The sequence below is a fragment of the Extibacter sp. GGCC_0201 genome (assembly GCF_017566055.1).
Classification (GTDB): domain Bacteria; phylum Bacillota; class Clostridia; order Lachnospirales; family Lachnospiraceae; genus Extibacter.
The window spans coordinates 1-57,671 of the sequence record NZ_JABFCH010000006.1; the positions used below are offsets into that span (position 1 = coordinate 1).

Here is a 57,671-nt window from a genome sequence, read left to right on the forward strand (position 1 = left end):
GGGGACGGGGGAAATCTAGATTTCCCCCGTCCCCATCCGCGCTTTCCCCTGTCCCTTTTAGAAAATTCCCTGTCCCCAAAAAATGTGTTATAATATAGCAAGAATCGAATATAATAAAAGGGAGGGAACAAATATGGATATGAATCGTGTAAAAAGAAATAAGCTGCTGGGGGCGAGAATCATCAAGGGATTAGAATCCCGCAGCATGGAAGGCTATTATGCACAGACGAAGGAAGAAGCCCTCGAAAAAGCGCTGGAGCTGATACCGGAAGGGAGCTCTGTCGGATGGGGCGGCTCCATGTCTATCAAGGAGATTGGGCTGAAGGATGCAGTCTGTACAGGTGATTATAAGGTGTTCAACCGTGACGTCTGTAAGACTCCCGAGGAAAAACGCCAGGTTGAGCTTGCTACATACGATTGTGATTACTTCATCACAAGTGCCAACGCCATTACAGAAGACGGTGTGATGGTAAACATAGACGGTAATGCCAACAGAGTATCCGCTATTGCATACGGACCAAAGAACGTAGTAATGATTGTCGGTATGAATAAGGCGGTAAAGAGCGTGGACGATGCAATGTCACGTGCCAGAAATGAGGCGGCCCCAATCAATGCAGAGAGGTTTAACCTCGATACGCCATGCTGCAAGAACGGTATGTGCTTTGACTGCAAGTCGCCGGATACGATTTGCTGCCAGATTTTGATTACCAGATTTTCAAAGACACCAAATCGGATTAAGGTCATACTTGTAAATGAAGAATTAGGGTTTTAAATTATTGACTATAAAAGGAGCATTTGTTATAATATACAAGTGCTCAATATGGCGCCATAGCCAAGCGGTAAGGCAAAGGTCTGCAACACCTCTATCACCAGTTCGATTCTGGTTGGCGCCTTTTAGAAAAAGTCTGGAAACTTAAGGTTTCTGAGGCTTTTTTTTGTTTTCCATTTTTAATAATAAGACTATCGTTCAAGACATTAAAAATCACACAAATGTACAGAAAATAAAAGTTTGTGTGATAAAGCTTTATGTTGTTATTCTTTAAAATAAAAGATAAAAAATGTAAATAAAAATAAGATGACAGATAATTAATTGTTAAATAATTATTTATATTGACAATAAAAATAAACGATGATATTATTCGAATAAGAACAAATGTGTAATAAATGAACAAATGACAAATAATGAATGAAGGAGGGAAGGTATGAAAATTTTAGTCACCGCGACAATGGCACAGAAATGTCTGCAGCAGTTAGAGGAAGCGTTTGGAAGTGTCGCTTACAAACCGTGGACAGACAATGTAGGAGGAGGTGGGTTTTCCGAGAAAGAGATTTTAGAGCTGCTTAAGAAGTATCAGCCGGATATTTTAATTACGGAACTTGATAATGTTACGGAACACGTAATTCGCACCTATGGGAACTTAAAGGTGATAGGAGACTGCAGAGCTAATCCAGTCAATATTGATATTGAAGCCTGTAATGCAATGAAGATTCCGGTATTCTGCACACCGGCGAGAAATGCACAGGCAGTGGCTGAATTACTGGTTGGGATGCTGATCAACTTTCACAGGAATATTCAGTCTTCCATTCAGTGGGTGGAGGATGGCAACTGGAAACCGGGCGGAGATGAGCCCTATGGTAAGTTCATGGGGAATGAGTTGTATGGCAGAAAAGTTGGTTTTGTCGGGTTTGGCGCAGTGGGGCAGAAAACAGCCGGTATTCTGGAGGCCTTTGGCTGCCAGATATTCTTTTACGATCCATTTGTAGAATCAGTAAAAGAAAGTTACAGGAAAACAGATATGGAATACATATTCAGTCATAGCGACATTATTACGGTACACCTTCCTGTTTTGAAAAGCACAATACATATGATTGGCGAGGATTTGCTGGAACGTATGAAACCAACGGCCGTATTTGTCAATACTGCAAGAGCGGCAGTCGTAGATACGAAAGCTTTGGAGTCAATATTGAGAAGTGGGAAGATTAGAGGAGCAATCCTGGACGTGCTAGATCATGAGCCGCCCACCGAGGAAGATTTGAAAATCGCAGAATTACCAAATGTACTGCTGACACCGCATATCTGTGGGGCTACATATGAGGTGATTGACCATCACTCCATAATTATGCTGGAGCGGCTGATGAAGTGGAAAGAAGGTACGGATTGGGAAGGTGTAGTTTTCAATAAGCAGATGTTAAGTTAAAGGGTTGGATGTTGCTTTGACAATTGAAAATAAGGAGGAAAAGAAATGAAGAGACGGATGAAGAAGATAGCAGTGTTGTTCATGAGTGTTGTGATGGTTCTTGTAATGATTGGATGTAGCTCTACATCCGAAGAGACACCGAAGTCGGGCGCTGAGGATAACAAAGAATCAGATAATACAGAGACGAAAGGAAAAAAGGATGCATCCGGCGTGAAGGGGGTTCTGGATGGTATGGACGTGCCTTCACTGGAGGGTTATACGATAGGCGTTGCAGTTCTGGGAACAGACCATGAATTTGACTTACATGCATATCAGGGACAGATTGACCGAATCAAGGAATTAGGTGGTGAAGCAGTAGCGGTGGACGGGGAGAGAAACGATCAGAAACACATTGCCGACATTGAGAATATGATTACACAGAAACCAGATGCAATTATTAAACAGTTGGGAGACGCAGATGTGTACGAGCCGGTTATGAAAAAGGTCAGCGATGCCGGCATCCCGTTATTTACGGTAGATTTGGTAAGTCAATATTCGATTTGCAACAGCACATCCGATAACTATCTGATTGGAGAAGAACTGGCGCGCAATATGTTTGAAGATTTAGGCGGTGAAGGAAAGATCGCAGTATTCAATGGATTCTATGGAGTCCGGGTATGCGGCATTAGATATGACATGATGAAATATGTGGCGAAGGATTATCCGGGAATCGAATTTATAGAGCCAGAGCTTCAGGACGTCATTACCGGGGCAGCGGAAGATGCCAGAAAGAAGACACTTGATCTGCTGACAAAGGAGCCGGATGTGGATGCAATTTGGCTGGCATGGGATACGCCGTGTATCGGAGTTGCACAGGCATGTGCAGAGGCAGGAAGAGAGGAAGTGAAGATCTATGCGGTAGATGGCTCTTCAACTGTGCTGGAACTGGTGGCAGACCAGAATTCTACAATGTACGGTGACATGGCTCAGAATCCATACCAGATAGGACAGGCAGCAGTGGATCAATGCGCCAGATATCTTGCAGGGGAGCAGGTGCCAAGTACGGTTTATTCTGCGCCGGTATATGTGAACAAGCTGAATTGGGAGACTGCGATCAAAGAATTGGGAATTGAATTGAACGTCAAATAAGCAGAGGCAACTGTAGGAAGGTGAAGATATGGCTGGAGCAGAATATATACTGGAAATGCTAGATGTTACAAAGGAATTTCCGGGAGTAAAAGCGTTGTCTAATGTAACAATTCAGATCAAAGCAGGGGAAGTACATGGTCTTGTCGGTGAAAATGGGGCAGGAAAGTCAACTATCATGAAGATACTTGCCGGACTTTATAGCAATGATGAGGGCCGGATTATCTTTGATGGTGAAGATATTACGAAGAAATTAAATGCCCGTACCGCAGAACATCTTGGAATCAGTTTTATCCATCAGGAGCGATATGTTGTTCGGCATCTTACAGTTGCTGAAATGCTGTTTTTAGGAATTGAAAAAACAAAATCTCTTTTTCGGTTCATGGACAGAAAGGGGATGGTAAAGTCAGCAGAAAAGATGCTGAAAGAAAAAGTGGGGGTAGAATTGCCGGGAGACAGACTGGTTAGTCAACTGACAGTTGGTGAACAGCAATTGATACAGATATGCAGGGCATTGATGAATGATCCCAAAGTAATCGTATTTGATGAACCAACGGCGGTACTGGCCAAGAAGGAATCGGAGCGTCTGTTTAACATCATCCATCAATTGAAAAAGGAAAAAGGTGTTATCTATATCTCCCATTATTTCGGTGAGATATTGGAATTATGTGACAGGGTGACGGTTCTTAGAAATGGAAAAAAGATAGATACTGTGGATGCGGCTGATGTAACAATTGATTCTCTGGTGACAATGATGGTGGGGCGAAATATTCTGGAACAGTATCCTCAAAAACAGCGGGAACCGGGGGAGACCATATTATCTGTAAAAGGGCTGACCCATAAAAAAGAATTCCGCGATTTGAATTTTCAGGTGCGAAGAGGTGAGATTCTTGGAATAACAGGACTTATGGGTTCCGGGCACGATAAGGTTGGAATCAGTATCTATGACAATGCAGATATTGTCGGCGGAGAGATAGAATTCAAAGGAAAGAAGATGAGCTACATCAGCCCTCAGAAGGCAGTTCAGGAAAAGATGGGATATGTCCCGGATGACAGAAGAGGGCTGGGGGCCATTCAGAAGATGTCGGTCCAGGAGAACATTACACTTGCCTGTCTGAAAAAGCTGGCGAGGTATGGAGTTATTTCCAATAAAGCAGAAGCAGAAGCGGCAGATGAGCAGATAGAACATCTTGGAATCAGGACGCCGGGAAGAGATGCTCAGACCGGAAATCTAAGCGGCGGCAACCAACAGAAAGTGGTATTGTCAAGGTGGCTTAGCGATGAGTCGGAATTATATATATTAAATCAGCCAACATCAGGAATTGATATAGGTGCAAGGGCTGATATATATAAGATAATTGATAAAATGGCAAGGAGTGGTGCGGCGGTCATTATAATCACGCAGGACATCCAGGAATTGTATGGGATGTCGGACCGGGTGATTGTTATGTACCGGGGAGTGACTAAACTGGAAATGGAAATAAGGGATCAGGATGTTACGAACCAAATCATTGTTGCTTCCATGGGAGGGGGTGCCGAAGATGAAACATAAAAGGGAGAATGCCGGTGACATGATTATGAGATACAGTGGTTACATCGCATTTGCCGTTATTATTATTTTCTTTGTAATCAAGGCCCCTATATTTTTGCGGTATAGCAATCTTGTCAATATATTGGCACAGTCGGCGGTCCTTGGTATATGCGGATTTGGCTTGACGGGTATTTTTATAGGAGGCGGGGACGACGTTATCCGGGGCGGGACGGATTTATCAATAACGCTTAATATGGCAGTTGCCGGAGCTATTATTGCAGTTATGGCAGGCGGCGGAAAGCCGCTTTGGCTGGCATTTGTAACGGCTGTACTGGTAAGTATCACTATAGAGGCTGTGAACGCATATACCATTGTAAAGCTTAAAATGGTACCGCTTCTCTCCACGATATGTATGATGTATCTGCTTCAGGGGGTAGAGCGGATTATTACGAATAATGTTGTAGTCCCGGCGAATCATAAAGCTCTGGCCTTTATCTCAAATACGGCAATACTTGGAATTCCCGTTATAGCATGGATATTTGTTGTAGTGGCAATCGTTATGTATGTTCTGTTTAACGTGTGTTCTTACGGAAATAAAGTCAGTGCGTCAGGAGGAAGCGAGCTGGCGGCAAAGGCCGATGGAATTAATGTATCCCTGATGGTAGCAAGTACATACTTAATTGGCGGTGTCATGGCATCCGTTTCTGCTTTTTTAATGGTAGCAAGGTTGTCTAGTTATACTCCGGGTGCGGGAGACCTGCAGTTGTTTGATGTGATGTTAGTCAGCTATCTTGGGGCGGTGTTCTCGCGAAGATACAGGCCAAATATACCGGGAACTTTTATAGCAGCATTATTTATCGGGGTGCTGACAAATGGGTTTACATTGATTAATGTTCCATCTTACTGGGTGTATGCAATCAAAGGTGCATTGATTCTGGTTACCGTTTCAATCACGACAATACAGAAGAGGAGGGTGGAATAATATGAAAAGAAAATCATTTTCACTTGGCAGATTTCTTTATGATAACACAACGGCATTTATGATGCTTGGTATATTTGCTTTCTTTTCTGTTTTTGCAGAAGGGTTTCTGTCGATTGGAAACATTACTACTGTATTAAGTTCCTCCTCTGTCTTATTGCTGGTATCAATTGGAATGTGCTTTGTCGTGATTAGCGGAGGGACGGATCTGTCGGTTGCGGCGGCATATGGAATGGGGGGACTGGTCTGTGTGTATGCAATCCGGGCCGGAATTCCGGCAGAGGCAGGTATCCTGCTGGCACTGGCAGCAGGGCTTGTGTTCGGGCTGATCAACAGCTTCCTTATATTGAAAGTGGGGATTTCTGTCTGGCTCGCCACACTTGGAACGCTGTTTATTGGTGAAAGTATAGAGCGGATTGTGACAAAAGGGGGCACGCCAGTATATCTTTCAGGTGTGGACGGGGTTTTTAAAAGTATTGGGCAGGGAACGGTTGTTAATATTGTGCAGAAAGGAGCAAATATTACAATAAAGTCCTCCATTGTCCTGGCACTGATTATAGCCGTCGCAGCCGCCTTTATTTTAAAAAAGACAGTATTAGGAAGACACCTATACGCGGCAGGTCTGCAGCGCAGGGCCGCGGAGCTTTCGGGCGTGTCTGTCGGGAAATGCGTGACGATTGCGTTTGTCGTAAGCGGGGCTTGCTGCTGCCTGGCAGGGGTGATTGGAGGAGCGCAGTTATCTTCGTATATCCCGGTAAACGGACGCTATTATTTACTGGATGCCATTGGCACGGTATTTATAGGAAGCACGATGCATAGACGGGGATTTGCCAATGTGGGCGGAACAATTGTAGGTGTCATATTTTTTGGATTCTTAACAAACGGTCTAAACCTCATTGGAGTACAGTTCTATTGGCAGTACGTAATCAGGGGCGGACTAATCTTATTTGTCCTTGCGGTCAATGCATATCAGAGAAATGTCTGGGCGCTGCGTACGAGGAGACATCAATAATCAAATTAAGCATAAAAAAGGAGCGAAAAGACATGGGAAAATATTTATCAGATAAAAAAGCAAAGGAACTCATATGTGAGATTGGAAGAAGAGTGTTTGACAGGGGGCTGGTGGCAGCAAATGACGGAAATATTACCCTCCGGGTAGGAGAGCGGGAGGTATGGGCAACGCCCACCGGTGTCAGCAAGGGATATATGACACCGGAGATGCTGGTGAAAATGGATTTTGACGGAAATGTTCTGGAAGGGACCTGGACCCCTTCCTCAGAAGTAAAAATGCATCTCAGAGTATATAACGAGAATAAAGCGGTGGGAGGAACTGTTCATGCACATCCGCCGACTGCGACTGCGTATGCGATAACCGGGGAGTGGATTGACCAGCCGGTCTTTGCGGAGGCAATCGTTATGCTGGGTGTGGTTCCGGTTGCAAGCTACGCAACTCCGGGAACTCAGGCAGTGCCCGATTCCGTGGCGCCATATTGCAAAGATTATAATTGCTGCCTTCTGGCAGCACATGGTGCGCTGACATGGGGTGCAGATTTGATGCAGGCGTATTACAGGATGGAGGCGCTGGAGCATTTTGCCAAAATCCACATGGCGGCAGTCGGACTGCAGAAACCGGCACAGATGCTTACGGAGAGCCAGGTGGATGAATTGCTGGCAATCAGAGAGCGGGTAAATAATGGGAGCAAGGCAGGTCAAATTCCGTCAAACAGAGAGGTATAGATATGAATGATTTCGAATATTATAATCCGACAAAAGTTGTGTTTGGACAGGGCAGATTTGCAGATTTAGGAGCGGAGGTGAAGTCCCTGGGCGATAAAGCGCTTCTGGTAAAGCAGGAGGGTCCGTTAGAACAGATGGGTGTATATGAAAGGGCGGTCAAAAGTTTAGAGGAAGCCCAGGTTACAGTACAGGTATTGGAATATGTTTCAAGCAATCCTAAACTGTCAAAGATTCAGGAAGGAATCGCTCTGGCAAAAGAAGAGGGAGCTGAGGTTGTTGTAGCCGTAGGAGGGGGAAGTGCTATAGATGCAGGAAAAGCGATAGCAATTGGTGCTGCCTGTGATGGAGATGTATGGGAATTCTTCCGAAGAGAAAGAGAAGTATCCGCTTCACTGCCAATGGTAGCAGTCAGCACGATATCTGCAACAGGTGCTGAGACAAGCTGTCATGTGGTGGTAACCAATGATGAGCCGGAAGATACCGCAAAGTGGCAGAAATGGGCGATACACGATCCACATGCATTTCCCGAAACAGCCATTATTGATCCCAAGCTTCTGGTATCTGTGCCGAATAAGATTACAGCGGCAGGGATGGCGGACACAATCTCCCATATTATAGAAGGATATTTTGACGGGGTTCCCAATAATCCGATTTCTGACAGAATAGGCGAGGGGATTGTGATGACTGTAATCGAGAATGAAAAAGTGTTGGACAATCCGGAAGACCTGAATGCAAGGGCAGCGCTTAGCTGGGCGGCTACGTTGGCTATGAGCGGGCTTCAGGATTGTGGCAGATCCAATGCAGGATTTCCTGCACATTGGATCCAACATGCAGTGGGTGCGCTGACTGATTCCTCACATGGAGAGGGGCTGGCAGTGATTAATCCTGCATGGCTGGAGTTAGAAAATGAGAAATCACCGGTTAAATTCATGCAGTTTGCCGAGAGAGTCTTTGGCATTGAGAGAACCGAACAAATGACAGACAGAGAGTATGGGCTGGCAGGAATCCAGGCATTAAAAGCGGTATTTAGACGGTGGGGACTTCCGGAAACGCTGCGAGAACTGGGCGTTACAAGTGAGATGATTCCAACTATTGTGCAGGGGGTTATGGAGAGTCCGGAAACCTATGTTTTTGAAGAAGGAACTGTGGAACAGGTGCTGCGAATGTGTTTGTAAAATAGAGGCTGACAGGGTTGTTCAAGGACGTTGGATAACCCTGTGTGAATTTGACTAAGTTACCAGATTATGGTATTATCATAGCACTGAATTGGGCCACTAAATGTGCTATGCATAGGAGAAAAGAATGTGTAAAGAGGCATATTTAGTCATGGACATCGGCACAGGTAATTCAAGAGTCGTGCTTATGTCAGTGGAAGGTGAACTGATTGGGATAAGGTCGTTTGCAAATCCGTATCACAGGGATTATGCATATGAAGATGCATTGTACTTTTTACCCGAAGACTGGTCAGAGGTAATCTTATCATATGTGAAGGAAATGCTCATATCTTATCCAGGATATGGCATCAAGGCATTTACATCTACGAGCGCCCGGGAATCTGTTGTACTTTTGGATAAGGAAGGGAAAGCGTTCTATGGACTTCCTAATATAGACAACCGCGGAGATGAGTGGATTGGAGAAATCCCAAACGAACATGAGATATATTATAAGACAGGACGTTGGCTGTCTGGAGTCTTTTCGGCAGGTAAGCTATTAGGACTTCGGAAAAAAAGGCCGGAAATATACAAGAAGATTTCTAAAATAACGAGCCTGAGTGATTGGATTGGCTATCTTTTTACAGGCAATCTTTTAATGGAGCACTCCCAGGCGTGTGAGACGCAGGTTTTCGATATCGGACGGCTTGAGTGGTCGCAGGAATTGTGCAGCATATTTGGAATTGATACCGATATTCTCCCTTCACTTGATACGGCAGGCAAAAATCTTGGGCATATAAAAGCATCAGTCTGCCACGAACTAGGGCTCTCTACGGATGTGGTGTTTGTCGTTGGCGGTGCGGATACGCAGATGGCGGTCAAAGGGATGGATGCAAAACAAAATGAGGTTGTCATCGTTTCGGGAACGACTTCTCCGATTGTTACAATTGTTCCATATAAGTTTTATGATGAGAGGCAGAGATGCTGGACAGATTCTTATATTGATGGAAAGAGCTACCAGATAGAGACAAATGCGGGCGTCACAGGCTTAAACTATCAGCGTATGAAATCGTTCCTTTTTCCAGATGTAACATATGAGAAGATAGAGGAAGAACTACAGAAAATAGACAGAGTCAGGTGTATTGCAAGTTTTGGTACATTGATTTTTTCGGAGAACAGATCATTGCAAAACGGGGGGTTTTATATGTCGGCTCCGATTGATGAAAATCTGGACCGCTATGATCTGGCATATGCCTTGATAGCGGATATTGCCTGTGGAATCAGCAACCAATGCCATAGCTTATGTGAAATGACATCGATTGATAAGAATTATGTTTTTGGGTGCGGAGGCGGATTTCGGTCTGCCATGCTGGGCCAATTGACAGCGGATCTCCTGCAGAGGAAATTAATACTGCGGGAAGGATATGTGCAGGCATCGGCCAGGGGATGTGTTAGGGTCTGTAATGATTATTTTGGATGCAGTCGGTGTAATACGGCAGTTGATAAAGTATATGAACCGGAAAATAATCAAATGATACAAGAGTATTATAATCGCTGGGAAGCAGTTAGAAATAAGATAGGAACATAAAAATTAAGCAATGAAAGGGGAATATGGATCTTTATAGTCAGATCCACATATAGCATATGAGACCAGTAAAACTACGTAGTCACGCTTTGATAGAACAGGTAGGCAGAATGTACTACATCTTACAGATGAATCAACAGGAGATTGCGGAGAAGCTTGGAATCAGCAGGACTACGGTAGTGCGTCTGCTGACAGAGGGAAGAGAACTGGGAATTATACAGATTTACATCCATGGCCAGGATGACGGGATGCGACAGGAAGAGCTGGAAGCGGAGCTGATGAAGCGTTATGGCATGCGGGATATTATAGTGGCAAGGAACGTGGAGCCAAATTCAACTTATAATGTGGCAGCACGTTACATACAAGGCATTATGCCACGGAAGGGTACCATCGCGATATCCGGTGGGAAGACCATGAATGCCGTTGCCAATTATTTTCATCCGATAGAAGGAGAAAATGAGTTGAACATCACTCAGCTGACCGGAATGTTTGGGGAGAATATTCCAAGTGTTACGGTTGCACAGAATTGGGCGGAAAAGTTAAATGCAAATGCAGTCTACCTGGCAGCTCCGGGTATCGTAAGCTCTCCGGAAAAAAGAGACCTGTTTTTAAACGATGCAAATATCATAAACACATATAAAGAGATATGTAATGCTGAATATGCGATAACAGGAATAGGAATTACGAATTCTGTAAAAGAGAATCTTAAAAACCTGGAGTTTCCTCCGTATCTCTTTGAAGAATTGGATCAGAGATGTGTTGGGGATATTATGTTTCATTTTTATGATAAAAACGGCAGATTTAATGCTGAGAAGGTATCCAGCTGCGTAGTAGGAGCAACAACTGCCGATTACTTAAGGATACCGGTAAGGATTGCAGTAGCCTTTGGAGAAGAGAAGGTGAAAGCGATACATGCAGCTATGAAAGGTAAGATTATAAATATCATGATTACAGATGAAGACACAGCAAGATGCATTTTGCAGCTGTGAATAATTGGTCATGGGGACGGGGGATTTTTAAAAATCCCCCGTCCCCAACTTATCCCAATTTAGCGAATAAAGTCGAAAAATCAGAAAAAAATATTCGGATGCTGGAAATGTATCCATTATTTATACACAATTTGTGGATTAATAGGATAATAAATGTGGAAAACTCTGGAATTATATGGAAAATGCCGCCGGCGAGTAAAAAAATTGACGAATAAGGTAAGATATTATATTACGTATGTCGAATTTGGATACACCGTCAATATTGCGTTGTATTCCGTGTTTTGAATTCACCGTCCATTTCGTCCAGCTTCTTCAGACATTTTTGTGTGAATACTTTTGCGTGCTCTATATCCAGGCTGTCCGGATGGGTCAGCGCCTCATCAAAGTTACGGATATACATATCCATCTGTGCCTCATTCTCAGGTGCCCTCATGGATTCATATTTTTCCCGTACCTTCCGGGGCATCTTACCCTGACAGATGAATGCGCCGAGGTAGTCATTATCATTTTCTATCCATGCATTGACACTCTTTTCTATCGCCTTATAATAATCAGGAGAGTCGCCCATGCCGCAGGTGCCGAACAAAGCAATCCTCTTTCCGCCGAGCCCGTTTATAAAGTCGCTCACTTCCATGCTGCACGTGCCACAGTTCACGCAAAATCCGATAAAGTAGACTTTCGCTTCCGGAATGGACTTGTCTGTCGTGATATCGATGAGATCCTTGGAGTTGCCGGGCAGGTTAGAAAATATGGCGGCAGCGATTTTCTTCGTATTGCCGGACCGGCTCTCATATAGTACGAGATATTCTAACATATCAGTTACCCCTCCTTTAACATATCTTAGCTGTTCTTGATAAATGTCGTACTGCATTTGGGGCAGCGGACTTCTATCTTGCCCTTTCCCTTTGGTATCCGTATCTTCTGCCTGCAAGAAGGGCATTTGTAGATATGGTACACTTTGCGCTGTGACGCCGAGCTTTTCTGCCGGGAGAACCAGGCGCGTATCTTGTACGTCTTATTGAGCCATTTCTGGTTTTCCGCAGCTCTCTTATAGACATTCCGGGAGAACATACGGAAGTAAGAGTAGACGACGCAGGCCCACGCAAAGACAGTGAGGGCAGAAAACATAAGACCGTCAAACCAGCCAGACAGTATGATTGCCGCTACTGCGGCTATTAAAGTAAATTTGCCAAATGAATCGATGCCGTATCTTCCGGACATAAAACGAATAAACTTTTCTTTCAAATTAAATCACCCTCCTAATTAAGCATCATACGCTGTCTGGACATAAAGTCAATAAACTCCTCATTAAAAATATATAAAATAATAAAGAAAGTCATATTAATACGTATGACAAATATTGTCAATCAAATTGAGATTGCAATTAATTTCGTATTGGTATATGATGGAAATATAATACGAGCTATAATACAAGTTGTTAGGAGAATGTATAAATGGGCGTTATTGAAAAAACGAACGCAACACCGTTATATCTGCAGTTGAAGAACAAGATCAAAAAGGAAATCAGAACAGGCATGCTGAAGCCGGGGGACAAGATTCCGTCGGAGGCGCAGCTGCAGAAAGAGTACCATATGAGCCGGGTCACTGTCCGTAATGCCATGGAGGAACTGACAGTCGAAGGGTACATCATAAAGGTGCAGGGAAAAGGCAGCTTCGTTGCGGACTCCGATATGCTCCGTCTGCCCATCGGTGTGACCAGCTTTACGGAGGATGCCAGGATGCAGGGAATCAATCTTACGTCCGAGGTCATCAAATTTGGGATTGAAGATATTAAGACAGAGCTGGACCGGGAATTTTTTGGCGGCAATACGAACGGAGAAGTCCTTGTGCTCAAAAGGGTCAGAAGTGCGGACGGCGTGCCGATTACAATTGAGGAGAACCATATGTCGCCGGACCTGATAGACATGCGTGAAGAGGACCTGACAAAGTCGTTCTATGACATACTAATTAATAAATACCATATGGTGCCTTCGAACAAGGGGCGAAGAAGTGTGAGGATTATATTTGCGGATGAAGAGATAGCTAAGTATCTGGATCTGTCACTGGGGACACCTGTAATCGAATGCGAGGTGTGCGTGTTTGATATGAACGGGGACCCGATACATACGGTAAAAGATATCGTAAGGGGAGATAACGACCGTTTTTTGAAATGGTATGTATAATATGACTTGATACAAGTTAATAAAAAAGTAAACAGGCTTTTCGGATGAAGAGCCTGTTTTTTTTACTAAAAATGGAATAATAATTTATAAAATTTGCACAAAAAGGTATTATGAAAGAGAATTTTATTGACAAAAAAGATAGTTGTCATTATAGTAATATATAAGACGTATTAATACATGTTAAACGGAGAGCAAGTATGAATAGAAAACCGAGAATTTTAGGAATTGGCATTGCTACCATGGATATCTACCGACATCAGAAGCGGATGTACCCTGGCGGGAATGAGTACAATGTGGCTTACAATGCAGCGCTGCAGGGAATTGATGCCGGGTTCATGGGGATTTTCGCGGATGATGCGGCAGGACGTATTCTGGAAAAGACTCTGGCTGACGCAGGGATAGATACGAGCCATTCTCATCACGAAAAAGGGTCGAGCGGTTATGCGCTTGTGGACCTTCGGGATGGAGACCGCATCTTCCTTGACTGGAACAGACAAGGTGTGACAGACCTATATCCCTTTACTTTTACGGAAGAGGAAATCGCGTATATTAAGACGTTTGATGTTGCCTGTATCAGCTGGGGGGCCAGAGTGGGTGCAGATAAGATCAGGAAGCTTTCCGGAGCAGGCATAGAGGTGTGCTACGATTTTTATGATAACTTTACGCAGGAAGACATAGAGAACATATCACCGTATATAAAATATGCATTTTTTTCCTGCAGCCATATAGATGAAGAAGAGACGAGAGGCATCCTGGAAGAATGTGTCCGCCTCGGGGCCCGGATAGCAGTCGGGACAAGAGGCGGCGAACCGGCTGTGGCGTATGACGGCGCCAGGTACTATTCGCAGGACATATGTAAGGTGACAGCCATTGATACAATGGGTGCAGGAGATTCCTATATCAGTGCATTTCTATCGAATTATTTATCAGCGGAGGCTGACGAGCCTTTATCAGCTGAAGATAAGATAACTATTTCACTTAAAAAGGCGGCGGAATTTGCCGCAGAAGTAGTAGTAAAGGACGGTTCATTAGGTGTGGGGTATGACGTCGACCCGGAGAACCTGTCTAAGATCATTAATATCTAGTTGCCACTTGGAGAAAGGAAGGAAAGGGATTATGAAAAAAAAGGTTCTAACAGTTGTTTTGATGATGGCTATGACCGTATCGCTCATCGCCGGGTGCGGCGGCAAGGAAAAAGAGGCTGATGGTGATAAGATTAAGCTGACGTTCCTGGATAAGCATCCGGAAGAAGAATATAAAGGGTATTTTGAACAGGCGATAGCTGATTTTGAAGACGCCCATCCTGATGTCGATATTGAATATGAGAACATCAGCGACCAGGCCATCAAGGAGAAGCTAAGCGTGCTGGCGGCAGGCGGCGATCTGCCGGACATTTTCTTTGCATGGGGAGGCGAATGCCTGAACCGCTTCTCCCGCGCCGGGCGGACGCTGGACCTTACCCCTTATATGGAAGACGACCCGGAATGGAGAGACAGCTTTCTTCCGTCGTTTTTAAGCAGCAGCGTGTATGACGGCAAGAATTATGCAGTGCCTTACAGGAGTTCCGTGCTGTATATGCTTTACAGCAAGCAGGTATTTGCAGACAATAATCTTGACGTACCCGAGACGTGGGATGAATTCATAGATGTATGCCAGAAATTGCAGGAAAATGATGTCACCCCGATTGCATTCGGCAATTCGGACAAGTGGTATACGATGTGGTACGTAGGCCAGTTTAATGCAAACTATGTAGATGCCGGTGCACGTACGAGTGATTACAATCCGGAGTCAGGAGAATTTACGGATTCCGGCTATACGAAAGCCGTACAGACATTCCTCGACCTGAACGATAAAGGGTACCTTGGGACAAATGTCAATTCGCAGGATTACTATCAGGTACGCGAAGAGTTCGCGGCAGGCAGATATGGCATGATTCTGGACGCGACGAGCCAGTTCTCCTTCTATACGGACGCAATGGGTGAGGACGGTTACGGGTACTTCAAGATTCCAATCCCTAATGACGCGTCAGGTGATGAGGCAACCAGCATCGTGACAGGCGGCTCTGAAAACTATGCTGTCTCGGCAGAGTGCAAGCATCCGGATGAAGCGGTTGCATTTCTCAAGTTCATGACATCCAAAGAGCAGGCACTGAAACAGACGAAAGAGACCGGACTTCCGAATGCACTGATCGGCGGCATCACAGAAGATAATTCCGACCCCGTCATTGCAGCGGCATATGAGACTGCAGAAGACTACACCGCAATTGCCGAATGGCTGGACCAGTGCGTGGACGGCAATGTGGCCAATACATATATGGCAAGCCTGCAGGAAGGCCTGGACGGTAAGACGGCGGAAGATATCATAGCAGATGTGCAGAAGGCGGCAAAAGAAGTCGCAGAAGCAAACAAGTAAGAAGTGGCAGGGGAGCGGGCTGGTCCCCTCCCTTGCCCGAAGAGGAGGATAGTGTCGTGAGAAAAAAGAATCAGAAGACGGTAGGGCTATATCTCTTCCCGGCGCTTTTCATCGTAATCATCGTATTGTATCTTCCGATTTTCATCAACCTGTATGAGAGCTTCTTCAGCTGGGGCGCCATGAGCACGAAGCATGAGTTCGTAGGCTTCGCGAATTATATCAAGATGTTTAAGGACGAGGTGTTTTACGTTGCGCTGAAGAACAACATGATCTTCATGGTGACGTCCGTCATATTCCAGATAGGAATTTCCCTTATCATAGCAAATGTGCTGGAATGCAAGTTCATGAGGAGGTCGCAGAACTTCTTCCGGTCCATATACTTTATCCCGTCCCTTCTCATGGTGACGGTAGTCGGCATCGCGTTCAAGATGATAGTAAGCCCGTCAATCGGAGTCTTGAACCCTCTGCTCGAACTGGCCGGGGCTGACGCATCTAAGATGGATCTTCTCGGCAATGCAGGCAGCGCGACTTATGCGATTGCGGCAATGTCCCAATGGCAGTACATTGGATATACGGTGATTCTGTTCATCGTAGCGATACAGAATATTCCGGGGGAACTGTATGAAGCGGCGGATATCGACGGAGCGAATGCGGTGAAGAAGTTTTTCTATATTACGGTGCCGGAGATCAAAGATACGATACTGATCAATACGATCATAACGGTGACAGGTTCTATCCGGGAGTATGACGAAGTATTCGTGACCACCAACGGAGGGCCCGGATATGCGACAGAGACGCTGGCGACGTACCTGTATAAAGCAGGGTTTCGAAACGACCAGATGGGGTATGCGTCTGCACTGGCGTTCTTCATCTTCATTGTAACATTTATCATCGGGTTGGCGCAGATGAAGGGTTACCGCCTGGACGACCAGCAGTAGGAGGGAGATATATGAAGAAGACGGTTTCACATGTGGCTGCTTATGCGTTCTTTATAGCATTTGCAATCATCATCATCCTGCCGCTCATCTGGATGATAATCACGGGATTCAAAACGAACCAGGAACTGTTCCTGTCGCCCTTTTCCCTGCCTGAACAGTGGAAGTGGGAGAATTATGTGGATGCCTGGAACCAGGGGATAGGCATCTACCTTTCTAATAGCGTAATCATAACAGTGGGCGCGACCGTATTGTCTACGTTCGTCAGCTGCCTTGCGGCATATCCGCTGGCAAGGCTCAATTTCAGGTCCAAGAAGCTGTGGATATATGTCATCCTGGGCGGCCTGATGCTGGCGCCCCAGTCTTCGGTCATCTCGCTGTTCAAGATGGTTAAGATAGCGGGGCTCTATGACACAAGAACGAGCCTTATATTGATAGACGCGGCATTCCGTATACCATTTGCCGCATTTTTGATAATGACGTTCTACAAAAGCATCAGCTACAGCCTGGATGAGTCGGCCTATATCGATGGGGCTACCACGTGGCAGATATTCCGCAAGATTATCGTGCCTCTGAGCAAGCCGATTATTGCGTCCTGCGCTATCGTCAGCTTCCGGGCAGTCTGGAATGAACTGATGTTTGCAAACATTATGCTGCAGAGTACGGATAAAAAGACCGTGCCGGTCGGCCTTATGAATTTCCAGGGCATGACGACGACGAACTGGACGCTCGTAGTCGCAAGCATGGTGATAGCGTCCCTCCCGCTGGTGATAGCGTTCCTGCTCCTGCAGAAGCAGTTCGTACGCGGCCTTACGGCGGGAAGTGTGAAAGGATAAATGGAGTATGAAGCATTTGAAAGAATCACAGATATTAACATCGAATTATCCATATTATAAATATTCTCTGGATTACGCATTAGAATCGTTGAGAAGGATGGGCGCGGGACCGGTTGAATTCTATGCGTGCTATCCCCACTTTCATCTCGATGATGTGGATTACTGGGATGTGAAGAGAATAACCAAAAAGCTGATTGACAACAAGCTGAATGTAGTCTGCTTTACCCCGGAGCAATGCCTGTATCCGGTCAACATTGCAGCCCGTGATATCAATGCAAGGAAGAGAAGCATGGACGTATTTAAAAAAGCAATCCGGTACGGGGCGGAGATGGGAGCGGAGTATATCGTCACACTGGCCGGTTACGGGACACTGGACGAGGAGGAATCCTCTGTCTGGAACCGGTCCGCGGAGTCGCTTGGAATACTGGGAGATATGGCGGGCAGCTACGGAGTGAAGCTGGTGCTGGAGACAGCGCCGAGGGAATATACGACGACCCACAATTCAAAAGATGTCGTCCGCATGATTCGTGACGCCGGCTCTTTGGCAGTCAGAGGGATGATAGACACGGCGACGCTCGGATTTTCAGGTGAGACGATGGAGCAGGCAATTGCAGATCTGGAAGGATATCTGGCCCATGTGCATGTGGCAGACGGTATCCCCAATGGACACCTTATTCTGGGTGAAGGCAGCCTGGATATACAGGATATGCTGATGAAGCTGGACGATGCAGGCTATAAGGGTCCGCTCAGCCTGGAGATACTGAACGACAAGTATATGCGCCGGCCGCATGAGGCGATGGAGACATCTTATAAAAGATTAAAAGAATATATTTCAAAATAAACAGTTAAGGAGACAGGTCATGGAAATCAGAGAGATTATTGAAAAAATTGCAAGAGACAAAGAGGCGTCCGGAGGTATTAAGAGCGTCGTATGGCTGGCGGCAGGCGGTTCTAACGGCGGCAACTATCCGGCGCAGTATTTTATGGACCGTGAGTCAAAGACCATCCGTTCCCAGATGTTCACAAGCAATGAATTCGTATATGCTGCGCCGAGATTTGTCGATGAGAATACGGTAGCCGTCGTGACCTCCATGAGAGGTACGCCGGAAACATGTGTTGCGGCACAGGTGGCTAAGGACCTTGGAGCGACGACAATCGGACTGTATGTACAGGAGTCGCTTCTGACAGAGACGTGCGACTACAATGTCAGATATGACAGTATCATGTTTGACGAATCAGATCAGAGCAGGACAAATGCAGCGCTTGGAATGCGGATAGCCATTGATATCGTGGACGTCATGGAAGGTTATGAACATTATGGGGACGCCATATCGGCCTATGATATTCTCGATAAAGTGTATAACGACGCTAAGTCGTACTGCATGCCTCTCGCAGAAAAGTGGGCCCAAAAGAACAAAGAGGAACATGTGATTACCGTCATGGCAAGCGGCCCTGCCTATGCGGCAGGCTATATCTTCTCAATCTGTAATATCATGGAGATGCTGCAGATTCAGTCCCCGACAATAAACTGCTGTGAATTCTTCCACGGTCCGTTTGAAGTGCTGGATAAGAACGAGTCGTTCTTCCTTCTCGTATCAGAGGGGAGGACGAGGAAGGCAGATGAAAGGGCCGTCAGGTTCTTAAAAGAATACGGCGGGGAAAAGGTATATATCCTGGATGCGAAAGAATTAGGCATCAACAGATTCAAAGATTCTGTTGCAGAGTATTTCAACCATATGTTATTCTCTCCTATATTAAATAATACATATATGAAGCAGCTTTCCGCAGCGGCTAAGATTGACTATATGACACGCCGGTATATGTGGAAGGTACAGTATTAGACAGTAACAGAGGTGCCTGCATTGGAGAATCATATTATCATAAGAATCCTGACCCGTATTTTTGACTTGATAGTTTTAAATATACTGTGGCTCGTCTGCTCTGTCCCGATTGTAACGATTGGAGCATCTACGACAGCGTTATATTCGGTCATGCTGAAAGTCGTAGCCGGTGAGGAAAGCTACATTATGAAAGACTTTTTTAAAGCCTTCCGGGTAAGCTTCTGGCAGAGCACGGCCGTGTGGCTCATACTGCTTGCGGCAGGCGCCGCACTCGGAGCAGATATCGTGATATTCCAGAGGGCATCTGGCATTGCCCGGGCAGGGCTGGCAGTGTTCTATATCATCACATTTTTTTATGCAATCGAAGTGATATTCGTATTTCCGCTTATTGCAAAGTTTGAAAACACGACAGGCAATATGCTGAAGAATGCCATACTGATTCCGGCCTCCCGGCTCCCATTCGCCGCGGCTGTCCTCGTCATGACAGGCACGTGCCTTGTGCTTACCTTCCTGAACTATACCACGCTTATGGTGGGCGCGGCAGTGTGGGGCATAATCGGAGTGGCGGTGCTTGCTTATGTGAATTCCATATTTATCCGTAAGATTATAGAACCATATATGTAAAATCAGGTCGGCCATACTATAACGGCTGGTTCCATTATAGTGTAATATGGCTGACCTTTTTCACTGCCCATGTTCACTACGGTATGTTGATACGCACAGGAGTATCAGATATTTTTGCATATGAAATAATTTTAAATGAGGCATCTGGCCGATAAATCTTATGGTCTGCTGATATGATGCTGGTATCCGAGACATTTAAGGTGAAGACATTCTCGCCGGCTTCTGTATAAGCGCCCTCTTCTATTATCTTAGATTGCCGGTACAGGCAATAAGACCCATCCTTTGTAAATGTCAGGTATTCATCTTCTTCACCTCTCCCATCGCCCGTACAGTACGTCCCCACGATATCATCGGAGTATTCTCTGGAAGATACATATTGGAAGATATTTATTCCCAGAGATATTAACAATAAAAACACAAGTATGGAAATGAATATAGGTTTTCTCATAAAATTCGCGCCCCCTTTGCTATCATATGGTTTAAACTTATTTGTCAGGCAAGTGTGTCCATCCATTGAATGATTTGAGTATATCTTAAAATCGATGTAAATACAAGAAACGGGTGATTGCCATTACGCAAAACGTTTTTGCCGGGTACACATAATTTCATAAAATAATTGAGCAGTTGCCGCCTGAATGCTATAATGGGAACATAGCGGTACTATGGAACCAGCCGGGTAAGTGGCGGAGCAAGGAGGGAAAAGGCATGCAGGAGCTTACGAGACTGATAAAAGAGGATATGAAGCCGGCACTCGGGGTTACAGAACCCGGAGCCATCGCCTTTGCGGTTGCCAGGGCGAGGGAGCATACAGAAGGAGAGATCAGGCAGGTGCGGGTGGCGCTGAACTCGGGCATGTACAAGAATGCATTTACGTGCGGCATCCCTAATTCCGGACATTTCGGCAATCTGTACGCCGCGGCGCTTGGAGCGGTGGCGGCAGATGCATCGCTCGGGCTTCGGTCTCTGGAACATATAACGGAAGAAGACGACGCACATGCGGCAGAGCTTGTGGAGGAAGGCCGGGTAGAAGTGGTTATGGATCATATCGGCTCGGAGATAACGATTGACGCGGCAGTCACAGCAGGACAAGATCAATGCACGGTCCATATCCGTGGAGGCCATACAGATATTACTTGCATAGAGAAAAATGGGGGCGTCATCTTCAGTGCCGCAGAGAAGGCGGAAGAAGGGCAGGAATCCGAACAGGGGATGCCCGTCATACACAAGTATACGCTTCACGAGATTCTGGACTATGTAAAGACCGTCCAGGAAGGGGAGATCAGCTTTATCCGGGACGCATTTACGATGAACATGGATCTTCTCGAAGAAGGGATACAGTCGCCGAAGACGAAGATCGTCCATCAGCTGCTGAAAGAGAATGAGAGCAGAATCATCTCCGATGACGCGAGGAAGACCGCACAGCTGCTCTGCAACGGTGCGATCGAGGCGAGGGTCCTTGGTCTGGCGCGGCCGGCAATGAGCATAACCGGGAGCGGCGCGCACGGAATCATCGCTACCATGCCGTTGTTTGCGTATTATGAAGTGAATTATGAAGTGGTGGACGACGATATCCTGCTGCGTGCTACGGCGTTGAGCTATCTGATTACGATGTACATCAAAGAGTATTCCGGGAAGCTGTCTGCATTCTGCGGGTGCGGGATAGCCGCAGGCACAGGTATGGCATGTGGGCTTGCATATATGAGGAATGCTTCCGAAGAGCAGATTACGATGGTAATCCAGAACATGGCGAGCGGGCTCACGGGCATGATCTGTGACGGAGGCAACCAGGGATGTGCCATGAAGGGGATCGTGGCTGTAGATGCAGCGTTTCGGGCTGTGGACATGGCCATGGAACACGTATGTATAGACGATATCCATGGTATTAACGGGAAGACGCCGGAAGATACTATGCGGAATATGGGACGGATCGCGTCCCCCGGTATGGTGGAGACAGAGAAGACGATAGTAGAGATTATGGAGCATAAGTAATACAGAGGAAAGACAGGGGATAAGGCACATGAGTACAGACGGGAAGAATAAAAAACGCCACAGAGGGAGAAGAAAGAAGAAGGCAAAGAACAGCCTTGTCACAAATATCGTGCTGGCGGCTGCGGTAGTCGTATTCTGCGTATCGGCATTCCAGCTGATTAAGATTGCCAAGGGATATCTGGACGGGCGGAACGAGTATAAGAAGATTGCGGACCTGGCACTGAAGGATACCGATGACAAGGATAAATTCAGGGTGGATTTCGATGAGCTTCTGAAAATGAACCCTGATACGGTAGGCTGGCTGCGTTTCCATCCCGAACCTTCCATCATCAATTATCCGGTCGTACAGGGAAAGGATAACCAGGAATATCTGCACAAGACATTTTCCGCAAATGAAAATACGCTGGGAACTATTTTCCTGAATGTGGATAATAGTAAGGATTTTTCGGATAAAAATTCTATCGTGTATGGACACAGGATGAAGGACGGTTCCATGTTCCGGCATCTGTGGGATTATGATGATCAAGAGTTCTACAGCAAGAATCCGTACTTTTACATCTATACGCCGGACGGCAGGGAGATCACGTACCATATCTTTGCCGCAGCCAAAGTAGGGGATACGTCCAGGGCTTATACCACGGTGTTTGGTTCAGAAGCGCAGTTTGAAGAAGTTGTCAAAGAGATGAAAGAAGCGTCGTTCTATAACACGAACGTAGAGGTCGGCGGGGACGATTCGATCGTCACGCTGTCCACCTGTACCGCAGAGAGCGACGATAACCGCATGATAGTATGCGGCGTGAAAGAAAAGGAAGTAAAACTGGAGGATTGAGGATGGATTATACTTATGAAATCGGAGATATTGTCACGATGAAGAAGAAGCATCCGTGCGGAAGCAAAGAATGGGAGATCCTGCGGGTCGGCGCGGATTTCCGCCTTAAGTGTCTCGGATGCGGACATCAGATAATGATTGCCCGCAAATTAGTAGAAAAAAATACGAAGCAATTAAGGAAAAAAGCTTGAAACAAGCATCGTTTTATGATATCATATTAAATCGTGATACATGAAATGTCCGTACGCAAATTGCGGCGGATATCCTTGCTCCCACCAATGAGCGGGGGCCAAAAGACCAGAAGGAGGTGCGAAGACGACATGAACAAATATGAATTAGCTGTTGTTGTCAATGCAAAAATCGAAGATGACGAGAGAGCACAGGTTATCGAAAAGGTAAAAGCGTTAGTAGAACGTTTCGGTGGCAGTGTGACAGACGTCGATGAATGGGGTAAGAAGAGATTGGCTTACGAGATTCAGAAGATGAAAGAAGCATATTACTATTTCATCCACTTCGAATCTGCAGCAGAAGTTCCAGGCGAGATTGAACAGAGAATCCGCATTATGGACAACGTGCTCAGATATTTATGCGTGAAACAAGAGGCATAAGCAGGAAGAAGAGGTATAAATATGAATAAAGTAATTTTGATGGGACGCTTAACGAGAGATCCGGAAGTCAGATACTCGCAGGGGGATAACCCACTGGCTATCGCAAGATATACGCTGGCTGTCGACCGCAGGTTCAAGCGGGACGGAGAGGCTACCGCGGATTTTATTTCGTGTGTTGCATTCGGAAAACAGGCAGAGCATACGGAAAAGTATTACCGTCAGGGGCTCAAAGTTACAATCAGCGGCCGTATCCAGACAGGAAGCTATACGAACAAAGACGGTGTCAAAGTATATACGACAGAGGTCGTGGTAGAAGAGCAGGAATTTGCCGAGAGCAAGGCTGCAAGCGACGCCAACGCGGGAAGTTTCCATCAGGCGGCTCCAGCACCGGCACCGGTGTCAGACGCTGGTGACGGCTTCATGAATATTCCGGATGGAATAGATGAAGAATTACCGTTTAATTAAGCGAGAGCAATCGAATATTCATTTTCAGAAAGGAGAACAGCTATGGCTTACGATAAAGGAAATCGTCCGGAAGGCGGCTTCAAAAGAAGAGGCGGCGGACGCAGAAGAAAGAAAGTATGTGTATTCTGTGGTAAAGAGAATAACGATATAGATTACAAAGATGTGGCAAAGTTGAGAAAATATATCTCTGAGAGAGGAAAGATTCTTCCTAGAAGAATCACAGGCAACTGTGCCAAGCATCAGAGAGCTCTTACTGTTGCAATCAAGAGAGCAAGACATATCGCTATCATGCCATATGTCCAGGATTAATCCGAACAGATGACATGTGACCGCCGCTGCGCTGCAGCGGCGGTTTTTTATATCAGAGGAAACTTCGTTCCCTATGATATAAAAACCCTCCGGGGGATGCGCACACTTTGTTCCATATCGGTTGACAGAATGAATGAATTAGGATAAAATAACATATACTTTATATTATCTTAATAAAGGAGGGCGCACAATGCAATACATCGAACGCACGCTGGAAAGAAAATTTTTGCACATGAGTGCCTTTTTCAAGGCCGTCCTGGTGACAGGCGCCCGGCAGGTCGGAAAGACGACGATGCTAAAGCATTTGGCCGAGGGACAGAGCAGAACCTATGTTTCGCTGGATAACGCGATGGTGCGGATGCTTGCCCAAACGGATCCCGTGCTGTTTTTTCAAACCTACAAGCCGCCGATTATCATTGACGAGGTACAGAAGGCCCCACAGCTTTTTGAGCAAATCAAAATCCTGTGCGACGAGAGCGAGGAAAAGGGTCTCTTTTGGCTGACTGGCTCCCAGCAGTTTAACATGATGAAGAACGTTCGGGAAACGCTGGCCGGGAGAATAGGCATCCTGGAGCTTTATAGCATGTCAAAGAATGAAATTGAGGGGATTGGCTTTTCAGACGGTCTCGATTTCTCTCTGCCTTGCCTGCTGGAGAGGCAAAAGCAGGTTAAGAAGAACGACATCATCGACGTATTCGAGCATATTTGGCGGGGCGGTATGCCTCAGGTGCTTGATGCCGATGCAGAGCAGCGGCAGGAATACTACAATTCCTATGTGGACACTTACTTGATGCGCGATGTCGCGGAGGCGGGCGGCATCACAGATGCAGTGCGCTTCCGCAAGTTTTTGAACGCCTGCGCAGCCCTGGTGGCCGAGCAGGTTAATTATAAGACGCTGGCCGAAGCCGCCGATATCGCACAGCCTACAGCAAAGGAGTGGGTGCGGGTGCTGCAAGGGCTGGGGATTATCTACCTTTTACAGCCGTTTTCCAACAACGAATTGAAGCGGCTCACCAAAACGCCAAAGCTGTATTTCTGCGACACCGGCCTTTGCGCCTATCTCTCCATGTGGCTTACACGGGACACCTTAATGAACGGCGCGGTCAACGGACATTACTTTGAAAACTATGTGGTGATGGAGCTGTTGAAATACTATACCTATGCAAAGGCAAAGGCCAACCTGACCTATTACCGCGATTCCAACGCCAAGGAGATCGACGTTTTTGTAGAGGAAAACAATCTGATACACCCGCTGGAGATTAAGAAGTCCGCCAACCCCGACCGCCGCGAGGTAAAAAAGTATGCGCTGCTAGATAAGACCAGCCTGGAAAGAGGCTGCGGCGGCATACTCTGCATGTGCGAGGAAGTTATACCCATTGACGATAAAAACTGCTTCATCCCCTGTAATCTGATTTAGATGCGAAATCGGTTAAGGTAGATTAGAGTTGACGGTATATATTGTGCAAATTCTGAAAGTAGAAGTACACAACTATCTGAAAAAGAGTTATAATAATCATATAATCAAGGGAACCGGAGTCGGGCAGAAGGCGAGGAGATGGTGAATATGAAGAAGAACACGATTATCACGATAGGGAGACAGTTTGGAAGCGGCGGACATGAGATTGCCAACCGGCTGGCAGAGCGTCTGGATATACCGCTCTATGACCGGAACCTGATTCAGATGGCAGCCAAGGAGCTGGGCATCAGCCATGAGACGGCAGAGACGGTCGATGAGACGATTCTCGGAAAGTTCCTGTCGGCATATGTGGTGAATATGGGTGAGTACACCTCTTTCATGGACGGGGAGGCGACAGAACCTTTAAGCGATCAGGTATACCAGACACAGTCGGACATCATCAGGAAGCTGGCGAAAAGAAGCCCGTGTATCATGGTAGGGAGGTGTGCGGACCACATATTGGAATATGATTTCAACTGTATCAATGCATTTATATATGCGGAAAAGGAAGACAGAGTACGCCGTGTCACGAGGATATACAACCTGAATGAAAAACAGGCGCAGGAAAAGATAAAAAAGACGGACAAAGAGAGGAAGCTCTACTATGAGGCGCACACAGGCCGCCCGTGGGGCAGCATAGAGTCGCACCAGATGTTGTTCAACGTAAGCAGGCTCGGGATAGATGATATCGTGGATGTGCTGGCAGCCATGTTCCGTGCCAGAAGGTAATGCAGGAATTGGAAAATGATAGATTAGAAGCGTACGCCATCGTAAAGATGTGGAATAATTCCTGACTGGTCAGTGCGCTTGCAAGCTGTAAGCAAAAAGGACGCGGAAAACGCAGACTCCAGATGGATTCGACAGGAAAGCTGAATGCTTTCCCGTCTCAGCCATCTCAAAAACCGGACTTGAGTTCCGGTTTTTGGTCTGTGTTCGCCGCGTTCTTTTTGTTAACATCTTGGCAAAGCTCCCTCCAACAGCCAGGAACCATCCCACATCTTCCCGCTGTCTGATACACCTCAGAGCTCAAATTTCCAAATCTGCAGGATTCCCTGCACTGTTCCAATGGATAGAATTATTGGCGGATAATGTCAGGCATGTTTGCTACTTTGACCGCCAGAGAATCTCGCATGGCTGTAGTGTTATGGTCTCGCGGTTGCCTTCTCCGTCGTAGAAGGCGGTCGTCTGCACTTCGTTGGAATTATTGAGGATTGCGTATTTTCCGCTTTCGGGATAGGCGTTGACTTCGCAGTTGAGGTTGTCGGCGTACCATCTTTGGAAGTGGTCTTCTTTATGTGCAGCGTAGTACAGGGAGCGCATCAGGAGGCGCGTGTTCTCATAGCTGTACGGAAGTCCCGCGATGTATACGCCGCGTCCTTCTCCGTACGTATTGGCTGCGAGGTGCACTTCGTTGTCAGAATACTCTATTATCTCCGTACCGGAGGAGAGGGCGTAGATATCATGCTTGCTTTCTCCAAAGTCGAAGTCCGCGGACCTGTCTTCTGTGATAAAGTGCGTATCGAGCGCTTTTTTATGATATTTGTCCGTAGACAGGGTGAAGCCAAGCTCCTTGTCTACGCCAAGTGCGTCAGCAAGCTGGAAGAAGCGTCCGCCGTGGTGTACCGCAGACGGCTCTCCTACGCCGACGAACCCACCGCCTGCATGTATCCAACGGCGTATGGTGGTGATAAGCTGCGTATCCAGCCACTCCTCTCCGCCTGAGAATGCGGTTTCGGCATCCCCTGCGTTGATGATGACATCGATATCCTCCGGAATGCCGTTGCTGCGGATGTCGTCGAAGCTCATGAATACGACATCCACGGCGGCACCGCTCAAGGATTCCAGAATACCGAAGTAGGAATAGGTCTGCTTGTACCAGAGCGCGTGGGCTACCATGTAAGACTGCCAGGAGCGTAAGTGCCCCCAGGAGTTGAGAATAGCAACCTTGAGGCCGCAGTAAGGTTTCTTTCCTTTTACATTGTCATATATAAGCCGGAACTCGTCCGTAACCTTTTCGATATAGTCTACAAATTTCGGGAACTTGTAAGCCAGGCTCAGATATCCCCCGTAGCCGATACGGTCTACCGGGTTCCTCATAAGCGCTCTCCTTGCACTGAGCCAATTATCGATGGCCTCGATGCACGGGTCGTTCCCCTCGTAGAAGGTGTCCGGAAAGAAGTAGGGAAGGAATCGCCCTTCCGTATACTTGACTCCCGGGATGTCGGAGATGAGCCGCAAGGTGGCGCCTCCGCCCACGCTGCCGACTACGGCGTCAAGCCCGATGCTTTCAAAGTGCGGGCCGTATGGCTCCGTGCCGATCCAGTTGTCCCCGAGGAACATCATGGCCTCCCTTCCTGCATCGTGTACAAGGTCGACGAGTTCTTTGGCTTTACGGGCCACGAACTCCTGGATAAATGCCATGTAATCCCGGTATGCTTTAGAAGGGACACGGAAGGTCGTGTTGTAATATCCGTTGTCTACGATATCCTCCGGGCGGAGCGCATAGCCATATTCCTGCTCGAATTCTTCCAGTGCGCGGATGGAGACGGTGGCGCCATAACCGAACCAGTCTACAAACTTCTCCCGGGCTTCGGAATTGAAGACGAGCGTAAAGTGGTAAAAGAAGGTCGTAAATCTGACCACATCTGTATCAGGATTATCTATAAGCCACTGCCTCAGATAGTCTTTCGCAAAGGTTCCAGAAGCAGGCTGGCGGACATCGAACGGTATATCGTGAGGCTTGTCTCCCCAGTTGTTGGTAATGTGGTTGTACATCTGTGTCGGGTCCCATATCGCATATACGAAAAAGGATACGGTATATTCGTGGAACGGGACGGCACCTTCCACCGTAACAAGATCCTTGTCGGTATCTACGGACCAGCATTCGGCAGGAACCACTTCCTGGGTCGTGCGGTCTATGACTTCCCACCACTTTTTCGGATCATGTACGTAGTCAGCCTGTACCTGTTCGCGGAAATACCCGTCTAGAAAATCAATGGTGACAGTCGTATCGACTGCAAGATTGTGCCTGGACATGAGCAGCATCTGCTGGCATTCTTCCATATGCTCTTTGGCGAATGCATTATGACCTCTTGCCACAAAGTATGTCGTATATATTTTTGCATCTAAAGATTTGATTTCATCATCCAGCTTCGTGCCATCGCTGTCACGAAGGGCATCTGCGCCCCAGCGGTCGAGCATTTCCTGCGTTTCTTTTAAAAAATTGGATTCGCTCGGCAGCGTGACTCTTCCTTTTGTTTTAGACATAATTAACCTCCCTGATTCAACGCGTGCAGGACGATAAAGCTCCCCACGCAAACATTTAATTTGAGTATATGGAATAACGGGTGAGATTACAATAGCACGATTGTTGGTTTTTTTTGCACATTTGTGTGTTATCATTTGTACAATCTTGTATTTCGCAATACTGTCTGCTACATTTAAAGGCAGAGCAACAGGGTGTGAACAATTGAATATCAATGTGGAAAAGGAGCTGCAAGATTGTCTATGAAGTCTATGGAAGTCGAAGTGATTCGAAGCGCTGAAGATTTGGAAATGCTGTCCCCTTTTAAAGTGGACAACAACTTGTGGGGAACAACAACTGTCCCGGAAACATATGGGTATCTCGGATTTATCCCGGATGACGGATTCTATCTGAAGATGGTATGCAAGGAAGCAGATCCGCTTAGGAAGTACAGGGATATGAATGCGCCTGTATATCGTGACAGTGCCATGGAAGCCTTCTTTCTGTTTGAATCGGAACGGGAGCGGTACATACAGCCGACTTATCTGAATTTTGAGGTGAATGCCAACGGCGCTCTGCTGGCGGCATATGGTAAGGAGCGCATATACCGCACTTATTTTGCGAAAGAAGAACATCAGGAATTTGCTTGCAGTACACAGATAGAAGAAGACCGGTGGAGCGCGGCGCTGCACATACCGGTTTCGATTCTGGAACATATATACGGCCCCCTCTGTCTGGAGGCCGGCAGTACATTTACCTGTAATTTCTATAAGATATCAGAGGCGGCTGAAATAGAGCACTATGCCTCCTGGTCTATGATAGAGACGGACGTGCCGAGCTTTCATCTGCCGGAATACTTTGGAACCGCTGTGATATCCGAGGGGCGAAGGAGCCGCCGGCAGGACTAGAAGCTGCCCTCGGCCATTGCTTTTATAGAAGAGGCGTATTCGGAAGGCGTCATTCCCGTCACCTTTTTAAACTGCCTGGAAAAATAATGGATGGAAGTGTAGCCAAGGTGTTCGGATACCTGCGTGAAGTTCATGCGGTTCGTCCGTATCATTTCCTTGGCTGCATCGATCTTCATCTGAGAAAAATACTCGATAATGCCGAGAGCGCTTCTCTCCTTGAAGATTTTCTGCAGCTGAGAACGGCCGATGAGGTTATCGCGGCAGATCTGTTCTATCGTCACGTGTGAACTGATATTGCTTTCGAGATAGTCGACGACGCGGTTGAATATTTCATTATCACTTCTATTTTTGGTCGTCTTCTGGGGTGCGGCCTTGGGCAGCTTCTTGTCAAATATGATTGGATTGGAATATCTTCTTATTATATGTATAAGGAACTGTTCCAGAAAGAGCCGGATGAGCTGTTCAGAACCGAACATGTCGGATTCCTTCTGAGGCATGTTCTGCAGATAAGGATCGTCCAGCCTGCAGTCAAAACAGCGGCGAGCTTCAATTATAATAGAAGCGAGGAGATTCCGCTCCGTCTCGTCAATTTTCAATATGCGTTTTTTGAAAAAGCGCATGGCTTCGTTGCGGCACTGGAACGATATAACGACAAGGTTAGGAGCAGAGTCCCCGGTCGCTTTTACATTATGAAATTCGTTTGGCTGATGGAATGCCACATCGCCCTTCTTCAGCACGGTAAACGAACTGCCGCCCGTCACGCCTACCTCTCCTTTGTCCACGCAGATAAATTCCCAGAAGTCATGTGATTCCCCTTCGAATGAGAAATCGCTCATATATTCAAAGTAGTGGATACTGTATATCTTGCCGACAGATATAGAATCTTTCAATTCAACTCCGTTATATCCCATAATAATCCCCCTGTTTTGTGTGTTTTGTAATATGAATGATGTAGATTTTTGTCTAATCTTACTAATATTATACCTCTTGTTTTGTGAAAAATCAAAACTAAAATGCGGATAGTGCAAATTAAGAGGATTTTAGGACAAAGATTTTTGTGCATATTTGTAATACAATAAATCTAGACACAAAGTAATCTTTATAGGAGGTAAAGTATTATGAAAAAAAGAGTTTTGAGCGTATTATTGTGCGTAACAATGATCGCTGCCATGGTTGTCGGATGTGGCAAGAAGTCTGATGGCGATGGGGGAGACAAAGGTGGAAAGAAACTTGTTTACTGGGCAATGTGGAGTGAAGGCGAACCACAGGCGAAGGTAATCAAATCCGCTATTGAGAAGTATACGAAGGATACAGGAGTAGAAGTTGACGTACAGTTCAAAGGACGTAATGGACAGCGCGAAGGCCTGCAGCCTGCATTGGACGCAAAGCAGCAGATTGACCTGTTTGATGAAGACGTCAACCGTGTAAATGGTTCATGGGGCAAATACCTGCTCGACCTGGAAGACCTTGCAAAAGACTTTGAAGCCGAGCACGGCAACGAGACGCTGTACAAGATCGCCCGCAACGCATATGCACAGAACAACGACGGAGACGAGACGCTGCATTCTATTCCTTATCAGCCATCGATCTTCGGATTCTTCTACAACAAGACATTGTTTGACCAAGCCGGCATCGAAGCAGTTCCTACGACATGGGAAGAGTTAGATGCTGCATGCGCTAAGTTAAAGGATGCAGGTATTACACCTATTACAGGCGACACTACATACATGACATCTTTCATGGGATACCACCTTGGACGTTACCTTGGACAGGACGGCGTGAAGGCTCTCGTTGGAGACCCGGCTGTTGCTGATAAGGTTGAATCAGGCGATATCGAGAAAGTATCCTGGGAAGATGAGAAAGTAGTTCAGGCTGCAAAGGATATCGAAGATTTCGCAGCGAAGGGATACTTCTCCAAGAACATAGCTTCCAACATCTACCCGGCAGGACAGAATCAGGAGTTCGCTCCTGGTGAAGCTGCAATCATCCTCTGTGGTTCCTGGCTGCCGAACGAAATCAAGGTCGGAGAAAATGCTGAGGGCGATGACAAGGTTGAAGTGGCAGACGACCTGACATGGGGTTACTTCAACTATCCATCTGTGAAAGACGGAAAAGACGACAGCACAGCAAACAACATTGCAAACCAGGTGCTGGCAATCAACAAAGATTCTAAGATGACAGAAGAAGCTTTTGAACTCATCACATATATCACGGCAGGAGATGCTGACAAGCAGATGACGACGGACGCTCTGTGTATCCCGGCAGACAAGGCTAACGCAGATGCATGGCCGACAGAACTTACAGAAGTGAAGCCAGGGTTCGACGCTACGACGACATACTATGACTGGGCTGTAGGCGCAGAGAACAATGGAGACCTTACACCGGTTCTCAACGAGAACGTTGTGAAGCTCATGGCAGGAAGCATGACAGCAGATGATTTCATCAAATCTTGCAAAGAGGCATCTGGACAATAGGCCCTGTGCGGTTGACAAGAACAGAAGTTAATAGGTAATATATATATGGTGGCATGGCGTCATACGCTGCCACCATATTTTTTAAGACAAGGAGGTTGTCTGATGAAGAAAAATAAAGGAATGATTGTGGGGTTCCTCGCACCGGCCGTTATTATCTTTCTCATTGTATTCCTGTACCCGATTGTCCGTACGGTAATGATGAGCCTGTATAAGATAGAGGCCGTGACAGACACCATGGACTTATGGACATTCGTAGGAGTACAGAACTACCAGAAGCTTTTTACGACGGCTATTTTTAAGACGGCCATGATGAATATTGTGAAGATATGGCTTATCGGCGGTATTATCGTAATGATCGTATCGCTGTTCTTCGGCGTAATCCTTACAAGCGGCATCAGAGGGAAGAAATTCTTCCGTGCCATCATCTATCTGCCCAATATCGTCAGTGCGGTCGCACTGGCTACGATGTGGCTGCAGTACGTATACAGCCCCAAATTCGGACTTTTGAAGAGCGTGCTGGATGCGCTCGGGTTACATAAGCTAGCGGAGACGCAGTGGACTGCCCCGGAGAATGTATTCTGGGCCCTGCTGCTTGCATACTGCTTTGGTATGATTGGTTACCATATGCTGATCTGGATGAGCGGCATCGAACGTATCAGTCCGGACCTGTATGAGGCTGCCACGATTGACGGGGCCAACAAGCCGCAGCAGTTCCGCTACATGACACTCCCTCTGCTGAAGGGCGTGTTTAAGACAAATATTACGATGTGGACCGTCAGCACGGCTGCCTTTTTCGTATGGTCACAGCTGTTCTCCTCTGTTACGGCCAACCGGGCCACGATAGTGCCGGTACAGTATATGTACATGCAGATATTCGGCGCGGGCAACGCAGTGACAGAACGTAATGCAGGATACGGTGCGGCAATAGGTATTATCCTGTGCCTGTGCGTAGTTCTTGTATTTACGGTATGTAACAAGTTCATCAAAGATGACGATCTGGAATTCTAGGAAGGAGGAGCGGTCATGTCTAAGAATAAAGAAAAGAAAGTTAGAGAGAAGATTAACTGGAAAAAAGAAGCAAAGCTGGCTCCGGGCTATATCGTCATCATTTTGTGGGTATTATTTACACTGATGCTGCTTGGCTGGATTATAGCGGCCAGCCTGTCTACCACCGGAGATATATTCGCGGGGAAGGCGCTGAAGTTCCCTTCCGGGCTTCATTTTGAAAACTATATCGAGGCGTGGGGGTCCGGAGGTGTTGCTACCTTCTTCATGAATTCCCTGATGTACTCTATCGTATCCTGTATCCTGCTCATACTGATCTGTGCGCCTGCGGCATATGTTCTGGCGAGATTCACGTTTCTCGGAAACAAGATTATCCAGACCGGGTTCGTATCGGCGATGGGCGTACCGATTACGATGATTGTGCTTCCGCTGTTCTGCATCGTCGCGAATATGGGCATCCTGAACAGTATCGTGGCGAGCAAGGCGACACTGATGTTTTTGTATATAGGCATTAACATACCATATACGACTATATTCCTGCTGACGTTCTTTGCGAATCTTTCTCGTACATATGAGGAAGCGGCGGCTATCGACGGCTGTCCTCCGACGAAGACATTCTGGAAGATCATGTTCCCGATGGCACAGTCAGGAATCGTGACAGTGACGATATTCAACTTCATCAATATATGGAACGAATACTTCCTGTCCCTCATATTTGCAAACAGCGACGCCCTGCGTCCTGTAGCCGTAGGATTATATGGAATGCTTCAGTCCATGCAGTACACAGGCAACTGGTCAGGCATGTTTGCCGCCGTCGTCATCGTGTTCCTGCCGACATTCATCCTTTACATCTTCCTGTCGGAGAAGATTATCGGCGGCGTTACCGGTGGTATCAAAGGGTAATTGTTACTGTTGAATTAGAAAAGAGCTTGGAGGAAAGACAATGAATAAACCGGTATTGGTCATCATGGCGGCAGGAATGGGCAGCCGCTATGGTGGATTGAAACAGATTGACCCAGTAGACGAAGAAGGACATATCATCATGGACTTCTCCATGTTTGATGCCAAGAGGGCTGGATTTGAGAAGGTCATCTTCATCATCAAGAGGGAGAACGAGGCTGACTTCAGAGCGGCTGTCGGTGACCGGATGGCGAAGTACATGGATGTATCCTATGCCTATCAGGAGATTGGCAATATCCCGGACGGCTACCAGGTTCCGGAAGGGCGTGTAAAGCCATGGGGAACGGCTCACGCTGTCTTAAGCTGCATCAATCAGATAGATGGTCCGTTTGCGGTCATCAATGCAGACGACTACTATGGACAGGAAGCGTTCCGGCTTATCTATGACTATCTGGCATCCCATGAGGATGACGATAAATATCGTTACACTATGGTTGGTTATGAACTTGGCAATACGGTAACGGATAACGGGCATGTGGCACGTGGCGTATGCGATATGAACGAAGATGGCGAGCTAAAAGCCATCCACGAGAGGACCCGCATTGAGAAACGGGACAACGGAATCGCCTACACAGAGGATGACGGCAAGACGTGGGTGAACGTACCCGCTGATACGACGGTGTCCATGAACATGTGGGGATTTACGCGTAGCATTCTGGAGGAAGTCGAGGCCGGCTTCCCTGCATTCCTGGACGAAGGGCTTAAGGTCAATCCGATGAAATGTGAATATTTCCTGCCGGCAGTAGTAAGTGATCTGCTCGGTGAGGGCAAGGCCACGGTCGCGGTGCTTAAATCTGCGGATAAGTGGTATGGTGTTACCTACAAAGAGGATAAGCCTGTCGTCATGGCAGCGATAAAAAAGATGAAAGAAGATGGCGTCTATCCGGCTCATCTCTGGGAGGAAGCATAATGTCACAGATAACAAGGGAGCAGCGTGATGAGGTGATTGCGCATTTCCAGTATGAAGGTATGCTGGTGGAGGAAGGCCCATATGGAAGCGGGCATATCAACGATACGTTCCTGCTCGTGTTCGAGATTGCCGAGATGGGGCAGATTAAAGTGATCCTTCAGCGGATGAATAAGGACGTGTTCGAGAAGCCGGTGGAGCTTATGGAGAATATCCTTGGAGTTACGTCCTATCTCAGGGAACGGATTATCGAAAACGGCGGCGACCCAGAGCGGGAGACGCTCAATGTGATACCGACCGTTGACGGGAAACCATACTATCTGGATTCCTGGGGCGACTACTGGCGGTCCTATAAATTCATCACAGACGCCACGAGCTATGATCAGGTGGAGAAGCCGGATCATTTCTACCAGAGTGCGGTTGCTTTTGGCAACTTCCAAAGGCTGCTGGCGGATTATCCGGCAGAGACGCTACATGAGACGATCAAGGGCTTCCACGACACGAAGGCCAGGTTCGCGGCATTTAAAAAGGTAGTGGAAGAAGATGTGATGGGCCGGGCGGCGTCTGTACAGGAAGAGATCCAGTTCGTGCTCGACCGGGAGGAGATTGCAGATTACTTCTGCGACCTGCTCGCCAAAGGGGAGATTCCGCTCCGGGTAACGCACAATGACACGAAGCTGAATAATATCATGATTGACAACAAGACCGGGAAAGGCATCTGCGTGATTGACCTGGATACGGTCATGCCAGGACTGGCCATGAATGATTTCGGTGATTCTATCCGTTTCGGTGCCAGTACCGCGGCAGAGGATGAGCAGAATCTTGACAAAGTATCTTGCAGCATGGACCTTTTTGACTTATATGCCAGGGGGTATATCGAAGGATGCGCAGGAAAGCTGACCAAAAGAGAGATAGAGCTGATGCCGATGGGGGCCAAGACGATGACTTACGAGTGCGGCATGCGTTTCCTGACAGATTATCTCCAGGGAGATACCTATTTTAAGATACACAGGGAAGGCCATAACCTGGACAGATGCCGTACGCAGTTCAGGCTGGTTGAAGATATGGAGAAGAAGTGGTATACTATGCAGGACATCGTTAACAAGTATAGCAACAGCTAGGAGGCAGAACATATGGCAAAAATATTGATAACAGGCGGTGCTGGCTACATTGGCAGCCATACGGCGCTGGAACTGCTGAACGAAGGTTACGAAGTAGTCGTATATGACAACCTGAGCAATTCTTCCAGAGAATCGGTAAAAAGAGTGGAAGAGCTGACAGGAAAGAAGATTGCATTTTATGAAGGGGATGTGCTGGATGAGGCTGGACTCGAGAAGATGTTTGGCGAGCAGAAGGTGGATGCTGTCATCCACTGTGCTGCGCTCAAAGCGGTAGGAGAATCCGTACAGAAGCCTTTGGAATACTATCACAATAATATAACCGGTACGCTCAGCCTCATGAAAGTGATGAGGAAGGTGGGGGTGAAGAACATCGTGTTCAGTTCCTCTGCAACAGTGTACGGAAGCCCGGAAATCATACCGATTACGGAAGACTGCCCGAAAGGACAGTGTACAAATCCCTATGGCTGGACGAAGTCTATGATGGAGCAGATTATGACGGATGTGCAGAAGGCGGAGCCTGAGTGGAATGTCATTCTCCTGCGTTACTTCAATCCGGTCGGTGCCCACAAGAGCGGCCGTATCGGGGAGGATCCCAAGGGTATCCCGAACAACCTCATGCCTTACATCTCACAGGTGGCGGTCGGCAAGCTCGACAAGCTCGGCGTCTTCGGAGATGACTATGACACGCCGGACGGGACCGGTGTCCGGGACTATATCCATGTCGTAGACCTGGCGGTCGGCCACGTTAAGGCGATTCAGAAGATATTCGACAAGCCGGGGCTTGCGGTATACAATCTCGGAACCGGCAAAGGGTATTCTGTCCTTGACATGGTCAAAGCGTTCGCCAAGGCGAGCGGCAAAGAAGTGCCTTATGAGATCAAGCCCCGCCGTGAAGGTGACATCGCCATGTGCTATGCAGACCCGAAGAAGGCAAGAGAAGAGCTTGGGTGGGAAGCGGAGCACGGTCTGGATGAAATGTGCGAAGACACATGGAGATGGCAGTCCATGAATCCGGACGGATATAGAAGCTGAAGGAAATAATATCAGACAATGAAGCGGAAGCCTTAGGGCCTCCGCTTTTATAAATTCAAATAAAAAAATGGAGACAACAGGACTTGAACCTGCGACCCTTCGCACGTCAAGCGAATGCTCTCCCACTGAGCTATGTCTCCATGATAGTATTATATCAATAGAAGGCTGGAAAAGCAACATATAATATAGCAGGTGGTGAGAAAGGATGGGAGCGGACGGCTCCCTCCTACTCGATTCCGACGTCACCGTGAAGCATCTTTATATATCTGCTCGGCGACATGCCCGTGGATTTCTTGAATATCTGACTAAAATATTGCGGATTGTTTCCACAGCCTACCATATCTGCCACATTCTGAATGGAGTCAAGGTCGGAGGACGCCAATATCTCCTTTGCCCGTTTTATCCTCATGTCCGTCAGGTATCGGGAGAATTTACAGCCGGTTTCTTTTAAAAATCTTTTGCTTAGATAGTCAACGTTCATAAACAGGTAATTTTCTGCAATCCATTTCAGTGAAAGTCCAGAATCGCAGATATGTGCCTCCACGTATTCCTGTATCTTGTGGCTGATATCGCCGGTATATCGCTGTGAGTGATATTCTTCAAAAAAGCAGGTAAGCTGCTCATCTAACAGCATGGCGATTGCACCGCAGTCTTTTTCCTTTTCCAGCTTTATGAGAAATTCAGCGGCATCCACCATATCAAAAGAGCGCAGCCTGGCGACAGAAAAGATAATCACTGAGGCCGCAAGCTGTTTTAAAAAGTCGGCGTCAGAGAGGGAGGCCAATGTACTTTTGAGCTCCAGATATGCCTGGGTGGAGTCCGGCTTTTCCGGCGAGTATACGGACGCCGTCAGCCGCTGTACCTCCTTGATGATATTCTGGTAATTGTAGATGGACAGCGTATTGCTGCCCTCTGTGAAATATAGGATCTCATATTTTCTTATGTGGGGAATAAGCTCTGTCAGCATATCCGCAAGGCTCGGGCAGTGATCGTGCCTGTACTTGATGGAGACGGCCTGCTCTAATGCGACAGAATCGAGAAACTCATATATCTGTTCCAGATTGTCGTTTACCGACTTAAAGAAGAATATCATCGTGTTGTATACATAGATGATATGGAATGTAATGCCGGGGCAGGATCTGTCGCGGAAATGCTGTAGCTTATCCAGCAGTATGGGATGGTTTTCCGGTGTTACAAAATAAATATAAAATAACTCATAAGATATATTGTCAAAATCAATGTAGCGCTTGTAGTTTGAAAAAACATAAGAAAATTCTGCATTTGTCTCCTGGCTGAGACTGTCATTGATAATGCCGACCATCAGATTCAGATTCATATTTCTGGCGATAAAGTTCTGCGGGGGGCTATCCTTGGATGTAAGATAATTGGCATAATCCTTCTGTACGTCCCGCAGGCTTTCTATAATCTGCTCCTCGTTGCAGGGCTTTAACAGATAATGTCTGACGCCGTACTGCATGGCTTTTTTGGCATATTCAAACTCCCCGTACCCGGATAGAATGATAAACTGCGTATCTTTGTTGACCGCGTGTATACGTTGAATGAGGTCGAGGCCTGAGAGTCCGGGCATCTTGATATCCGTGAGAACAATCTCCGGGTATTCGTCCAGAATGATATTGTAAGCTTCTATTCCGTCTTTCGCAGTTCCGATGAGCTGAAGGGAGAGGGAATCCCAGTCAATCAGGTCCGCTATAGTCTCGCGTATGATTTTCTCATCATCTACTATCAATACTTTCAGCATGCGTTCCTCCTGGTATTATGATTCTTGCCACGGCGTGCTCTTCGTCCCTGTTAAAGAGAATCAGGCCATAGCCGGTTCCGTAAGTAAGCTGGATGCGTTTGTGGATATTCAGAAGCCCGATGCCAAATCCGTGCGGGGTGATGAGGCCATTTTCGAGCTTCTCGAGCAGATCAGCTTCAAACTGGGAACCGTTATTGATGACATCTATGGTAATCGTGTCATCCAGACGGGCGCCCTCCAGCCTTATATGACACACCTCGGTGCTTTTTTCCATCGCGTAGTTGACAGAATTTTCTACGAGCGGCTGTATCGTAAAGTGAGGCAGGGAAATATCAAGTATGCCGGGCTCCACTTCCTGGGAGTAAGTCAGCCTGTCCTCAAAACGGATGCGCTGGATTGTCAGGTAGCACTGTACGATCTCCAGCTCGTGGCTCAGAGTGAAGTTCCGTGTGCCGGAACTTAAGGTTTCCCGCAATAGAGTTCCGAGCGCCTCTACCATGGAGGATATATCCTTTTCGCCGATTGCCTTAGCCCGCCAGTTCACCGCCTCCAGCGTGTTATAAAGAAAATGAGGATTGATCTGGTTTTCCAGCGCCTTCAACCTGGCGTCTTTGGAAAGGATTTCATTGACATAGTTCTGCTGTATCAAGTCCTGTATCTTCATGGTCATCTGGTCAAACTGGTTGTGAAGGACGCCGATCTCATCTATCCTGCTGCTGTAATCGTAGCCGATATCAGGCGCTTTCGATTCATCTTTCCCAAAGGCCTTCATCTTATTTACAAGACGCCGGAAATCTTCGGTCACAGAACGGATCAGCATTCTGGACAGCAGGATTGCAATGAGCACGGATACGAGGATGATGGCCAGCGCAAGCAGCATGGTAAAGCTCAGAGTCTGAAAGATGCGGTCATAGGGTATCAGGCAGATATAATCCCAGGACGTGTTCTTGATCGTTCCCTGCACCGCAAAATACCTGTCTGAATCGACAGTAACAACTCCGTAGTCCGAACTTAGCTGACGGTTTATGTCCTTGAGCTGTTCTGAACTGATGCCGTCGGAATGATAGAATTCCGAACCATTTTCCAGCAGGGCGTACTGTGTCTCTTCCGACGGCAGGACGGAACGGGTCGAAGAACGAATCAGCCGGTTCATGTCCACACATACGACGACAGTGCCGAGCCTGTGGAAATTCATCTGCTCCACCCTTCGGGAATCACGGCCGAGAAAGAGTCCGTAGGAGTTGCAGTAGTCTGTGACAGCACACGGGTACCCCGATACATTATTCGCCGCAGCAATCACTTCCTTGTGAACCTGTTCGGGTACGGAGGAGCTTTGGGCCTCATAGCTTTGTACGACTCCGCCTGGATAATAGAGATTGATATAGCTGATGCTGTTGTTCTTGTATGTGGAATAATAATCTGCCAGCAGTGTTTCCAGAGCATTTTCCGCATTGCCGATCCGGATCTCGGATTCCTCATCATTCAGGGTGATCAGGTTCTTGCGTATATTTGAGTTAGAGACTATGGCACTTGTCATTGATTCTATATTGGATATTTTTCTGGAGATATCCTCGGCGCTGTAGGTTAAGGAACCGGCAAGGGCCTGATACAGCAGTTTGTTGCTTGAATTTAATACCATAGTAATACCTGCAATGGAGGAAGATATCATAAGCAGCATTACAATTAATATGATGCCTACGATCTTAGTCCCAAGCTGCAGATTAGAGATTCTGTCTATCATTGCTTTTTTATTCTTCATCGTAAATATCTCCATGTCCGTGTGTCAACAATACTTATTATAATGTATATAAGCCGCAGGAAAAAGGCCTGAATCAAATAGAACGGAATTTTAGAAAAACAAGACGGAAAAGTTTATATCATATTGAAAATAAAGCCTCTATAATGTGCTTATGCAAAAGAAAACAAATGTAAGGAGGAATGAAGATGAAAAAATTGGTATCAGTATTATTGTGCTTGATGCTGACGGCTGCAATGGTGACAGGATGCGGGAGCAGTGATGCAGGTGCAGGAACCGGGGGCAAGAGTACGAAGGAGACAAAAGAGACGGGGGAGGAAAAGACCGCAGACCCGGAGGAGTATCAGGTTGTCATGGTCGTAAAGCAGAGCGATTCATGGTTCGATGACATGGCTACAGGCGTAGAGCAGTTAAAAAAGGATACGGGACTGAACGTCTCAGTCCAGGTTCCGGAGACGGGAGATGCCGCAAGCCAGATCTCTATTATGGAAGATCTGATTGCACAGGGAGTAGATGCAATCTGCGTCGTTCCAAATGACCCGGAGGCGCTTGTGCCGACGATCGAGAAGGCGAGGGAATCAGGTATCGTGGTAGTTACACATGAAGCGCCGGGTATTGCAGGTGATGTGGACCTGGATGTAGAGGCCTTTGTAAATGAGGAGTTCGGCAAGCTGTTTGGAGAAAAGCTGGCAACAGCCATGGGCGGCAAAGGACAGTACGCCGGATTTGTGGGCGGACTGACGATGGAGACGCATATGGCGTGGTATAAGGCGGCAGTTGCCTATATAGAGGAAAACTACCCGGAAATGGAATGTGTCTCAAAAGAACCGTATGAGGATGGAAACAGCATAGATGGGGCACATGATAAGGCGTTAGAGATTTTAAAAGCTTATCCGGATATTAAGGGCTTCTTTGACTGTTCCGCACAGGGCGGCGGTATCTGCGAGACGCTTCAGGAAAAGAACAAGACGGATGATATAAAGGTGGTATCCCTGGCGCTGCCGTCCATGTCTGCCACTTATCTGGAGGACGGTTCTATGGCGGCAGGACTGGCATGGAGACCGGCGGACGCCGGATATGCGACATGCTATGCCGCGTATCTGCTGGCATCGGGGCAGAAGGTAGAGACAGGAACCGATCTTAAGATTACCGGTTACGAAGAGGTGGAAGTAAAGGATGGGGTTGCCTATGGCAATGCGCCTCTTGAATTCTCAGCCGACAACATTAATGATTATAATTTCTAAACAGAATCAAAACTGCTGCCCGATTGACATAATCGGGCAGCAGCTTTATGAGAGACATGCTTGGAGGTAGCATTATGGGAACAGTCTTAGAAGCCAGACATATATACAAGTCATTTGTGGGTGTTCAGGCACTGAAGGATATTAACATAAAGATTGAAAGCGGTAAGATTCACTGCCTGGCCGGAGAGAATGGATGCGGCAAATCGACATTTGTAAAAAATATCTCAGGCGTATATTCGCCTGATTCGGGAGAAGTTGTCTTAAACGGCAGCCTGTATCATTCTCTGACACCGTCGCAGGCCATGCGGGAGGGAATCCAGGTAATCTATCAGGACTTATCGCTCTTCCAGCATCTGACGGTGGCAGAAAATATAGCAATCGGCAGACTTAAGTCCGATAAGAAGCGGATTGTAAACTGGAAGAAGGTGCATGCGATTGCCAAAGAGCAGCTGGATAAGATTGGCGTACATATGGACATTAACCAGCCGGTGGGAGAGATATCAATGGCAAACAGGCAGATTACCGCCATATGCAGAGCGCTTGCGCAGGATGCCAGGATTCTATTCATGGATGAGCCTACGACCGCGCTTACGAGGACGGAAGTCGACAGACTGATGAAAATAATGCTGGATCTTAAGAAGAAGGGCCTGGCGATTATCTTTATCAGCCATAAGCTGGACGAAGTGTTTTCCGTGGCAGACACCATTACGATTTTCCGCAATGGTGAGAAGATAGGTGACTTTGAGAGCAAAGAGCTGGATAAGAAAAGTCTTTCCTATCATATGACAGGAAGGGAAGTGGAGTACCCACGATACCGGCGTTCCATAAAAGATAACACACCGGTTCTGGAGATAGAAAATCTTTCGAGAAAAAAACAGTATGAATCGCTCTCCCTTCGTGTACGTCCCGGGGATATCGTAGGGGTAACCGGACTTCTCGGCTCCGGAAGGACCGAGCTCGCATTATCGCTTTTCGGACTGAATCCCGCGGATAGCGGACGCATCAAGATAGACGGAAAAGAAGCTGCCATATCGTCGCCCATGGCTGCAAAGAAGCTGGGCATCGCCCTGCTCCCGGAGGACCGTGTCCATCAGGGGCTGTTCATGGACAGAGAGGTGAAGGAAAACATATCTTCTGCCATAGTAGATGACATTTCCGCAAGAGGGCTTCTGGATAAGGGCAGAGAAAAAAAGATTGCGGAAGATTACGCGCGGCAGCTGAAGGTGAGGACGCCTTCTGTTGAAACTGCAGTTGGAACCTTGTCGGGCGGCAACCAGCAGAAAGTTGTGATAGGAAAATGGACAGCGGCCAAGCCGAGAGTATTTATCATGGACACTCCTACCGTTGGAATCGACATCGGCTCAAAGGCGGAAATATATGAACAGATACATAAGCTGGCGGCGAAAGGAATGTCAATTCTCTTTATTTCTGATGAGATACAGGAAATCATCGCAAACTGCAACAGGGTAATGGTTCTCGCAGACGGCAGATGTGTACGGATGCTGGAAGAGGATGACTTGGAAGAAAATGCAGAGCAGACGATAACAGAACTTATTGGACGGCATGCAGAGGAGACCGCAAAGGGGGAAGCATTATGAAGACGAAAAAATTAGACCGGTTTCAGGGAATTCTTCTGTTGATAATTATCATGTACAGTGTTTTTGTCGCGATAAAGAATCCGGCGTTCATACATATAGAGACTGTTTTTGATATCACCCGTGTCGCGTCAACTACGCTGATGGTTGCAATCGGCCTTCTCGTGGTGATGATATCAGGTGGGATTGACGTATCATTTATGGCTGTCGCCCTGTTCGGAAGCTACACGACAATCAACATTATGATTGGAACCGGAATAGATAATCTGGCATTCGCGTTCGTCAGCTCTGCGCTTCTTGGCGGGCTTCTCGGCGTTATCAACGCGCTGCTCATCAGCTGGCTCAAGCTGCCGCCATTTATCATTACGCTTGGAACACAGAATCTGTTCCATGGCATCATGACTACGTTTATCAGCGACAAGTCCTTTGGCGCGGGGGTGCTCCCGGAAAGCCTGCATGCCTTTGGACAGGCGTCTGTATTTAAGGTCAAAGATGTCGGGCTGACGGCTTCCGTGCTTCCGGTGCTGCTGGCCGGCCTTGTGACCTGGTTCATATTATACAGGACAATGATTGGAAGAGGCATATTTGCAATCGGAAATGACGAAGAGTCAGCCAGAAGGGCGGGGTTCAACCCGTTTATGATACGGCTGTTCGTATATGTGTATTCGGGAATCCTTGCCGGAATCATGGGTATGATGTATGTGGCACAGACGAATGCCCTGTATCCAAATAAGCTCGTCGGGGATGAACTGATTGTCGTAGCCGCGGTTGTAATTGGCGGTACAAAGATTACAGGAGGGCAGGGCAAGATATTTGGAGCCGTCCTCGGCGTAATCATCATCTATCTTCTGAATACAACGTTGATTATGATCGGTCTGTCATCCTCGTGGAACAATCTGTTTGTTGGGACTATTCTGGTCATCTCAGTAGCTGTGACATCATATCAGGAGAAGGTGAAAAATCGAAATAACCTTATCTTTACAGAATAGGGAGGCAGAAGATGAATAAAGTAAATAAAATGATCCGCAGAGATTTGAATCTCAGTATACTTACAGGAGTGACCATGCTTGTGCTGCTGTGGTCGGCCGTATCCTTCGGGGACGCGATGTACTCTCTGAAAAATATACAGTCTATGACGTTCCAGATACCGGAATTTGGATTCCTGGCCTTGGCGATGATGCTGTCCAACATGATTGGAGGAATTGATCTGTCCATTATCGCCAATGCAAATACGGTTGCCATCACGAGCGCATATATTCTCAATGGACAGTGGGCATTCGGACTGACCGGCTCTGCAAGAATCGTGGCCGCTGTCGCGGCGGCGGTGATTGTCAGCCTGCTGTTTGGGCTGCTGAACGGGGTGCTCATCTCCAGGACTTCGGCTCCGCCCCTCATAGCAACGCTTGGGACGATGACGCTGTTCCAGGGTATCGGGATGGCGGTGACTGGGGGCGCCAGCGTCGGAGATATTGACAAAGGGTTCGCGCAGATGGGCAAGGCCACGCTGATGCAGGTTCCCCTCATTTTCTGGCTGTTTCTGCTGACGGCAGTGATTCTGGGCATGGTCTTGTCAAAAAGCAAGTTTGGAAGGAAACTATATCTGTATGGGGACAACCCTACCGCCTCCAGATTCTCCGCGATAGATAATGATAAGATGTGCATCTGTACGTTTCTTCTGACAGGCGTTCTCGCAGGAATGGCAGGCCTGATCGTACTCAGCAGAGTCAATTCCGCCAAAGTAGGATACGGCGATTCCTATCTGCTTCAGACGCTGATTGTATGCGTGGTCGGAGGGATAGATCCAAACGGTGGCAAAGGCAAGGTGTGGGGAGTGCTGATAGCAGTCGTGCTGATGCAGATCTTATCCAGCGCTTTTACGATTATGTCATTGTCTCCTTATACGAAGAAATTGATCTGGGGTATTATGCTCGTACTTGTACTTGGCCTGAATTATGCATTAAGAAAGTATACCAACAGGGTGGAACTTAGAAAAAGTCTGAAAGAGGGATGTTAGAAGTGAGAGAAGAGAAATATAAGAAATTATATAAGACGATACTTCTGGAACACGAAAAGGTGTTTGAAAAGCAGGATTTGACTGAGCTGGGACAGTTCATGGAACATATAAGAACAGCCCGTCGCATATTTGTGATGGGCGTTGGGAGAGAAGGCATTGCCGCGCGTGCATTTGCAATGCGGCTGATGCATCTTGGAAAAGAAGTGCATTGGATCTGGGATGACACGACGCCAGGCATGAGGGACAAAGATCTGTTCATCGCCGTCAACGGCTCGGGCAGAATAGGACATATTCACTATGTGACGGAACGGGCGAAAGAGAGCGGCGCGGCTGTTGCAGTCGTCACAGGCGGGCCGAAAGAGAAGACACCGGCTCTTGCAGACTGCGTACTGTTCGTACCGGCGTGCGTCTATAATGGTACGGATGACAGGGCTGTGCCGTCCGTACAGCCGATGGGCAACTTGTTTGAACAGCATCTGTTCCTCTTGTTTGATATGATTATTATTCAACTGGAAGAAGAGATGCAGATTACGCATGCACAGATGGAGGCAAGGCACAGAAATATAGAGTAGCATCCGGAAAACCGCAAAAGCAGCAGATACATGACAGAACGCCGTGTGGACAGCGCAAGCCTGTATCTGCTGCCTTTATCTATAGGAGGGGCAGGCGGTGCTCCTGTCTGCGTCCTATTCCTTCCGTGTGACCGGGATCCATACTTCAAACTTGGCGTTGTCCGGATCGGCATTTTGGTATACCTCGATATCAGGTGCGTCTCCATATTCATATCCGGAACCCGGCAGCCATTCGGTGACAATCCTCTGCTCCAGCTCCTGGATGGAACGGTTGGTCCCCGAACCGGAGAAGATAGCCCATGTAGCAGCCGGAACATGGTATTCTTCCAGATTGCCGGTCAGCTCCTGGCTGCTTGATACTGCCAGATAGTATCTCCATTCTTCATCGTCATGGCAGGCGCTCACGCCTAACAGCCCCATAGGTTCGCGGTCCATCATCTGTGCCAGCGCCGCGATAGTGCCGTCCGCGGCTGCTTTCTGCCACATTCCCGGTACGACATGAAAGTTCTGTTCGATTTCCTTATGCAGAGGCTCCGATACTCCGATTATGCGGAAAGCTTCTTTTGATTCGATGCGGTAATTCATTTCTTCTACTCCTTTTATTGTGATTTGAAAACTTACAGGCGGAAACGACTTAAGAGGTGCCCCTTCCTTTTTTGCGGCGGAAGGCGTGATACCATGTACGTTCTGAAATGCCCGGTTGAAGGCAGTAGGAGAGGAATAGCCGTATTTTAATGCGATATCCAGAATCTTTGCTCCGGTATCCTGAAGATCTGCAGCGGCAAGCGTCATCCGCCTGCGGCGGATGTATTCGGAAAGCGGGGTGCCTGCCATATAGGCGAACATCCGCTGGAAATGATAGGTGGAGCAGCAGGCGATTCTGGCGGCCTGCGTATAATCTATCTCCTCCGTAATATTTTCTTCTATATAATTCACTGCCTTGTTAAGACGTTCTATCCAGTCCATTCGTACCTTCTCCTTTTCATATGCATTATTATAGTTGCTTTTATTTACAGATACCTCTCTTTTCGTGCACGATAAAGAGAGGATTTTTATCTAACGGAACGGTGCTATTATTATACAGTTTTACCGAAAAGATACAAGTCCTTTTCTTTCGCCGGGAAAGATGATATAATATTGACGTATATTGTGGCTTTGTTTATGAAAAGAATGTGACTGAGATCAGTCAGATTAGAGGATGGAGATATGAAGGAAAAGAAGAAAGTCCAACTGAAAGGCCAGCTGAGACTGTATATGCAGTGGCCGGCCATCATGGCGCTGTTCCTTGTGGCCGTGAACATATGGATATACAAGATCGACCGGCGTGCGGGGACATTGATGTTCATATTCCTGCTCATCTATATCGTAATGGTTGGCATATTGTACCTGTACAGCAAGTCCATCATCATGAAGGATCTGGTTGAATTTGCGGCCCAGTACGGCATCGTGCAGAATACCCTTCTGCGGGAGCTGTCGGTTCCTTATGCGATTCTGCTGGAAGACGGCAAAGCGGTATGGATGAATGACAAGTTTGAGGAGATATTTGGCAAAAGGCCGAAAGGGGAGGCTTATATCAGCAAGTATATTCCGGAGCTGAATAAGAATATATTTCCGAAAGAAGAGAACGAGTCAGTGGAGATGGACGTCTACTATGAGAACCGGGAATATAAGGCGGAGCTCCGGCGTGTGTCGGTAGAAGGATTCAATGAGACAGAGCAGCTGATGGAACTTCCGGAAGAGCGGGAGTATTTTATCGCGGTCCATCTGAATGATGTGACGGAGCTGAACATATGTAAAAAGGAAAATGAAGAACAGCGTCTCGTTTCAGGGCTTATCTATATTGACAACTATGATGAAGTGATCAACAGCGTGGAAGAAGTGCGCCAGTCGCTCCTGATGGCGCTCGTCGACCGTAAGATCAACCAGTACATCGCCAGAGTGGACGGGATAGTCAAGAAGCTGGAAAATGACAAGTATTTTATCGCTATAAAGAAACAGTATTTCAAGAAGCTGGAGGAGGATAAGTTTTCTCTTCTGGAAGATGTGAAGTCTGTCAATATCGGGAACGGGATTCCGGCCACCTTGAGCATCGGGCTCGGCCTGAGCAATTCCGCATATTCACAGAGCTATAACTATGCCCGTGTGGCCATAGACCTTGCGCTCGCGCGCGGCGGGGATCAGGCTGTAATCAAGGACTGCAGCGGCATCACCTACTATGGGGGCAAGCGGGAACAGACCTCGAAGAATACGAGGGTGAAGGCGAGGGTAAAGGCGGAAGCGCTTCGGGAATTCATCACGGTGAAAGAGCATATCCTTGTCATGGGGCATAAGCTTACGGACGTAGATTCTTTTGGTGCTGCCGTCGGCATATACAGAGCTGCTGCGGCACTTGAGAAGAAGGCCCACATCATTATCAATGAAGTCTCGGCATCGCTTCGCCCGCTGTATGAGGTGTATGCCAGTGACCCTGCTTATCCTGAGGACCTGTTCCTGAACTCGCAGCAGGCCATCGATATGGCGGACGGCGATACGATGGTCGTCGTCGTGGACACGAACAGGCCGCAGATGACAGAGTGCGAGGAACTGCTCCGCATGACGCGCACGATTGTCGTACTCGACCATCACAGGCAGAGCAGTGACAATATCGACAATGCGCTACTGTCCTATATAGAGCCGTATGCGTCATCAGCCTGCGAGATGGTTGCAGAGGTCCTGCAGTATATCGTGGACGACATCAAGATACCGAACATTGAGGCGAGCAGCCTGTACGCAGGTATCATGATTGACACGAACAATTTCATGAACCGGACGGGCGTGCGTACATTTGAGGCGGCTGCCTTCCTGCGCCGCTGCGGCGCGGATATTACACTTGTCCGTAAGATGTTCCGGGACGATATGGACGCGTACCGTGCGAAGGCGGAGATTATCAGCAGCGCGGAAGTGTATGAGGAAAAGTTTGCCATAGCAAGGGGGGCGGGCCTTCCTATAGAGAGCCCGACCATCATAGGTGCGCAGGCAGCCAACGAGCTGCTTGACATCAGCCAGATCAAGGCATCCTTTGTGCTGACGGATTACAATGGGAAGATATATATCAGCGCCCGCTCTATCGATGAAGTCAATGTACAGATTATTATGGAACGGCTCGGCGGCGGCGGACATATGAATGCCGCGGGCGCGCAGCTGCTAGACCTGGACATCGACGGGGCGGTGGAGAAGCTGAAAGAAGTCATACGAGACATGGTAGAAGGAGGAGACATCTAAGATGAAGGTAATATTAAATGAAGACGTAAAATCACTCGGCAAGAAAGGGGATATCGTAGAGGTAAGCGACGGATATGCCAGGAACTTTATCCTTAAGAATAACAAAGGCGTCGAGGCCAACAGTAAGAATCTGAATGACCTGAAGCTTAAGAAAGCGAATGCGGATAAGGTGGCGCAGGAGCAGTACGAGGCGGCGAAGGAACTGGGAGCCAGAATAGAAGCGGGCAAGATAGAAGTGTCTATCAAGGTAGGGGAAGGCGGCAAGGCGTTCGGAGCCGTGTCCTCCAAAGAGATCTCGGCGGAGGTGAAGGGACAGATGGGCCTGGAGATAGATAAGAAGAAAGTGCAGCTTAAGGAGACGATCAAGACGCTTGGGACGCACAATGTCCCGATCAAACTGCATCCGAAGGTGACAGCAGAACTGAAAGTCGTTGTTACGGAAGAAGTATAGGAGGATTGCGGTATGGAAGAGGCGCTCATTAAAAGAGTCATGCCCCATAGCGTGGAAGCGGAACAGTCTGTCGTAGGTGCCATGCTGATGGATAAGGACGCCATCTTGACGGCATCGGAGATTATCAGCGGGCAGGACTTCTATCAGTCTGCCTACGGAGTGATATTTGATTCCATGGTGGAACTCTTTAACGAGGGTAAGCCGGTGGACTTGATTACCCTTCAGGAGCGGCTGAAAGAGAAGGACGTGCCGGCGGAGATCGCAAGCCTTGAATTTGTCAAGGATCTGGTGACGGCTGTGCCCACATCCGCCAATGTCAAATATTATGCCGACATCGTGTCCGACAAGGCTATGATGCGCAAGCTGATTAAGCTCAATGAAGAGATTGCCAACATATGCTATGCGGGAAAAGAGCCGCTCGAATCGGTACTTGAAACGACGGAGAAGTCAGTATTCGATCTGCTGCAGAGGCGGAATACCGGTGACTATGTCCCGATTAAGGATGTCGTGCTCAACGCGCTGGACCGCATTGAAAAAGCGTCTAAAAATAAGGGGACCGTGACAGGGATTCCGACAGGATTCGTGGATCTGGACTACAAGCTGTCCGGCCTTCAGCCGTCCGACCTGGTGCTCGTGGCGGCCAGGCCATCCATGGGTAAGACGGCATTTGTACTGAACATTGCCCAGTATATCGCGTTCAAAAAGGATAAGGGCGTGGCTATCTTCAGCCTGGAAATGTCCAAAGAACAGCTCGTGAACCGTCTGTTCTCCCTCGAATCCCAGGTGGATGCCCAGGCACTCAGAACAGGTAACATGAAGGATTCCGACTGGGAGAAGCTCATAGAAGGCGCCGGGATTATCGGCCAGTCCAACCTGATTATAGATGATACGCCCGGCATATCCGTGTCCGAGCTCCGGTCCAAATGCAGGAAGTACAAGCTGGAACACGGGCTGGATATCGTCATCATCGACTACCTGCAGCTCATGACCGGAAGCGTAGGCAAGAGCTCTGAGTCAAGACAGCAGGAGATATCGGAGATATCCCGCTCCCTGAAGGCGCTGGCGAGGGAGCTGAGCGTTCCCGTCATCGCGCTGTCACAGCTCAGCCGCGCGGTGGAGAGCAGGCCGGATAAGAGGCCCATGCTTTCCGACCTTCGTGAATCCGGGGCGATAGAGCAGGATGCCGACGTGGTCATGTTCATATACAGGGATGAATATTATAATAAGGATTCAGAATTTAAAAGACAGGCAGAGATTATTATTGCAAAACAAAGAAACGGCCCTGTAGGGACCGTTCATCTGGCTTGGCTTGGCGAGTACACGAAATTTGCCAACCTAAGCAGGCAGGAATAATTTTTTGAGCTTTTCCACTGGGCCGGTTCCCGCTGCAGCTTTCCGGTAAGATTGCTGCTGGCGGATGAGCTGGTCCAGTTTTTTGAACTGTTCTTCTTCCTGGCGCTCTTTTGCATCAAGCAGGAATGACATCTCTTTGCTGAACATGGAGAGAAGAACTTCATTGTTGTTTTCCAGCATCCGCTTCATGTACAGCTGCTCCCGCGTACGGCGGATATCGGGTATCAGAGCCTTCAGATCTGAAAATGGCACCCCCTGCTCGTACAATTCTTTGATACAGCCATACAGTTTTGCGTCATCTTTTGTCTCGCGTCGCAACTGTTCTAATGCGTTTCCCATTTTTATACCCCCTTATGAATAAAGATTCTTTCATGGAGTTATCATAGCATACGAATGTGGTAAAACGAGTCAAAACACGTCGAGGACAAGCAAAAAATAAAAAAGGCATATTTATTGCATTTTATGCAAAAATGGTGAAAAGCATTCTAAAAAAATGATATAATAAAAAACGAGAGCAATTGTTAAAATATGGAAGAGATGAGGGTAAGATATGTATTGCAGAAAGTGCGGTGCAGAACATGATGCAGGCAGCAGATTCTGCTGTAAGTGCGGCGCCCCGGTTCAGGGGATTCCGGAAGGAGCGGACGGAGGTTCTCATAAAAGAAACAGGAAGATTCTGTGCATCGTCCTGGCGTCCTGTGTCCTTGTGGCGGCTGCTGCAATAGCCGCGGCAGCGATATCAAAAAAGAGCAGTGAAAAAAGGTTCGGAGATAATGTGGCCAGGGCGGACAAATATATGGAAGAGCTGGACTATGACAAGGCCGAGGACAGCTATCTGAAAGCTATCAGCATCGATGAGAAGCAGGAAGAGCCATACTTGCAGCTGGCACGTATATATGAGAAGAAGAATGAGCCGGAAAAAGCCAGGGCGATTCTGGAAAAAGGCGTTAAAAACACTGGAAGCGGCACGATAAAGAATAAGTATAACCTCTATACATATGTGGATGAGGTGCTCATCCCGGAGCTCGGGCAGTGCAGTCCGGGAACTTACACGACAGAATATAAAAAGTCCGGCCAATACAGTGCATATGTAGAGAGCATACACAGTGAGAAAGGGGTCGTCACGTCAAGGATAATGGACTTCGATTCCGACGGGGAGGAAGAGCTGCTTGTTGCGGTCATGGACAACACGGCAGAGGATGAACTGTTCCATACGCAGAGAAATAAAATAGTTCTGCAGATGTATGAAAGTTCAGGTGGAAAAGTTGTCAAGAATGCGGAGTGGGGCATTTCGTCACATGTTCTCGGAACGATTGACTTTGAAGAGGATATGCTGTTTTTGAAGGAGCAGGGAGAAACCGTCTACATATGCGGGAGCTTTTCAAGCCTGGCATATACGCTGGCTGACGGCTGGGGATTTGAATCGTTCGTGCTGACATATGACGGGGGATTTCAGAAGTATACAGGAACAGACGGAGAGACAGGTGGCTCGTCCTTTGAATTCTACGAGAGCGAATCTTATATAATGGCAGACAGGCTCGAACGTATCGGTCTTACCAGATCTGCATCTGACATCCGGGATACATGGATGATGAAGCTGTCCATGGAAGACGAGAAGGACGATCTTCTGTTTACGATTGCCGGAAAGCGTCAGCAAGATAATTTCCCGTCCCATTACGGAGATATCAACCCGGAGGAGCTTGGAAAAATAGATTTGGAATTTGCTGTCTGGCAGCAGGGTGAATACAAGAAGCAGGAGAGCCAGAGCACAGACGTCTCAGGAAGTGATACGAATTCCGGCGTGGATTACAGAGCGGTCTATGCACCCATTGTCGAACAGGCGCTGGAGGACTACGGGAAATATAACACATACGCCCTCTGGGACATAGACAGAGACGGGATACAGGAACTGTTCATCCTCTGCGGCCACTCAGAAGCCGACTACATGTATGAAGTATACACGGTATCGGATGGAAACGCGGCCTATATGGGAGAATTCAGCGGCTCCCACACTGCCCTTTATGGCCCGGAGGAAGATGGAGAGCCATATATTACAGCGGCCCAGTGCCACATGGACTGGGAGACGATATACCATGTATCCATGGCAGATGGAAAGATAACAAGCGAACAGATATCACAGCGGGAAGTGCCGGGAGGTGCAGATTACTATACGAATCCGAACGAGCTGCCATATGCGGACGTGTCGGACCTGTCGCTGCTTGACGAGGCGGAGTAAGTGGGAATACAGAGGAAAGAGAGCGTACATAAGATAGTATGGAGACAAGAACACTGACGATCATAGACACGGGCAGCCGGCTTACGGAAGTGAAGCTGGACAGCTTCGGCAAAGAGAAGGTCACGATGGGACGCAGCCGGGAACAGTGCGATATCGTCATACCGGATAATATCGTATCTAAGCTGCACGGGACATTTTACCTGGACGGAGAAGATACGTGGTATGAGGACAACGGCAGCATGAACGGAACCTTTGCCGGTGACGGAGAGCAGCGGCGGCTGCTCTCAGGCGGGGGAGGCTGCGTCAGACTGTATGACAAGACAGTGCTGCGCATCGGAGACGTGCACGCGCCGGATAAGATGATACTCCTCTTATACAGAATCGTGCCGGAAGGGGAGGTGTGGAAGAAGGCATCTCTTGGGCAGGACGGCATCAGCATCGGACGGGCCGACGGCTGCCAGATCAGACTGAAGCATCCCGCAGTGTCCAAGGTACACTGCTTTGTCCTGAAGCAGAACGGCGGATATGTGCTGAAGGACAACAGAAGCGCCAACGGGGTGATGGTAAACGGACGCAGCATCACCGGTCCGGTGGTTCTTAAAGATAAGGATCTTATACAGATACTGGACTTCCAGCTCTTCTTTTCCGGCGAGTGCATCTACTATAAGGCAGTCGCGCACGGCATCTCCCTGAGAGCCAGCGGCATTGATAAATATGTAGGCAGAGGGAAGAAAAAGAAGCAGATACTGAAGAATGTAAGCTGTGAGATCCAGGGCAATGAATTCGTAGCCATCATCGGAGGATCCGGAGCGGGAAAAACTACGCTCATGAACGCTGTGAGCGGGTTTGAACCGGAATTTGACGGCAAGGTGTACTGCAATGGCATCGACCTGATAGAACAGTTCCAGAACCTGAAGAATATCATCGGCTTCGTGCCCCAGCAGGATATCATCTATGAGAATCTGACGCTGCGCCGTATGCTCTACTATACCGCCCGCATGAAGATGCCGGAAGATACGCAGAAGCAGGAGATAGCGGAACGGATAGACGAGGTTCTGGCGATGGTGGACCTGAAAGAGCACGAAGGCACGTATATCCGGAAGCTCTCAGGCGGCCAGAAGAAAAGGGCGAGCATAGCGGTAGAGCTTCTGGCAGATCCGAAGCTGTTCTTCCTCGATGAGCCGACATCGGGCCTGGATCCGGGAACGGAGAAGAATCTTATGATGACGCTTAGCGCCTTATCCAAAGAGCAGAACAAGACAATCATCATGGTGACGCATACGACGCAGAACCTTCATCTGTGCGATAAGGTCATCTTCATGGGACCCGGAGGCAGGCTCTGCTTCTGCGGAGATGTCAACGCGGCGAAAGCATTCTATGAGACGGATGACCTCGTCAATATCTATAACATGATTGCCGAGAATCCGTGGCTCTGGGAGCGCAGATACGCAGCATATCGGAAAGATAAGGAGGCAGCCCATGCACCGGCGGGCAGGTCGGAGCTGATGAAGCCGAAAAAGGTGTCTGCGTTCCGGCAGTTTTCCATACTGACGCTGCGCTATGCGGAGCTTATGAAAAATGACCGGCCAAGGCTGGCAGTGCTTCTGCTGCAGCCGCTCCTCATAGCAGTCCTGCTCAACGTGGTGGCGGAGAAGAATATATTCAAGATATACGAAAGCACCAAGTCCATGCTGTTTGCACTGAGCTGTTCAGGTATCTGGATCGGGCTTTTCAACTCTATCCAGGAGATCTGCAAGGAACGGGTCATACTGAAGCGGGAATATATGGCGAATCTGAAGCTGCCCGGCTATGTGATGTCCAAGTTCGTGCTTCAGGCGGCGCTTGGCTTTGTGCAGGCGCTCATTCTGACCCTGGTCTTCTTGAAGCTGGTCGGAAAGGAACGGGAAGGCATCTTCCTGTCACAGTTCGGGCCTGAGATCGTATTAACAGTATGGCTTACGATACTGGCGTCTGTCACAATGGGCTTCGTCATCTCCTCCCTTGTGGAGACCGGCGATAAGGCGATGGCCGTGGCTCCCTTCGTGCTCATCATCCAGCTTCTGTTTTCCGGCATCCTGTTCACGCTCAAGGGGGCAGGCAAGATCATCTCTTACTGTACCGTGAGCCGTTGGTCGGTGGAGGGGCTTGGAAGCATTGCGAAGCTGAACCGGCTGGATTTGAAGCTGCAGAAAGACTATCCGATGCTGGAGCACGCGGCAGAAAGCTTCTTCAAGGCCACGAAGGGACATGTCCTGGAGACGTGGGGAATCCTTGTATGTATGGCGGTGCTGTTCATGGGGGTCAGCATCCTGATGCTGAGGAGAATATCGAAGGACCGAAGATAGGAGGAAAAAGTTATGAATTATCTGGATGGATGGAAAGAGGCGGGGGAGGTGTTCATACCGCCCCTGAAGAGCAAGGGGTTTGAAGAAGACATTATCCTGCGCAAGAGGATAGAACCGGTACAGAAGGAAGGGCATCCTGCTACAGTGAAGAGGATACAGCCTTCATATTCAGGCAGCGAACCGACCGTATTTGTGGCACAGACATCGAGGGCGTATCTTAAAAGGATGAAAGACGGGGAGACGATGGAACTGATCGGGCGGGAGACCGTCATTGGCAAAGAAGCAGATTCGGATTACGTCATAAGAGACAATCCTACCGTGAGCAGGCACCATGCCCGGATTATGGCGTCGGAGGACGGATATTTCCTGGAGGACCTCGGGTCATCCAACCATACGTATGTGGACGGCGGCGAGATCGGGCAGCCGGTGAAGCTTACGGACGGCATGCTCTTCATGCTGTCGGATGAAGAATTTCAGTTCAACTTAGAGATGGGGCAGGAATAAGATGGATATTACAGAACTACTTTCAGATACATATATCATAAGAGAAAAGCTAGGAGAAGGCAGCGGCGGTATCGTCTACCGGGCTTATCACAAACGTCTGAAAAAAGAAGTTGTCATAAAGCGCATGCGGACCCGGAGCGTATCCGTGCTTGTGAACAGGCAGGAAGTGGATATACTGAAGAACCTGCATCACTCCTATCTGCCACAGGTACTTGACTTTCTTACGATAGACAAAGAGGTCTATACGGTGATGAGCTATATTCCCGGCAAGTCGCTGCAGCAGCTTTTGAAAGACGGCTATCATTTTACGCAGAATGAGCTGATCAGGTGGGGCATGCAGCTGTGCAGCGCCTTGAACTATCTGCACAGCCAGAAGCCGCCCATCATCCACAGCGACATCAAGCCCGCGAACATTATGCTGACGCCGGAAGGGAATATCTGCCTGATCGACTTCAACATATCCTTCTTCATGGATGAGAACACGGTGCTCGGATATACCGACGGATATACGTCACCAGAGCAGTACATCATCGCCCTGGACAGCGAATCGGTCCACAGCCTGCCGCAGTATTCCAGCATTGACGAGAAGACGGACATCTACAGCGTGGGAGCGACGTTCTACCATCTTGCCTCAGGGAAGAAGACGAAGGATTATAAGGATCCGATAGATATGGAGCTTCTAACGAGAAGGACCGGAGAAGCCTTTGCTAAGGTCATCGAGAAATCAATGCAGATCGACCCGGATGACAGGTTCGACAGCGCTTTTGAGATGTTCCAGGCGTTCAAAAGCATAACAAAGCAGGATGCCAGATACCGGATGCTCCTGCGCAGGCAGAGGGGGATAAGGGCCGGGCTTGTCGTGCTGATGGCCGGATTCATCGTGCTCGGAGGGTATGGCATCCATACGATCAAGGTGGAGAAGACGGCGGCCTACAATGAACTGGTAGCGCAGCAGAAGGAGGAGCGGCTGGCCCAGGATTATGAAAAAGCAGAGGATACATACAAAAAGGCGGTAAAGATACTGCCCGGAGCGCTCGAGAGCTATTACCAGAACGCGTCTGCGCTGTATAATCAGCAGAAGTACGGCGCATGTATCGAGTTTATCGATTACGACGTTCTCGAGAATGAGAAGATAGACCCGTTGAAAA

At 47.8% G+C, this 57,671-nt stretch carries 54 protein-coding genes and 2 tRNA genes (1 of these 56 running past the window's edge); 46 read left to right on the plus strand and 10 right to left on the minus strand.

Annotated elements, in window-relative coordinates:
• The first annotated feature begins 133 nt into the window (after positions 1 to 133).
• From HJV72_RS05450 to HJV72_RS05500, 11 genes are all read left to right on the plus strand, one after another.
• Positions 134 to 772: a lactate utilization protein gene (locus HJV72_RS05450; protein ID WP_208069364.1), complete on the plus strand. Its 639-nt coding sequence runs from the start codon at positions 134 to 136 to the stop codon at positions 770 to 772.
• A gap of 50 nt (positions 773 to 822) precedes the next feature.
• Positions 823 to 893 (plus strand) — tRNA-Cys (locus HJV72_RS05455).
• Positions 894 to 1,202: 309 nt separating this feature from the next.
• The gene (locus tag HJV72_RS05460; RefSeq protein ID WP_208069366.1) at positions 1,203 to 2,198 is read left to right on the plus strand and encodes a 2-hydroxyacid dehydrogenase; all 996 of its coding nucleotides are present in this window, start codon (positions 1,203 to 1,205) and stop codon (positions 2,196 to 2,198) included.
• 45 nt (positions 2,199 to 2,243) lie between these two features.
• Complete coding sequence (locus tag HJV72_RS05465) at positions 2,244 to 3,326, plus strand: sugar ABC transporter substrate-binding protein (RefSeq protein WP_208069368.1); 1,083 nt, start codon at positions 2,244 to 2,246, stop codon at positions 3,324 to 3,326.
• 28 nt (positions 3,327 to 3,354) lie between these two features.
• On the plus strand, positions 3,355 to 4,875 hold the full coding sequence (locus HJV72_RS05470) for a sugar ABC transporter ATP-binding protein (RefSeq protein WP_208069370.1): 1,521 nt from the start codon (positions 3,355 to 3,357) through the stop codon (positions 4,873 to 4,875).
• Entirely contained in the window at positions 4,865 to 5,836 is a 972-nt protein-coding gene (locus HJV72_RS05475; RefSeq protein ID WP_208069372.1) for an ABC transporter permease, read from the plus strand. Before HJV72_RS05470 ends, HJV72_RS05475 begins: the two co-directional genes overlap by 11 nt.
• 1 nt (position 5,837) lies before the next feature.
• The gene (locus HJV72_RS05480) at positions 5,838 to 6,845 is read left to right on the plus strand and encodes an ABC transporter permease (RefSeq protein ID WP_066571699.1); all 1,008 of its coding nucleotides are present in this window, start codon (positions 5,838 to 5,840) and stop codon (positions 6,843 to 6,845) included.
• Between the two features lie 32 nt (positions 6,846 to 6,877).
• Complete coding sequence (locus HJV72_RS05485; protein ID WP_208069374.1) at positions 6,878 to 7,570, plus strand: class II aldolase/adducin family protein; 693 nt, start codon at positions 6,878 to 6,880, stop codon at positions 7,568 to 7,570.
• Positions 7,571 to 7,572: 2 nt separating this feature from the next.
• Positions 7,573 to 8,745: an iron-containing alcohol dehydrogenase gene (locus HJV72_RS05490; protein ID WP_208069376.1), complete on the plus strand. Its 1,173-nt coding sequence runs from the start codon at positions 7,573 to 7,575 to the stop codon at positions 8,743 to 8,745.
• Between the two features lie 127 nt (positions 8,746 to 8,872).
• Positions 8,873 to 10,309, plus strand: a complete 1,437-nt coding sequence (locus HJV72_RS05495; RefSeq protein WP_208069378.1) for an FGGY-family carbohydrate kinase — start codon at positions 8,873 to 8,875, stop codon at positions 10,307 to 10,309.
• Positions 10,310 to 10,416: 107 nt separating this feature from the next.
• Positions 10,417 to 11,295, plus strand: a complete 879-nt coding sequence (locus HJV72_RS05500) for a sugar-binding transcriptional regulator (RefSeq protein ID WP_208069380.1) — start codon at positions 10,417 to 10,419, stop codon at positions 11,293 to 11,295.
• A gap of 256 nt (positions 11,296 to 11,551) precedes the next feature.
• On the opposite strand, the gene bilS is transcribed toward HJV72_RS05500, so the two are convergent.
• Positions 11,552 to 12,109, minus strand: a complete 558-nt coding sequence (gene bilS / locus HJV72_RS05505; protein WP_208069382.1) for a flavodoxin family protein BilS — start codon at positions 12,107 to 12,109, stop codon at positions 11,552 to 11,554.
• Positions 12,110 to 12,135: 26 nt separating this feature from the next.
• On the minus strand, positions 12,136 to 12,540 hold the full coding sequence (locus tag HJV72_RS05510) for a hypothetical protein (RefSeq protein ID WP_208069383.1): 405 nt from the start codon (positions 12,538 to 12,540) through the stop codon (positions 12,136 to 12,138).
• A 209-nt stretch (positions 12,541 to 12,749) separates the two neighbouring features.
• Here HJV72_RS05510 and HJV72_RS05515 point away from each other — a divergent pair, with 209 nt between their 5' ends.
• The 8 genes from HJV72_RS05515 to HJV72_RS05550 all read left to right on the plus strand — a co-directional run bounded on the left by HJV72_RS05515 (position 12,750) and on the right by HJV72_RS05550 (position 20,126).
• Positions 12,750 to 13,478: a GntR family transcriptional regulator gene (locus HJV72_RS05515; protein ID WP_208069385.1), complete on the plus strand. Its 729-nt coding sequence runs from the start codon at positions 12,750 to 12,752 to the stop codon at positions 13,476 to 13,478.
• Positions 13,479 to 13,675: 197 nt separating this feature from the next.
• A complete protein-coding gene (locus HJV72_RS05520; protein ID WP_208069387.1) occupies positions 13,676 to 14,563 on the plus strand; it encodes a PfkB family carbohydrate kinase in 888 nt (295 codons plus the stop codon).
• A gap of 31 nt (positions 14,564 to 14,594) precedes the next feature.
• A complete protein-coding gene (locus HJV72_RS05525; protein WP_208069389.1) occupies positions 14,595 to 15,890 on the plus strand; it encodes an ABC transporter substrate-binding protein in 1,296 nt (431 codons plus the stop codon).
• A gap of 56 nt (positions 15,891 to 15,946) precedes the next feature.
• Positions 15,947 to 16,828 (plus strand): carbohydrate ABC transporter permease, encoded by an 882-nt coding sequence (locus HJV72_RS05530; RefSeq protein WP_330618820.1) that lies wholly within the window; start codon positions 15,947 to 15,949, stop codon positions 16,826 to 16,828.
• Between the two features lie 11 nt (positions 16,829 to 16,839).
• Positions 16,840 to 17,661, plus strand: a complete 822-nt coding sequence (locus HJV72_RS05535) for a carbohydrate ABC transporter permease (RefSeq protein WP_208069392.1) — start codon at positions 16,840 to 16,842, stop codon at positions 17,659 to 17,661.
• Positions 17,662 to 17,668: 7 nt separating this feature from the next.
• Positions 17,669 to 18,502 carry a sugar phosphate isomerase/epimerase family protein gene (locus HJV72_RS05540; RefSeq protein ID WP_208069394.1) on the plus strand — a complete coding sequence of 278 codons (834 nt, stop codon included), beginning with the start codon at positions 17,669 to 17,671 and terminating at the stop codon, positions 18,500 to 18,502.
• 19 nt (positions 18,503 to 18,521) lie between these two features.
• Positions 18,522 to 19,502 (plus strand): sugar isomerase, encoded by a 981-nt coding sequence (locus HJV72_RS05545; protein ID WP_208069396.1) that lies wholly within the window; start codon positions 18,522 to 18,524, stop codon positions 19,500 to 19,502.
• 12 nt (positions 19,503 to 19,514) lie between these two features.
• Positions 19,515 to 20,126 (plus strand): YesL family protein, encoded by a 612-nt coding sequence (locus HJV72_RS05550; RefSeq protein ID WP_208069398.1) that lies wholly within the window; start codon positions 19,515 to 19,517, stop codon positions 20,124 to 20,126.
• Between the two features lie 76 nt (positions 20,127 to 20,202).
• Here HJV72_RS05550 and HJV72_RS05555 read toward each other — a convergent pair whose 3' ends face one another.
• Entirely contained in the window at positions 20,203 to 20,574 is a 372-nt protein-coding gene (locus HJV72_RS05555; protein ID WP_208069399.1) for a hypothetical protein, read from the minus strand.
• A gap of 257 nt (positions 20,575 to 20,831) precedes the next feature.
• On the opposite strand from HJV72_RS05555, the gene HJV72_RS05560 reads away from it, so the two are divergent.
• The 8 genes from HJV72_RS05560 to HJV72_RS05595 all read left to right on the plus strand — a co-directional run bounded on the left by HJV72_RS05560 (position 20,832) and on the right by HJV72_RS05595 (position 26,511).
• Positions 20,832 to 22,115 carry an L-cysteine desulfidase family protein gene (locus HJV72_RS05560; RefSeq protein WP_208069400.1) on the plus strand — a complete coding sequence of 428 codons (1,284 nt, stop codon included), beginning with the start codon at positions 20,832 to 20,834 and terminating at the stop codon, positions 22,113 to 22,115.
• A gap of 28 nt (positions 22,116 to 22,143) precedes the next feature.
• Positions 22,144 to 22,944 carry a class B sortase gene (gene srtB / locus HJV72_RS05565; protein WP_208069401.1) on the plus strand — a complete coding sequence of 267 codons (801 nt, stop codon included), beginning with the start codon at positions 22,144 to 22,146 and terminating at the stop codon, positions 22,942 to 22,944.
• A gap of 2 nt (positions 22,945 to 22,946) precedes the next feature.
• Entirely contained in the window at positions 22,947 to 23,135 is a 189-nt protein-coding gene (locus tag HJV72_RS05570) for a DUF951 domain-containing protein (protein WP_066571756.1), read from the plus strand.
• A gap of 129 nt (positions 23,136 to 23,264) precedes the next feature.
• Positions 23,265 to 23,552, plus strand: a complete 288-nt coding sequence (rpsF, locus tag HJV72_RS05575) for a 30S ribosomal protein S6 (protein WP_066571760.1) — start codon at positions 23,265 to 23,267, stop codon at positions 23,550 to 23,552.
• A 21-nt stretch (positions 23,553 to 23,573) separates the two neighbouring features.
• On the plus strand, positions 23,574 to 24,017 hold the full coding sequence (locus tag HJV72_RS05580) for a single-stranded DNA-binding protein (protein ID WP_049729755.1): 444 nt from the start codon (positions 23,574 to 23,576) through the stop codon (positions 24,015 to 24,017).
• 42 nt (positions 24,018 to 24,059) lie between these two features.
• On the plus strand, positions 24,060 to 24,326 hold the full coding sequence (gene rpsR / locus HJV72_RS05585) for a 30S ribosomal protein S18 (RefSeq protein WP_208069402.1): 267 nt from the start codon (positions 24,060 to 24,062) through the stop codon (positions 24,324 to 24,326).
• A gap of 190 nt (positions 24,327 to 24,516) precedes the next feature.
• The gene (locus HJV72_RS05590; RefSeq protein WP_208069403.1) at positions 24,517 to 25,743 is read left to right on the plus strand and encodes an ATP-binding protein; all 1,227 of its coding nucleotides are present in this window, start codon (positions 24,517 to 24,519) and stop codon (positions 25,741 to 25,743) included.
• A 147-nt stretch (positions 25,744 to 25,890) separates the two neighbouring features.
• Entirely contained in the window at positions 25,891 to 26,511 is a 621-nt protein-coding gene (locus HJV72_RS05595) for a cytidylate kinase-like family protein (protein ID WP_208069405.1), read from the plus strand.
• A gap of 375 nt (positions 26,512 to 26,886) precedes the next feature.
• Here the strand turns inward: HJV72_RS05595 and gnpA are convergent, their stop codons facing one another.
• The gene (gnpA, locus tag HJV72_RS05600) at positions 26,887 to 29,049 is read right to left on the minus strand and encodes a 1,3-beta-galactosyl-N-acetylhexosamine phosphorylase (RefSeq protein WP_208069407.1); all 2,163 of its coding nucleotides are present in this window, start codon (positions 29,047 to 29,049) and stop codon (positions 26,887 to 26,889) included.
• 240 nt (positions 29,050 to 29,289) lie between these two features.
• On the opposite strand from gnpA, the gene HJV72_RS05605 reads away from it, so the two are divergent.
• A complete protein-coding gene (locus HJV72_RS05605) occupies positions 29,290 to 29,934 on the plus strand; it encodes a carbohydrate-binding family 9-like protein (protein ID WP_208069408.1) in 645 nt (214 codons plus the stop codon).
• Here HJV72_RS05605 and HJV72_RS05610 read toward each other — a convergent pair.
• Positions 29,931 to 30,845: an AraC family transcriptional regulator gene (locus tag HJV72_RS05610; RefSeq protein ID WP_208069409.1), complete on the minus strand. Its 915-nt coding sequence runs from the start codon at positions 30,843 to 30,845 to the stop codon at positions 29,931 to 29,933. The genes HJV72_RS05605 and HJV72_RS05610 overlap by 4 nt on opposite strands.
• Positions 30,846 to 31,052: 207 nt before the next feature.
• On the opposite strand from HJV72_RS05610, the gene HJV72_RS05615 reads away from it, so the two are divergent.
• The 6 genes from HJV72_RS05615 to galE all read left to right on the plus strand — a co-directional run bounded on the left by HJV72_RS05615 (position 31,053) and on the right by galE (position 37,433).
• Positions 31,053 to 32,408, plus strand: coding sequence for an ABC transporter substrate-binding protein (locus HJV72_RS05615; RefSeq protein WP_208069415.1), 1,356 nt, complete (start codon positions 31,053 to 31,055; stop codon positions 32,406 to 32,408).
• A 102-nt stretch (positions 32,409 to 32,510) separates the two neighbouring features.
• Positions 32,511 to 33,416, plus strand: a complete 906-nt coding sequence (locus HJV72_RS05620; RefSeq protein ID WP_208069417.1) for a carbohydrate ABC transporter permease — start codon at positions 32,511 to 32,513, stop codon at positions 33,414 to 33,416.
• Between the two features lie 15 nt (positions 33,417 to 33,431).
• Positions 33,432 to 34,316, plus strand: coding sequence for a carbohydrate ABC transporter permease (locus HJV72_RS05625; protein WP_049729761.1), 885 nt, complete (start codon positions 33,432 to 33,434; stop codon positions 34,314 to 34,316).
• A gap of 40 nt (positions 34,317 to 34,356) precedes the next feature.
• Positions 34,357 to 35,283 carry a nucleotidyltransferase family protein gene (locus HJV72_RS05630; RefSeq protein ID WP_208069419.1) on the plus strand — a complete coding sequence of 309 codons (927 nt, stop codon included), beginning with the start codon at positions 34,357 to 34,359 and terminating at the stop codon, positions 35,281 to 35,283.
• Positions 35,283 to 36,401 carry a phosphotransferase enzyme family protein gene (locus HJV72_RS05635; protein WP_208069421.1) on the plus strand — a complete coding sequence of 373 codons (1,119 nt, stop codon included), beginning with the start codon at positions 35,283 to 35,285 and terminating at the stop codon, positions 36,399 to 36,401. The genes HJV72_RS05630 and HJV72_RS05635 overlap by 1 nt, the downstream gene beginning before the upstream one ends.
• Positions 36,402 to 36,413: 12 nt before the next feature.
• The gene (galE, locus tag HJV72_RS05640) at positions 36,414 to 37,433 is read left to right on the plus strand and encodes a UDP-glucose 4-epimerase GalE (RefSeq protein ID WP_208069423.1); all 1,020 of its coding nucleotides are present in this window, start codon (positions 36,414 to 36,416) and stop codon (positions 37,431 to 37,433) included.
• A gap of 68 nt (positions 37,434 to 37,501) precedes the next feature.
• Here galE and HJV72_RS05645 read toward each other — a convergent pair.
• From HJV72_RS05645 to HJV72_RS05655, 3 genes are all read right to left on the minus strand, one after another.
• Positions 37,502 to 37,573, minus strand: a tRNA-Val gene (locus HJV72_RS05645).
• A gap of 86 nt (positions 37,574 to 37,659) precedes the next feature.
• Positions 37,660 to 39,192, minus strand: coding sequence for a response regulator transcription factor (locus HJV72_RS05650; protein ID WP_208069425.1), 1,533 nt, complete (start codon positions 39,190 to 39,192; stop codon positions 37,660 to 37,662).
• Entirely contained in the window at positions 39,167 to 40,951 is a 1,785-nt protein-coding gene (locus HJV72_RS05655; RefSeq protein WP_243765532.1) for a sensor histidine kinase, read from the minus strand. The genes HJV72_RS05650 and HJV72_RS05655 overlap by 26 nt, the downstream gene beginning before the upstream one ends.
• Positions 40,952 to 41,136: 185 nt before the next feature.
• Here HJV72_RS05655 and HJV72_RS05660 point away from each other — a divergent pair, with 185 nt between their 5' ends.
• The 5 genes from HJV72_RS05660 to hxlB all read left to right on the plus strand — a co-directional run bounded on the left by HJV72_RS05660 (position 41,137) and on the right by hxlB (position 46,373).
• Positions 41,137 to 42,192 carry an autoinducer 2 ABC transporter substrate-binding protein gene (locus HJV72_RS05660; RefSeq protein ID WP_243765533.1) on the plus strand — a complete coding sequence of 352 codons (1,056 nt, stop codon included), beginning with the start codon at positions 41,137 to 41,139 and terminating at the stop codon, positions 42,190 to 42,192.
• Positions 42,193 to 42,266: 74 nt separating this feature from the next.
• A complete protein-coding gene (locus HJV72_RS05665; RefSeq protein WP_208069431.1) occupies positions 42,267 to 43,790 on the plus strand; it encodes a sugar ABC transporter ATP-binding protein in 1,524 nt (507 codons plus the stop codon).
• Positions 43,787 to 44,776, plus strand: a complete 990-nt coding sequence (locus HJV72_RS05670) for an ABC transporter permease (RefSeq protein ID WP_208069433.1) — start codon at positions 43,787 to 43,789, stop codon at positions 44,774 to 44,776. The genes HJV72_RS05665 and HJV72_RS05670 overlap by 4 nt, the downstream gene beginning before the upstream one ends.
• 11 nt (positions 44,777 to 44,787) lie before the next feature.
• Entirely contained in the window at positions 44,788 to 45,801 is a 1,014-nt protein-coding gene (locus HJV72_RS05675) for an ABC transporter permease (protein WP_208069434.1), read from the plus strand.
• Complete coding sequence (hxlB, locus tag HJV72_RS05680; protein WP_208069435.1) at positions 45,795 to 46,373, plus strand: 6-phospho-3-hexuloisomerase; 579 nt, start codon at positions 45,795 to 45,797, stop codon at positions 46,371 to 46,373. The genes HJV72_RS05675 and hxlB overlap by 7 nt, the downstream gene beginning before the upstream one ends.
• A gap of 114 nt (positions 46,374 to 46,487) precedes the next feature.
• Here hxlB and HJV72_RS05685 read toward each other — a convergent pair whose 3' ends face one another.
• A complete protein-coding gene (locus HJV72_RS05685) occupies positions 46,488 to 47,339 on the minus strand; it encodes an AraC family transcriptional regulator (protein ID WP_208069436.1) in 852 nt (283 codons plus the stop codon).
• Positions 47,340 to 47,579: 240 nt separating this feature from the next.
• Between HJV72_RS05685 and HJV72_RS05690 the strand changes: the two genes are divergently transcribed.
• Genes HJV72_RS05690 through dnaB form a run of 3 tightly spaced genes read left to right on the plus strand, consistent with a single transcriptional unit; the run spans position 47,580 to position 51,438 of the window.
• The gene (locus HJV72_RS05690; protein WP_208069437.1) at positions 47,580 to 49,634 is read left to right on the plus strand and encodes a DHH family phosphoesterase; all 2,055 of its coding nucleotides are present in this window, start codon (positions 47,580 to 47,582) and stop codon (positions 49,632 to 49,634) included.
• Between the two features lies 1 nt (position 49,635).
• Entirely contained in the window at positions 49,636 to 50,085 is a 450-nt protein-coding gene (gene rplI / locus HJV72_RS05695) for a 50S ribosomal protein L9 (protein WP_208069438.1), read from the plus strand.
• A gap of 12 nt (positions 50,086 to 50,097) precedes the next feature.
• Positions 50,098 to 51,438: a replicative DNA helicase gene (gene dnaB, locus HJV72_RS05700; protein WP_208069439.1), complete on the plus strand. Its 1,341-nt coding sequence runs from the start codon at positions 50,098 to 50,100 to the stop codon at positions 51,436 to 51,438.
• On the opposite strand, the gene HJV72_RS05705 is transcribed toward dnaB, so the two are convergent.
• Positions 51,421 to 51,777, minus strand: coding sequence for a hypothetical protein (locus HJV72_RS05705; protein ID WP_049729777.1), 357 nt, complete (start codon positions 51,775 to 51,777; stop codon positions 51,421 to 51,423). The two genes, dnaB and HJV72_RS05705, sit on opposite strands and share 18 nt — an antisense overlap.
• A gap of 211 nt (positions 51,778 to 51,988) precedes the next feature.
• Here HJV72_RS05705 and HJV72_RS05710 point away from each other — a divergent pair, with 211 nt between their 5' ends.
• The 4 genes in view from HJV72_RS05710 to HJV72_RS05725 are tightly spaced (at most 38 nt apart) and all read left to right on the plus strand, a layout consistent with a single transcriptional unit that may run on beyond the window.
• Positions 51,989 to 53,674 (plus strand): tetratricopeptide repeat protein, encoded by a 1,686-nt coding sequence (locus tag HJV72_RS05710; RefSeq protein ID WP_208069441.1) that lies wholly within the window; start codon positions 51,989 to 51,991, stop codon positions 53,672 to 53,674.
• A gap of 38 nt (positions 53,675 to 53,712) precedes the next feature.
• Positions 53,713 to 56,019, plus strand: coding sequence for an FHA domain-containing protein (locus tag HJV72_RS05715; RefSeq protein ID WP_208069442.1), 2,307 nt, complete (start codon positions 53,713 to 53,715; stop codon positions 56,017 to 56,019).
• 12 nt (positions 56,020 to 56,031) lie between these two features.
• Positions 56,032 to 56,523, plus strand: a complete 492-nt coding sequence (locus HJV72_RS05720) for an FHA domain-containing protein (RefSeq protein ID WP_208069444.1) — start codon at positions 56,032 to 56,034, stop codon at positions 56,521 to 56,523.
• A 1-nt stretch (position 56,524) separates the two neighbouring features.
• Positions 56,525 to 57,671, plus strand: the 5' portion of a protein-coding gene (locus tag HJV72_RS05725; protein WP_208069446.1) for a serine/threonine-protein kinase. Its footprint extends 860 nt past the window's final position; 1,147 of the gene's 2,007 nt are visible here — the first part of the coding sequence; the start codon lies at positions 56,525 to 56,527; its stop codon lies off the right edge, out of view.

Bases quoted from the DNA above. Each gene is read 5' to 3' on its own strand.
- HJV72_RS05450 (WP_208069364.1), top strand. From the start codon at position 134: ATGGATATGAATCGTGTAAAAAGAAATAAGCTGCTGGGGGCGAGAATC.
- HJV72_RS05460 (WP_208069366.1), top strand. From the start codon at position 1,203: ATGAAAATTTTAGTCACCGCGACAATGGCACAGAAATGTCTGCAGCAG.
- HJV72_RS05465 (WP_208069368.1), top strand. From the start codon at position 2,244: ATGAAGAGACGGATGAAGAAGATAGCAGTGTTGTTCATGAGTGTTGTG.
- HJV72_RS05470 (WP_208069370.1), top strand. From the start codon at position 3,355: ATGGCTGGAGCAGAATATATACTGGAAATGCTAGATGTTACAAAGGAA.
- HJV72_RS05475 (WP_208069372.1), top strand. From the start codon at position 4,865: ATGAAACATAAAAGGGAGAATGCCGGTGACATGATTATGAGATACAGT.
- HJV72_RS05480 (WP_066571699.1), top strand. From the start codon at position 5,838: ATGAAAAGAAAATCATTTTCACTTGGCAGATTTCTTTATGATAACACA.
- HJV72_RS05485 (WP_208069374.1), top strand. From the start codon at position 6,878: ATGGGAAAATATTTATCAGATAAAAAAGCAAAGGAACTCATATGTGAG.
- HJV72_RS05490 (WP_208069376.1), top strand. From the start codon at position 7,573: ATGAATGATTTCGAATATTATAATCCGACAAAAGTTGTGTTTGGACAG.
- HJV72_RS05495 (WP_208069378.1), top strand. From the start codon at position 8,873: ATGTGTAAAGAGGCATATTTAGTCATGGACATCGGCACAGGTAATTCA.
- HJV72_RS05500 (WP_208069380.1), top strand. From the start codon at position 10,417: ATGTACTACATCTTACAGATGAATCAACAGGAGATTGCGGAGAAGCTT.
- bilS (WP_208069382.1), bottom strand. From the start codon at position 12,109: ATGTTAGAATATCTCGTACTATATGAGAGCCGGTCCGGCAATACGAAG.
- HJV72_RS05515 (WP_208069385.1), top strand. From the start codon at position 12,750: ATGGGCGTTATTGAAAAAACGAACGCAACACCGTTATATCTGCAGTTG.
- HJV72_RS05520 (WP_208069387.1), top strand. From the start codon at position 13,676: ATGAATAGAAAACCGAGAATTTTAGGAATTGGCATTGCTACCATGGAT.
- HJV72_RS05525 (WP_208069389.1), top strand. From the start codon at position 14,595: ATGAAAAAAAAGGTTCTAACAGTTGTTTTGATGATGGCTATGACCGTA.
- HJV72_RS05535 (WP_208069392.1), top strand. From the start codon at position 16,840: ATGAAGAAGACGGTTTCACATGTGGCTGCTTATGCGTTCTTTATAGCA.
- HJV72_RS05540 (WP_208069394.1), top strand. From the start codon at position 17,669: ATGAAGCATTTGAAAGAATCACAGATATTAACATCGAATTATCCATAT.
- HJV72_RS05545 (WP_208069396.1), top strand. From the start codon at position 18,522: ATGGAAATCAGAGAGATTATTGAAAAAATTGCAAGAGACAAAGAGGCG.
- HJV72_RS05555 (WP_208069399.1), bottom strand. From the start codon at position 20,574: ATGAGAAAACCTATATTCATTTCCATACTTGTGTTTTTATTGTTAATA.
- HJV72_RS05560 (WP_208069400.1), top strand. From the start codon at position 20,832: ATGCAGGAGCTTACGAGACTGATAAAAGAGGATATGAAGCCGGCACTC.
- srtB (WP_208069401.1), top strand. From the start codon at position 22,144: ATGAGTACAGACGGGAAGAATAAAAAACGCCACAGAGGGAGAAGAAAG.
- HJV72_RS05570 (WP_066571756.1), top strand. From the start codon at position 22,947: ATGGATTATACTTATGAAATCGGAGATATTGTCACGATGAAGAAGAAG.
- rpsF (WP_066571760.1), top strand. From the start codon at position 23,265: ATGAACAAATATGAATTAGCTGTTGTTGTCAATGCAAAAATCGAAGAT.
- HJV72_RS05580 (WP_049729755.1), top strand. From the start codon at position 23,574: ATGAATAAAGTAATTTTGATGGGACGCTTAACGAGAGATCCGGAAGTC.
- rpsR (WP_208069402.1), top strand. From the start codon at position 24,060: ATGGCTTACGATAAAGGAAATCGTCCGGAAGGCGGCTTCAAAAGAAGA.
- HJV72_RS05590 (WP_208069403.1), top strand. From the start codon at position 24,517: ATGCAATACATCGAACGCACGCTGGAAAGAAAATTTTTGCACATGAGT.
- HJV72_RS05595 (WP_208069405.1), top strand. From the start codon at position 25,891: ATGAAGAAGAACACGATTATCACGATAGGGAGACAGTTTGGAAGCGGC.
- gnpA (WP_208069407.1), bottom strand. From the start codon at position 29,049: ATGTCTAAAACAAAAGGAAGAGTCACGCTGCCGAGCGAATCCAATTTT.
- HJV72_RS05605 (WP_208069408.1), top strand. From the start codon at position 29,290: ATGAAGTCTATGGAAGTCGAAGTGATTCGAAGCGCTGAAGATTTGGAA.
- HJV72_RS05610 (WP_208069409.1), bottom strand. From the start codon at position 30,845: ATGGGATATAACGGAGTTGAATTGAAAGATTCTATATCTGTCGGCAAG.
- HJV72_RS05615 (WP_208069415.1), top strand. From the start codon at position 31,053: ATGAAAAAAAGAGTTTTGAGCGTATTATTGTGCGTAACAATGATCGCT.
- HJV72_RS05620 (WP_208069417.1), top strand. From the start codon at position 32,511: ATGAAGAAAAATAAAGGAATGATTGTGGGGTTCCTCGCACCGGCCGTT.
- HJV72_RS05625 (WP_049729761.1), top strand. From the start codon at position 33,432: ATGTCTAAGAATAAAGAAAAGAAAGTTAGAGAGAAGATTAACTGGAAA.
- HJV72_RS05630 (WP_208069419.1), top strand. From the start codon at position 34,357: ATGAATAAACCGGTATTGGTCATCATGGCGGCAGGAATGGGCAGCCGC.
- HJV72_RS05635 (WP_208069421.1), top strand. From the start codon at position 35,283: ATGTCACAGATAACAAGGGAGCAGCGTGATGAGGTGATTGCGCATTTC.
- galE (WP_208069423.1), top strand. From the start codon at position 36,414: ATGGCAAAAATATTGATAACAGGCGGTGCTGGCTACATTGGCAGCCAT.
- HJV72_RS05650 (WP_208069425.1), bottom strand. From the start codon at position 39,192: ATGCTGAAAGTATTGATAGTAGATGATGAGAAAATCATACGCGAGACT.
- HJV72_RS05655 (WP_243765532.1), bottom strand. From the start codon at position 40,951: ATGAAGAATAAAAAAGCAATGATAGACAGAATCTCTAATCTGCAGCTT.
- HJV72_RS05660 (WP_243765533.1), top strand. From the start codon at position 41,137: ATGAAAAAATTGGTATCAGTATTATTGTGCTTGATGCTGACGGCTGCA.
- HJV72_RS05665 (WP_208069431.1), top strand. From the start codon at position 42,267: ATGGGAACAGTCTTAGAAGCCAGACATATATACAAGTCATTTGTGGGT.
- HJV72_RS05670 (WP_208069433.1), top strand. From the start codon at position 43,787: ATGAAGACGAAAAAATTAGACCGGTTTCAGGGAATTCTTCTGTTGATA.
- HJV72_RS05675 (WP_208069434.1), top strand. From the start codon at position 44,788: ATGAATAAAGTAAATAAAATGATCCGCAGAGATTTGAATCTCAGTATA.
- hxlB (WP_208069435.1), top strand. From the start codon at position 45,795: ATGTTAGAAGTGAGAGAAGAGAAATATAAGAAATTATATAAGACGATA.
- HJV72_RS05685 (WP_208069436.1), bottom strand. From the start codon at position 47,339: ATGGACTGGATAGAACGTCTTAACAAGGCAGTGAATTATATAGAAGAA.
- HJV72_RS05690 (WP_208069437.1), top strand. From the start codon at position 47,580: ATGAAGGAAAAGAAGAAAGTCCAACTGAAAGGCCAGCTGAGACTGTAT.
- rplI (WP_208069438.1), top strand. From the start codon at position 49,636: ATGAAGGTAATATTAAATGAAGACGTAAAATCACTCGGCAAGAAAGGG.
- dnaB (WP_208069439.1), top strand. From the start codon at position 50,098: ATGGAAGAGGCGCTCATTAAAAGAGTCATGCCCCATAGCGTGGAAGCG.
- HJV72_RS05705 (WP_049729777.1), bottom strand. From the start codon at position 51,777: ATGGGAAACGCATTAGAACAGTTGCGACGCGAGACAAAAGATGACGCA.
- HJV72_RS05710 (WP_208069441.1), top strand. From the start codon at position 51,989: ATGTATTGCAGAAAGTGCGGTGCAGAACATGATGCAGGCAGCAGATTC.
- HJV72_RS05715 (WP_208069442.1), top strand. From the start codon at position 53,713: ATGGAGACAAGAACACTGACGATCATAGACACGGGCAGCCGGCTTACG.
- HJV72_RS05720 (WP_208069444.1), top strand. From the start codon at position 56,032: ATGAATTATCTGGATGGATGGAAAGAGGCGGGGGAGGTGTTCATACCG.